Here is a 56,034-nt window from a genome sequence, read left to right as displayed (position 1 = left end):
ATCACGGCACCGCTGTGCTGGTCCGTCGCCGCTTGCGCGCGTTCTGCCGTAGTGTTGCGGCGGGCCGGGCGCGCGGAACACGCACCCTTGTCGCATTTGTCGGACGACACAAGCTTGATGTCCTGCGCGGGCGACTTGCCCAGCCGCGAAATAGTCGCGGCCCAAGGGTCGCGCAGCGCGGACGAGGCGAGCGCGCCGCCGCCAGCAACCTCGGATGGGAGGCCGGCGTACAGCGTTTCCTTGCGGCGCACTTCCGGCTCGCCGCTCGCGCGCCGGTTTGCGTGGGCGCGAGGCCTGGGTTCAGCCGTAGCGGCTGTTGCAGTTCCAATCCTGCTCACGTCGACTCCTCGTTAAAGCATGGCCCGTCGAGACGGCTCATCGGGTCGCGCAGAACCTTACGTTCTGCTTTTGATGGCCACCCGGCAGCTGCAAAACACAGCTGCCTGCGCGCGGGCGAAAACGCATGCGCCGCACGTCGCTGCGCCATCACGGCGAACGATTGGAGCGGCTTCACGCTGCATCACAGCGTGGCAATCAGCTTTCGCGGCCGGCATTTACCACCGGTCACATGGCGTGCATGCTAACGGCTCGCCAGAAGCAGATAAATGCCAGCTAAATGAACACTCAATTTATCTAAATCAAACAATGGGACGGCGAGCAAACGTCAAATCGCGGCAATCGCTTGCGGCATCGGGCTGTCCGCCGATGCATATGCACTCGGATCGCGACAGAAACGACCAGATAGCCACCACATCGCGCGGGGTCTCGTCTTGACATCGCTTCGAGGGCGTCCATACTCGGACGGTATTTCGCCGCCCGGCCCCAACCTGTTTCCCTCGCAAGGACACGACGCAATGGACAAGACAGTGAAGATTCCCGGCCCCGAACATCCCATCACGATTGAAAAGAGCGGATCTCGCGTGGTCGTGTCGGTGGCAGGACGCAAGATCGCCGACAGCACCGATGCGCTGTCTTTCCACGAAGCGTCGTATCCGGAAGTGCTCTACATTCCGCGCAAGGACGTCGATATGTCGCTGCTCGAACGCACCGATCATTCGACCTATTGCCCGTACAAGGGCGAATGCAGTTATTACAGCATTCCTGCCGGCGGCGAGCGTGCCGTCAATGCGGTGTGGAGTTACGAAAGCCCCTACGACGCGGTCGCGCAGATCAGGGAACACGTTGCGTTCTATCCGAACCGCGTCGATTCCATCGAAGTCAGCGCGCGGTAATGCTGCGCGCTTCAGATTGACTGACTGACGTCGAAGCCCTCGCTCGAGGGCTTCACACCTGCTGATCGCCGCCCATCGACTCACGACGCATCGCCGCGCGTTCGTGTCATTGACAAATCTGTCAAACGTGACAGGTTTGACAAAAATCAATTCCCTGACCCTGCCAGACATGCGCGCTGCTTCATTGCGGTGCAGCCCATCACGCAATCGACATAAAAACCCGGAGAGCCGCATGGTTGCACGCTTTCCGGGCATCGGATGCAGCCGGCATCAAATGATTTTTGTTGATTTTTTTTCGGAACCTTCTTGCCGTAAGCTTTTCGTAATCACATCGCGTTTGTCCGCGATGGACAGACTCCGTTCAATCCAGAACCCGGCAGGAGCACGATTGATGAATCATCCGAAACGCCTATTGCTGTCCAATCTAGCGTGGTCGCAGGAAGTCTTGAACCGCGAGCCCGAGTTCTTCACGGATCTGGCGCGCGGCCAGCAGCCGCGCATCTTGTGGATCGGTTGTTCCGACAGCCGCGTGCCCGCCGAGCGCATCACCAATGCGCAGCCGGGCGAACTGTTCGTCCATCGCAACATCGCGAATCTCTACACATCCGACGACGGCAATGCATCGAGCGTGATCGAGTACGCGGTACATGCGCTGAAGGTCGAGCACGTGATCATCTGCGGACATCATCATTGCGGCGGCGTGCGCGCCGCGCTGTCGCCGCCTTCGGATGCGTTGCCCGTCGTGAACCGTCGTATCGCCGGATTGCGCGAACTGGCTGAACGCCATCGCGACGAACTGCTTGCGATTGCGGATTTCGACGAGCGCGTCGATCGCTTCGCGGAGTTGAATGTGATCGAGCAGGTGCGGCTGCTGCGCGAATCGCCCATCGTGCGGCGCGCGCCGCAGCCGCCTCACGTGCATGGCTGGATTTTCGGGCTGCGCGAAGGCTTGCTCACGCAACTGACCGATATGGACGAGTCACGGGAGATTGCCGGCATGCACGCAGAAGCGCACACGCACGCGCACGAAGCGCTCGCCGTGCGCGACGCGGCGTAACGACTACCGCTCAACGCGTTATTTCACAGTAACTCACGCCTTTCACGGTTTACACGGATACGACCATCGAGCCGCCGGCGCATGTCGCCGCGCGGCGTGGCCCAACTCGACCTTGCGGATACCATGCACACTCCACCTGTCTCCCGTCTATCGACCCTGCGTAGCGATGTCTTCGCTGGGATCGTCGTGTTTCTCGTCGCGTTGCCGCTATGTCTGGGCATCGCCACTGCGTCCGGTGTCGAGCCGTTTGCCGGGCTGGTGTCCGGTATCGTCGGCGGACTCGTCGTCGCGCTGTTGAGCGGCTCGCATCTGAGCGTGAGCGGGCCGGCCGCGGGCCTCGTCGTGATCGTCGTGTCGGCGATCGCATCGCTCGGCAGCTTTTCCGCGTTTCTCTGTGCGGTGCTGATTGCGGGCGCGTTGCAGGTCGGCTTCGGCCTGCTGCGCGCGGGGCGGCTCGCGAGCTTCGTGCCCGTGGCCGTCATCAAGGGCATGCTGGCTTCGATCGGCATCATCCTGATCGTCAAGCAGCTTCCGCTCGGCATGGGACTCGTGAGCGGCGCTGACGCCGCCGTCCCGCATGCGGGCACGCTGGCGACGCCGTTCGGCGACGTGACGCTGGTGTCGCTCGTGCTCGCCGTCGTATCGGTGGCGATGCTGTTCCTCTGGGAGACGCCGCGCGCGAAGCGTTATGCGATCGTGCGCATGGTGCCGGGACCGCTTGCCGCCGTTGCGCTCGGCATCGGCGCGACGCTTGCGCTCGACGTGCTCGCGCCCGCGCTGTCGCTGCCGACTGAGCATCGCGTGTCGCTGGCGTCGCTCGATTCGTTCGCGGCGCTGACGGGCGCGATCTCGATGCCCGATTTCACGCAGCTCGTCGACGCCGACGTCTGGCGTGTCGCGATGACGCTCGCGATCGTCGCGAGTCTCGAAACGCTGCTGAGCCTCGAAGCCGTCGAGCAGATCGATCCGAAGCGCCGCCGCGCGTCGCCGGATCGCGAGCTGAAGGCGCAGGGCGTCGGCAATATGGTGGCGGCCGTGCTGGGCGGGCTGCCGCTGACGGCCGTGATCGTGCGCAGCTCGGCGAACGTGCATGCGGGTGCGCAGACGCGCATGTCGGCGGTGATTCACGGCGTGCTGCTGCTGGCGAGCGTGTTTGCGCTGACGACCGTGCTGAACCTGATTCCGCTCGCGTGTCTCGCGGCGATCCTGATTCACACCGGCTACAAGCTCGCGAAGCCGGCGCTGTTTGCGTCGATGGCACGCGAGGGCGTCGACCGCTTCGTGCCGTTCGCGGCGACGATCGGCGGCGTGCTCGCGACGGATCTGCTGATCGGCATTGGCATCGGTATCGCCACAAGCGCGCTGCTCGCGATGCGCGCGAACCTGTCGCGCACGTTCACGCTGACACGCCACGACGATCACTATCTGCTGGTGCTGCGCAAGGACGCGACCTTCCTGTCGAAGCCGATGCTCACGCATTGCCTCGGGCAGATTCCGGATCGCGCGACGGTGCTGATCGACGCGGAACGTGCCGATTTCATCGATCGCGATATTCGTGACACGTTGGATGCGTTCGTCAGCGAAGCGCCGCAACGGCAGATTTCCGTCGAGCGTTTGCGCTGGCCGGAGCCGGCTGCGCAGGAAGGACGGACGCTGTTGCCGTCGCTGCGCGCGACGACGGGCTGACGGGTGGAGGCAGAAAAGAGGGCGCGATGGTGCGCCTGTCTGCGTGCGATCGGAAGAGGTCTTGCTGAACTCGCCGGCGTGGCGGCGAGTAAAACGGGCGAAGGCGAGGGCGCTGGCCGTGGGGTCGCGCCTTGCCGCGCAGGCGGAGAAGCTTACTCGGCGATCGAGTAGCGCGACGGCCGCGCCTGCTTCACCTTCGACGGACGCTCGACGCGCGGGCTCGCGCCGCGGATGAACAGCACTGCGCACAACGCCACCATGGCCCAGATGCAAAGAAGTACGGTCAAAACGTTCATTTCGTGTTCCAGTCTGTCGGTGCTGCGATTGCTTCCATTGCTGCCGTGGTGTTCACTTCGTCCCGTCGCGCAAGCGCCGGATCAGTGCGTCGTGTGGCGATCCTCGCCGTCGAACAGAAGCTCGTCGATCAGCCGCGTGGTCAGCGCAAGCTGCTTTTCCAGCGAGACGCGCGCCAGTTCCGCGCTCACCGCGTCGCCGCGCGCGACCGCCTCGTGCGTCTGGGTGGCGAGGCGCAGCACCGTGTCGGACGCGAGCTGCAAGCCGCGCATCAGTTCGGCTTCCGGGTAATCCCGCGTTTCAAACGCTTCGGGCTCGAACGCATTGCTTCTGTCATGGCGGGAAGACATTTCAGGCTCCTCAGTGCACTGGCATGACTGCAGTGTGCGCCGCGGATCCCCCAATCAATCGGTCGAACAGAGGCCGATTTCGGATTCATACCGGCGTCATCGAAATCTGCCTGTGGAGCGGACGCGCCCGTTTCTCCTCACGACCCGGCGAATGGTAAGCAACTGTTAGTGTGCGGTCTGCACGTAAAGGCCCTGGGTTGTGCAGGCGCCTTTCTTGCGCGGGTCGGCGGCGGCGCGGTGCATGCGTTGCTGCGTATCGCGCCGTAATGCATCGTCACAAGTGGTCACGAACGCCTTCTGTAGCGTCTGCTCAAATGACGTAGGAGAAGGGAGAACGATCATGAAGAAACTTCTGACGCTGGTAGCCGTCGCCGCGGCGACGATCGGGTTGGGCGGCTGCGTCGTCGCGCCGCCATATGGTTATGCGTATGCGCCGGGTTATGGCTACGCGCCGGGGTATTACGCGGGACCGACGGTGAATGTCGGCGTCGGCTACAGTTGCTGCTGGGGCCACGGCGGCTGGCACCGGTGAGGGTGGCTTTTGCTATGGGCAAATAGTGCCTGTGTTCACCGCGGGATCAAGATCAGAAAAGCCGGACGGAGATGCGCGCGCATCCTGTCCGGTTTTTTTGCGTTGAAGGGCGGCGCGCGCGCATGCGCACGGCGTTCGGCGGCGCACATTGCGGGTCGCGCCGTGCGGCGCGGGATGCGTGTCTGAGGTACGATCTCGGAACAGCATGCGCGCGAGCAGGCGCAGCGCGCCCTCCGACGCAACGATTTCGCCACACTACCTACGTTTTTTCGCACTCAAGCATGGACTACCGCGTTACCTACGAGCACAGCCTCGCCACCGCACCCGACGACTTCATCGTGAATGTGCCGTCGCAACTGGTGTCGGACGTGCCCGCCAATATTCCCAGAGCGCTGGTGCCCGAAGCGATCGAGAAGCTGATCCTCGAACGTTCGCCGCGCATCGGCCGCATCCGCAACCTGAAACTCATCTGACGCGCCTTCCTGGGCGGCGCGCCTCGACGTTCACGTCGGGCGCCGTCCGCCGCGCTTGAAAAACCCCTTGTCTGCCCCGCATGTGCGGCTCTCGCTTATCCGGAGCCTTGTCATGGGAAGCCGTCCCCGTTTTGTCGACGATCTGTCGGGCGCGCTGCCAAGCGCCGCAGCCCCCGGATCCTCCGACGACGCCCTACTCCTCGACGCCTATTCGCGCACCGTCATCGATGCGCTCGAACGGGTGCGGGCGGCCGTCGTCTTCATCACCGTCGAGCGCCGCGTGCCGGGCGCGCCCGAGCGCCACGCGCGCGCGGGCACCGGCTCGGGTTTCATCTTCACGCCCGACGGTTATCTTTTGACCAACAGCCACGTCGTGCATGGCGCGACGCATATCCGTGTGCAGCTTGCCGACGGCACGAAGTTCGACGCCGATCTGGTCGGTGACGATCCGCACAGCGACCTGGCCGTTTTGCGTATTGGCTCACGGGAGCCGCTGCCGCATGTCGCGCTGGGCGAATCGGGCAAATTGCGTGTCGGGCAGATTGCGATTGCGGTTGGCAATCCGCTCGGGCTCGAGCAGACGGTGACGGCGGGCGTGGTCTCGGCGCTCGGCCGCTCGTTGCGCTCGAACTCGGGCCGCATGATTTACGACGTGATCCAGACGGATGCAGCGCTCAATCCGGGCAATTCGGGTGGGCCGTTGATCAATTCGGCGGGGCAGGTGATCGGTGTGAATACGGCGATCATTCCGGGCGCGCAGTCGATCAGTTTCGCGACGGCGATCGATACCGCGAAGTGGGTGATCATGCAGATTTTTGCGCATGGGCGCGTGAGGCGGGCTTATATCGGCGTCGCTGGCACGACGATGGCGTTGCCGCGGAAGGTGCAGCGGTTTTTTGGTCTCGAGTCCGGGAGTGGTGTTCGGGTGATGGAAATCGTCAAAGGGAGTCCGGCGGCTGTCGGCGGCTTGCGGACGGACGATACGATTGTTGCTATCGATGGCGTGGCCGTTGAGGGTGTCGATGCGCTGCAGCGCGTGCTGGATGGGTCGAAGATTGATCGCGATGTTGAGGTTGGGGTTTTGCGTGGGACGCGGAGGGTAGAGGTCAGGCTGCGGCCTGTTGAGCAATCGGTTTAGGTTTTTTTGGGTTGTTTTGTCCGCCGACGGCTTTTTTCTTTCGCTGGCATCCGCGTTTTGTCTCTGGTTTGCTAGCGTTGCCCCTGTGCGGGGCGGCACTTACTTTCTTTGCCGCGGCAAAGAAAGTAAGCAAAGAAAGCCGCTCACACCGCCAACTCTTGTTCCCGCCTGAGGGCCCCCAACGGGTCCTCTCCTTCACACGGCAACCGCTCCGTTCGATGCCCGTTGCCAGCGCTTTGAATCAGCGCCTCACCCGCTTCACGCTCCCGCGTCGTTGCATGCGCGATCGCATTGCCCACGTTCTATAGCGGCAAACTGTGTGTAGGCTGTCGCGACGTACGCGCTCCACTCCAGACTGAAAACCAAGGTCGCGGCTCAAAACGGGATCGGTGTCGTAGAAGCGCTGACGCGTGAGGCACTACGACCTACACACAGTTTGCCACCTGGGCGACCGTAACCATTCGCTGCCGCTGGTTGCGCTACGGGTGATTGAAGTGGGTGAGGCGTTGATTCGAAGCGCGGGCAACGGGCGGTGACTGAGAAGTTGCCGTGTGAAGTGGAGGACCCGTTGGGGGCCCTCAGGCGGAGGTCAAGAGCGGGCGGTGTTAGCCCGCTTTCTTTGCTTACTTTCTTTGCGGCGGCAAAGAAAGTAAGTGCCGCCCCGCACAGGGGCGACGCCTGAAGCAGGCAAAACAAAACGCGGATGCCAAAGCAAAACCAGGCAAACCACCCCAGCGTCGCAGACAAAAAAACCTCAGAACAATAACCTCTGCCCCGACGCCAAAGTCGCAAAATCATCCTTAAGCAAAGGCAAAATCGCATCAGCCACGGGCTGCAACTGCCTCGTCAGATAATGCTCGTAGTCGATCTCCGACCGTAACGCCTCGCGCGTTTCCAGCGGCTCTGGCCCAGCGCCAGTCATCACATAGCTGATCCATCCACCGTTCTGATACTGCAACGGCCGTCCACGCTGGCGATTAAACTCATCAGCGGTACGCGCTGCCCGCACATGCGGCGGCACATTGCGTTCATAGTCGGACAGCGGCCGACGCAGCCGCTTCCGATACACGAGCAGCTCATCAAACTCACCCGCCAGCGTGCGCCGCACATAATCCCGCACATACTCGCGATAAGGCTGCTGCTTGAAGATCCGCAGATACAGTTCCTGCTGAAAACGCTGAGCCAGCGGCGTCCAGTCGGTCCGCACGGTCTCCAGACCTTTGTAGACTACCTCTTCACTGCCATCGGCGAGCACGGTCAAACCTGCATAACGTTTCTTGCTGCCTTCCTCCGCGCCCCGCACGGTCGGCATGAAAAAGCGCCTGTAATGCCGTTCGAACTGCAACTCAAGCGCGCTCTCAAGACCGAAGCGCTCGCGCAAATGCTCCCGCCACCACGCGTTGATGCCAGCGACAAGCTCGCGCCCAATCCGCGCCGCGTCTTCCTCGTCATGCGCGTGACGCAGCCAGACAAAAGTCGAATCGGTGTCGCCGTAGATCACCGCATAACCGCGCGCTTCGATCAGCTCGCGCGTGCGATGCATGATCTCGTGTCCGCGCATCGTGATCGACGACGCAAGCCGCGGATCGAAAAAGCGGCAACCCGTCGAACCCAGCACGCCGTAAAACGCGTTCATGATGATCTTCAACGCCTGCGACAGCGGCTTGTTGTGCTCGCGCTTCGCCGCTTCGCGTCCTTCCCAGACCTGCGCGACGATCGACGGCAGGCAGTGGTTCGCACGCGAAAAACGCGCGCCGAGGAAGCCAGGCACGGAGTGTTCGTCGTCGGGATTGCGCACGCCGTCGACCAGTCCGACAGGATCGATCAGAAACGTGCGAATGATCGACGGATACAGGCTCTTGTAATCGAGCACGAGCACGGAGTCGTACAGGCCCGGCTTCGAATCCATCACGAAGCCGCCGGGACTCGCCGCGCCCGCAACATCGCCGAGATTCGGCGCGACGTAGCCGAGCCGGTGCATGCGCGGCATGTACAGATGCGTGAACGCCGCCACCGAGCCGCCGCTGCGGTCGGCAGGCAGTCCCGTCACCGTCGCGCGTTCGAGCAGGAACGGCAGCAGGTCCGTCTTCTCGAAGATGCGTGTGACCAACTCGCAGTCTTTCAGGTTGTAGCGCGCGAGCGCGGGCTTGTCCTCGTCGAAGCGGCGCTGGATCTCGTCCATCCGCTGATAAGGGTTATCGATGGACTTGCCTTCGCCCAGCACCGATTGCGCGACATATTCGAGGCTGAACGACGGAAAGCTCCAGGTAGCCGAGCGCAGCGCCTCGATCCCGTCGATGATCAGCCGCCCGGCCGCGCCCGCAAAAAAATGGTTCTGCTTCAGCCCGTGCTCGCGCCATTCCATCACCGCGCCGCCACGCCCGATGCGCAGCGGCACGCCATGCTTCTGCGCCGTTTCGTGCAGCACTTTTAGATCGAACTGCACGAGATTCCAGCCGATGATGGCATCGGGATCGTGCATTTCCAGCCATCCGATCAGGCGCTCGATCAGTTGCGCCCGCGTGTCGCAGTACTCCAGCGCGAAGTCGATGCCCGACGCGTCGCCGTTCTGCGGCCCGAGCATGTACACCTGACGCTGCCCGCAGCCTTCGAGCGCGATGGAATACAACTCGGCGTGCGCGCTGGTTTCGATATCGAGCGAAACCAGCTTCAGCTTTGGCCGGTAGCCGCTCGCAGGCTTCATGTCGGCGTTCAGCAGCGGGCCGCGGCCGTCAGGATTCGCCTCGCCGCCATACAGCACGGGCGCGGTGATAAAACGCTCCATCATGTAGCGATCGGGCGGGAACACATCGGCTTCGTACACATCGACGCCGCCTTGCGTCAGGCGCTTCTCGAGCCCGGTCAACTGCCGGTATTGCGGCGAATACAGCCCGAGCACGGGCCGGTGGTGAAAATCGCACAGTTCCAGCTCGCGCAGCTCGATGCCGCGCGATTGCGCGCTCTTCTCCCGGCGCAGCACGTCTTCCGCGCGCTCGCGTTGTGCCGAAGGGATGAACGCGACGTTCGACTGCGGACGCAAACGGATATGGCGCGGACCGTCGTCGGTCGCGAGCCAGAATTCGACCTCCGTGCCGGAGGGCGAATCGCGCCAGTGACGGGTGAGAAGAAACCCCTGTTGAAGCTCACTCAAACGGAAAACCTCTGCTGAAAACGCCTGTCGGGACACTTTTTTGCAGCAATTTTACCCGTCCTGGAAGACCCGTGCGCGCCGCGCTTTCCCTTGTCAGGCAAGGGTTTCGACGCGTCGATAGGAAAATTTAATAAGCTGCATCGCAACAATCAAATTTCTTAAATTCTGCGACTTCTTCATAATTCAATCCATCGCAGCACCCCAACCAACTCAACTGAAGAGGACGTATCAGATGCCGATCATCAACAGCCAGGTCAAACCGTTCAAGGCCACCGCGTATCACAACGGCGATTTCGTGACCGTCACCGACGAAAGCCTGAAGGGCAAGTGGTCCGTCGTCGTGTTCTACCCGGCCGACTTCACGTTCGTGTGCCCGACGGAATTGGGCGATCTGGCCGACCGTTACGAAGAATTCAAGAAAATCGGCGTTGAAATCTACAGCGTGTCGACCGATACGCACTTCACGCATAAGGCATGGCACGACACGTCGGACACGATCGAAAAGATCAAGTACCCGATGATCGCTGACCCGACGCTGGCAATCTCGCGCAACTTCGACGTTCTGATCGAAGAAGAAGGTCTGGCACTGCGCGGCACGTTCGTGATCAACCCGGAAGGCGAGATCAAGCTGTGCGAAATCCACGACAACGGCATCGGCCGTGACGCTGGCGAACTGCTGCGCAAGGTGCAGGCTGCGCAATACATCGCGGCTCACCCGGGTGAAGTTTGCCCCGCCAAGTGGACGCCGGGCGCAGAAACGCTGACGCCGTCGCTCGACCTGATCGGCAAGATCTAAGTTTTACCGGCTCGCTAGAAGCCATACGCTACCCGCTGTCATTTCTGTCTCGACGGCGCCGCCTTGCGCGGCGCCGTGTGAGGCAGTCCGCAAGGCCACAAGTCTTGCGAATTGCCTTACCGCGCCGCGTTCCTCGAACGCACTGGGCGCGAACCGGATTTCACGTTTTCCTCTCGCCACGGACCCAAAAAAATGCTCGACGCGAACCTGAAGACCCAACTCAAAGCCTACCTCGAGAAAGTCAGTCGTCCTATCGAGATCGTCGCTTCCGTCGACGACAGCGCGAAGTCGCAGGAAATGCTCGCGCTGCTGAATGACATTGCCACGCTGTCGGAGCGCGTGAACGTGATCGAGCGTCGCGGCGACGACGAGCGCAAGCCGTCGTTTTCGATCGGCGAACCGGGCAAGGCCGCGGGCATCCGCTTCGCGGGCATTCCGATGGGTCACGAGTTTACGTCGCTGGTGCTGGCGCTGCTGCAAACGGGCGGCCACCCGATCAAGCTCGACGACGCCGTGATCCAGCAGATCCGCGAACTCGACGGCGACTACACGTTCGAAACGTATTTCTCGCTGTCGTGCCAGAACTGCCCGGAAGTCGTGCAGGCGCTCAACATCATGGCGCTGGTCAATCCGCGCATCCGTCACGTGGCGATCGATGGCGCGCTGTTCCAGAACGAGGTCGAGTCGCGCCAGATCATGGCCGTGCCGACGATGTTCCTGAACGGCGAAGTGTTCGGCCAGGGCCGCAGCGGCGTGAAGGAAATTCTCGCGAAGCTCGACACCAACGCCGGTGCGCGTGCCGCGAAGGAACTGGAAAAGAAGCCGGTGTTCGACGTGCTGATCGTCGGCGGCGGGCCTGCTGGCGCGGCGGCGGCGATCTACTCGGCGCGCAAGGGTATTGCGACGGGTGTGGTGGCCGAACGCTTCGGCGGCCAGGTGCTCGATACGCTGGCAATCGAAAACTTCGTCTCCGTGCAGGAAACGGAAGGACCGAAGTTCGCCACGGCGCTCGAACAGCACGTGAAGAGCTATGAAGTCGACGTGATGGACGTGCAGCGCGCCGAAGCGCTGATTCCCGGCAAGATCAACGAAGTGCGCCTCGCAAGCGGCGCGGTGCTGAAGGCCCGGACGATCGTGCTGGCAACAGGTGCGCGCTGGCGCGAAATCAACGTGCCGGGCGAGCGTGAATATCGCAACCACGGCGTGGCGTACTGCCCGCACTGCGACGGTCCGCTGTTCAAGGGCAAGCGCGTGGCCGTGGTCGGTGGCGGGAATTCGGGCGTCGAGGCGGCGATCGATCTGGCCGGCATCGTGAATCATGTGACGCTGATCGAGTTCGGCGCAGCGCTGCGCGCCGACGAAGTGCTGCAACGCAAGCTGCGCAGCCTCGCGAACGTGACGGTCATCACGGAAGCGCAAACGACGGAAATTACCGGCGACGGCAAGAAGGTGAACGGCATCACGTACACGGACCGCCGGTCGAGCGAGTCGAAGCATGTCGAACTCGAAGGCGTGTTCGTGCAGATCGGTCTGGTGCCGAACACCGAATGGCTGAAGGGCACGATCGAACTGTCGAAGCACGGTGAGATCGTCGTCGACGCGAAGGGCGCGACGTCGGTGCCGGGCGTGTTCGCTGCCGGCGACGTGACGACGGTGCCGTTCAAGCAGATCGTGATCGCCGTGGGTGAAGGCGCGAAGGCTTCGCTGGCCGCGTTCGATCATCTGATCCGCACGAGCGTCGAAGACGAAGAAGATGTGCAGGCGGCGGCGATGGCCGAGGCCTGATAGACAGGTTGGGGTGGTGCTGTAAGGCGGACGGGCTAGCGTGAGCTAGCCCGTTTGTCTTTGTACGCCGCGCTTACTTGTGTGCGAGCTTATGCGTGTGCTTGTGTGAGTGCTTGTTGTGTGCCTTGCCCGGTTTCGCGGCCTTGCGATAGCCGTGATGTTCGTGGACAGACTTCTGATCAAGCTTTTCAGCAGGCGCGTCGACATCCTGCTCGATGGCCGGTCTTGCCTGGACGTCGCGAGCGTGCTGTTCGATTTGCGCTGCGACCGCGCGGTCGTGGGTCATCACGATGCCGTCGCCCGATGTCTGCGCCGATGCGACGCCCGCAACGGCCAGCAGCGAAGCGAGCAGAGCGGCAGAGATCTTGTTCATGGTGTTCTTGATTCCGTTTGATGGGTTGATTCAATACGCTTCGTGCCGATCGTGTCGGCCCGCACGAGCGCATCGGATTGTCCATTGGATGCCGCGTGCATAGCGTCAAACTCTGTCAAGCGTTGCGTGATGTGTGGTGCATTGCCTCGCTTGACTAATCTTTACAGCGTCCGTCAATCCTCTGTGCTACCGTTTTTTCGGCCATTTATTCGGAATGCGAACAGAATCGCCATCAACCGGAATTCCGGGAAAATCACGGAGGAGAAGACCATTGAATAATTTGACAAAACTCACAGTGGTCGGCGTTTCGCTGGCCAGTCTGGCGTTGATGGGCTGCAGCAATAAAGATCAATCGCCGCAAAGCGCCGCGCAGAGTAAGGGCGACGCAGCCGCGGAAGTCGTGAAGATCGGTCACGTGGCGCCGCTCACGGGCGGCAGCAGTCATCTCGGCAAGGACAACGAGAACGGCGCGCGGCTCGCCGTCGAAGAAATCAACAAAAATGGGCTGGTGATCGACGGGCGCAAGGTGCGTCTCGAACTCGACGGCGAAGACGACGCAGCCGACCCGAAGACAGGCACACAGATCGCGCAGAAGTTTGTCGACGAAGGCGTTGTCGCCGTGATCGGCCATCTGAATTCGGGCGTCTCGATTCCTGCATCGCGCATCTATAACGATGCGAACATCGCGGAGATTTCGCCGTCGTCGACCAATCCCGAGTACACGCGGCAAGGTTACAAGAGTGCGTTTCGCGTCGTCGCGACGGATGCGCAGCAAGGACCGGCGCTCGGCGGATATGCGCTCAGGTCGCTGAATGCGAAGACGATTGCCGTCGTCGACGATGCAACTGCTTACGGCAAGGGTCTCGCCGACGAATTCGCGAAGGCAGCGCAGGCGGGCGGCGGGCGCATCGTCGCGCGCGAGGCCACCACCGACAAAGCCACCGACTTCCGCGCCATTCTCACCACCATCAAGAGCGCGCATCCGGATGTCATCATGTTTGGCGGCATGGATTCGACAGTTGGTCCGTTCATTCGTCAGGCCATCGCGCTCGGGTTGAATGCGAAAGTGCTTAGCGGCGATGGTGCGTGCACCGAGAAAGTCTCCGAGCTTGCGGGCGACGCTGTAAATAATCTCGTATGTTCCGAAGCAAGTCTTGCGGTGTCTCGCATGCCGAACGGCGCGGAATTTGAAAAGCGCTTCGAGACGCGTTTCAATGGGCCGATTCTGTTCAACGCGCCGTTTGCCTATGACGCCGTGTACGTCGTCGTCGATGCGATGAAGCGTGCCAACGCGACAGACGCCGCAAAGGTGCTCGCCGCGTTACCCGCTACCGACTACAACGGCGTGATCGGACATATCGCCTTCGATGCGCGTGGCGACATGAAAGAAGGCGCGATTACGCTGTACCACTATAAAGACGGGAAGAAGACGCTTCTGGACGTGGTCAAGTACGGCGGCACGTCGACGTAAGACGACAAGCGCGGCTTCTATCGACTGGATGCCGCGCCTTTTTTTGATTGTTCTTGACGGTTGTCGGCGCCAAGCTTGCCGATTTGCCCCGGATCGACGCCGCCCAGCATCAATTGCTCAGCGGACCAGCGGTAGTAGATGTTGACGTTCCGCGCCGCCCATGTCTTTCGATGAAGCCTGCGGCGGGGCGCCGGGGGCTTCGAGGCTGCGTGTGACTTCCTTACGCCAGGCGCGCGATCGACAACGCCTGGTGCGTCATGACGGCGAGCACCGAAGGCGTTGGGTACGCAACACACGCCGATGCATAGCTCAATGACGACGAGCATGGCAAGTCGCAATCCAGCGACGTTGCGGGAACGTTGCTCCGTGCGCGTCAAATATCGTCGTCCCGCTCGGCTTTGCTGGCGACACACTCGATCTGCACGCTCATCGACGGCGCACGCGTCAATCCGAGTGCATTTGCCGCAGCGTAAGACAGATCGATGATGCGTCCTTTGACAAACGGGCCGCGATCGTTGATCCGGACCACGATCGACTTCGAGGTAGATAGCGACGTCACGCGCACATACGTGCCAAACGGCAGCGTGCGATGCGCGGCCGTCAGCGCGCGGCCATCGTAGCGCTCTCCATTAGCCGTGCGGCGACCCTGGAATTTATGCGCGTACCACGAAGCATGGCCCAGTTGCGGTGGCGCACTGCCCGTCGACTGGAACGTAAGAGCTTCGGGTTGGACGTTTGCGACGTCCGTGGCGCTGACCTCAGAGACAGACGTTTCGACCGTTGTCGACACCGCTCCACTCGCACTCGACACTTCATGCTCCGACGGAATCTGAGCGCACCCAGCAAACAGCCCGACGATTCCTAGTAATCCAAAAAGACGTAGCGTTGACACGTTAGACCGCGATTCATCAAAAGAAACGGGTCTAACGGTCTCAAAATCTTCGCGTTGACTGCGCGAAAAAATTGATACGGACTTTTGACGATTCTTTACGCAACGACGCGCCGCGAATCGTTGCGAGGACAGTGCGGGAAGAGAACGATCACTTGCCCATGACGGCTTCGATCGATTCCCCCTTTACGACGATCTCCGTGCGGCGATTGCGTGCGCGCCCTTCGGACGTGTCGTTATCCGCCACGGGCCGATCGAACGCATAGCCCACCAGCGTGATACGCGACGCGCGAATGCCGTGGCGTTCGAGTTCTTCTGCGACCGATTTCGCGCGCGCCTCTGACAGTTTCTGGTTGTATTCGCGGGTGCCGACATTGTCGGTGTGGCCTTCGACGATCATCGGCTTCTGCGTGCGACTCAGCACGATGACGACACGCGAAACGGCAGCGCCGGCATCCGGACTCAGCGTCGACTCGTTGAAGTTGAACAGGACCTTTTCCGGCAGACGGATCTGCACGTTGTCCTTGTTCTGCGTCACTTCGATGCCGGCTTGCCGGTTCAGCGCTTCTTCCTTGCTGCGATCGAGGCCGCCGCATGCGGTGAGAATGGACAGCGAAACGGCGCAGGCGGCAAGCGTCAACAGATTTTTCATGATGGTGAGATTTTCGTTTGAGAGGTGGATGCGGAATCGCCTGGGGGCAGGATTTTTTATCAAACGAGAAGATCATTTTGTGAGGTATGCCGATCTTTTTCAAAATTTGACATGAAGATGTCGCGTGGATACGCCGGATTGCAAACAAGCGTGAAACTTGCGGGCGATCGGACGTAACGGTCAACGGTTTGGATCAGGTGGCGTTAGTCGCAAGCAGCGTCGCCGTGATTCCTGAGAGCCGGAAAGCGGATGGCGTCGTGCAGTCTCTCTTCATCCACTTCAAACGAAGGAAAATCAGCATGAGCATTTTCGGAACCATCGTCAGCAAGATCTTCGGCAAGGCGAAGCCGGCTGAGGCGTTGCCCGCCGAACCCGTGGCGCCGGCTCCCGGCGACGCGTCGGCAAGCACGGTCGCGCTTGTATCGGTCGCGCTCGCAGATGTCGACGTTGCGGCCGTGATGGACCAACTGGCGGCGGCCAATCCGCAGAAACTCGACTGGCGCCGCTCGATCGTCGATCTGATGAAACTGCTCGACGTCGACAGCAGCCTCGAGCATCGCAAGCAACTGGCGGGCGAACTGAAGTACGGCGGCGACACGAACGATTCGGCGTCGATGAACGTCTGGCTGCACAGGCAGCTGATGACGGCACTCGCGGCGAACGGCGGCAAGCTGCCGACGGATCTGGCGAGCTAACGCGGCAACACGTGTGTTCTCCACAGCCGCCCGAATCGATCCGATGTGTGGGCGGCTCACCGGATCAACTGGCTGAATAGGTGCTCAACCGTAAACCAGCCCGCCTCAATCAGAAGCACGCGCGCCGGCATAACAAAAATCGAAGCCGCGCGCCTGCCTTCGACCGTGTGACATCGCGTCGCACGTCTATCACCGATCTTCGTGCAGCGTCCTTGACGCGGATCAGGACTTCGAACACGCCCCGTCCCTAGAATCGCGCTGCACATGGGACCTTGTGCGCTTTGCCTCGCAAACCCCACACGTGTTCAGCGTGGTTCAACGATTATTGGGCAAACATGTTAGCCAGAAAAACCTTTAGAGGTTGCCTCATACCGGTCAGCATCGGTCTGACCGCTTTACTCACGGGATGTCAACTCGAAGTGCTCGACCCGAAAGGCAGTGTCGGTGTCGCCGAGAAGTCGCTGATCGCGACGGCGACATGGACGATGCTGATCGTGGTCGTGCCCGTCATTCTGTTGACGTTGTTTTTTGCGTGGCGTTACCGCGCGTCGAACAAAGGCGCGGTGTACGCGCCGAAGTGGGCGCACTCCACGGCGATCGAAGTAGTCGTGTGGACGATTCCCGCGCTGATCATCCTGTTCCTCGGCATCCTGACGTGGCGAACCACGCACGAGCTGGATCCGTACAAGCCGTTGGAATCGAGCGTGAAGCCGATCGACGTCGAAGTCGTCGCGCTCGACTGGAAGTGGCTGTTCATCTATCCCGATCTCGGCATTGCGTCGGTGAACCAGCTGGCGATGCCGGTCGGCACGCCTGTGAATTTCCACATCACGTCGGACTCGGTGATGAACTCGTTCTTCATCCCGCAGCTTGGCACGCAGGTCTACGCGATGGCGGGCATGCAGACGCGCGTGCATCTGATCGCGGACGAGGCGGGCGACTACGCGGGCGTGTCGGCGAATTTCAGCGGCAAGGGCTTTTCGGACATGAAGTTCCGCACGCTCGCCGTGAATACCGCCGAATTCGACGCGTGGGTGCAGAAGGTCAAGGCGTCGCCGGAGCGGCTCGACATGGACCACTACTACACGGTCGCGAAGCCGAGCGAGAAGGAGCCGGTGCGCTATTTCTCGTCAGTCGATCCGAAACTGTTCCGCAATGTGATTGCGAAATACAACAGCGGGCATGTCGTCGATTTCCGTGACGCCAACTGCAGCCCGAGCGCTTCGAAGGAGTAACCCATGTTCGGCATTCTTAATCTGGAGGCGATTCCGTTCGATCAGCCGATCATCATGGGCGCCGCCGCCCTGATGGGCCTGATCGTGCTGGCTGTCGTCGTGCTCATTACGCGCCTGAAAAAATGGCGCTGGCTGTGGACGGAATGGCTCACGTCCGTCGATCACAAACGCATTGGCGTGATGTATATCGTCGTTGCCGTGCTGATGCTGCTGCGCGGCTTCGCCGATGCAGTGATGATGCGCCTGCAACTCGCGCTCGCAAGCGGCGGGGCGGCGGGCTATCTGCCGCCGCATCACTACGACCAGATCTTCACGGCGCACGGCGTCATCATGATCTTCTTCATGGCGATGGCGCTGATGGTGGGTCTGTTCAATATCGTCGTGCCGTTGCAGATCGGCGCGCGCGATGTCGCGTTTCCGTTCCTGAACTCGTTGAGTTTCTGGATGACTGCGATCAGCGCGATCCTGATGAACATTTCGCTGGTGATCGGCGAGTTCGCGCAGGTTGGCTGGCTTGCGTATCCGCCGCTGTCGGAGTTGCAGTTCAGTCCGGGCGTGGGCGTCGATTACTACATCTGGGCGCTCGAACTGTCCGGCGTCGGCACGCTCATCACGGCGATCAACTTCTTCGTCACGATCATCAAGATGCGCGCGCCCGGCATGACGCTGATGAGGATGCCGGTGTTCACGTGGACAGCGCTGTGCTCGAACGTGCTGATCATGGCGACGTTCCCGATCCTGACGGTTGCGCTCGCGCTGCTCGGCCTCGACCGTTACGCGGACATGCATTTCTTCACGAACGAGGCGGGCGGCAACGCGATGCTGTATCTGAACCTGATCTGGGCCTGGGGTCACCCGGAGGTCTACATTCTGGTTCTGCCCGCATTCGGCATCTACTCGGAAGTGATTTCGACGTTCGCGAAGAAGCCGCTCTTCGGCTACAAGACGATGGTCTACGCGACCTGCGCGATCATGATTCTGGCGTTCCTCGTGTGGGCGCACCACTTCTTCACGATGGGCTCGGGCGCCGACGTCAACGCGTTCTTCGGCATCGCGACGATGATCATCGCCATTCCGACGGGCGTGAAGATTTTCAACTGGCTGTTCACGATCTATCGCGGCCGTCTGGAATTCACGGCACCCGTGTTGTGGACGCTCGGCTTCATGATCACGTTCACTATCGGCGGCATGACGGGCGTGATGATGGCGATTCCCGGCGCGGACTTCGTGCTGCATAACTCGCTGTTCCTGATCGCGCACTTCCATAACGCCATTATTGGCGGCGTGGTGTTCGGCTATCTGGCCGGCTTCAGCTACTGGTTCCCGAAGGTGTTCGGCTTCAAGCTCAACGACAAGCTCGGCAAGAGCGCGTTCTGGTGCTGGTTCGTGGGCTTCTATGTGGCGTTCATGCCGCTGTACGTGCTGGGCTTCATGGGCGCGACGCGCCGTCTGAATCACTACGACAACCCGGCATGGCAGCCGTACATGATCGTCGCGGCATGTGGCGTTGCGCTGATTGCGGTTGGCGTCGTGTTCCAGGTCGTGCAGGTGGTGGTCAGCATCATCAACCGCAACAAGCCCGAGTATCGCGACGTGACGGGCGATCCGTGGGGCGGCCGCACGCTCGAATGGTCGATCTCGTCGCCGCCGCCCGTTTATAACTTCGCGACGATTCCCGTTGTGGAGGAACTGGATGCGTTCGCGTACATGAAGGAAACGGGCAGGGGCCTCGGCGTTCATGCGTCGTATCAGGACATCCACATGCCGTCGAACACGAGCGCCGGTTTTTTCATCGGCATGTTCAGCCTGGCGTTTGGTTTCGCTGCCGTATGGCACATCTGGTGGCTCGTGATTGCTTCGCTGGTGGCGATTGCGGCGATTGTGATCGGCCGCAGTTTTGGCCGCGACGATGGCTACTACATCCTGTCCGACGTCGTTCGGGCGATCGAAAACAAAGGCCGTAAGCCGCTCGCGCAACCTGCGCAAGTGTCGCCGGCGCTCGCGGAGGTCGAGTGATGCTGCAAAAAGTCCATGCCGCAACCCTGAACGAGGCTGATGGCCACGGTCACCATGGCGAATCGCATTCGGTATTCGGCTTCTGGCTGTACCTGATGACCGACTGCGTGCTGTTCGCATCGCTGTTCGCCGTGTTCGCCGTGATGGCGCATCAGTTCAACGCGGGCCCGACGGGCAAGGATCTGTTCGACATTCCCGGCGTGGCCGTCGAAACGGCTGCGCTGCTGTTGAGCAGCATCACGTACGGCTTCGCGATGGTCGCTGCGCGCGGCCGGAATACGCGCGCCGTGCTTGTCTGGCTGGCCGTGACGTTCGTGCTCGGTGTTGTGTTTCTGAAGCTGGAGCTGGGTGAGTTCTCGCATCTGATCGCGGAAGGCGCGGGCCCGTCGCGCAGTGCGTTTCTGTCGTCGTTCTTCGTGCTGGTTGGCACGCACGGTCTGCACGTTGCGACGGGGCTGATCTGGATGGCGGTGCTGGCCGTTCAGGTGGCGCGCGCGCCGGAGCTGACGCAGCGCGAGATCACGCGTCTTACTTGCCTCAGCCTTTTCTGGCACTTCCTCGATGTCGTGTGGATTTGCGTGTTCACTTTTGTTTATCTCGGGAGCATGTACTGATGGCTCACTCGAATTCTCATGCGCTCGATGCCGAAGCGGGGCATGGTGGTGTCGGCGGATATGTGGTCGGCTTTGTGCTGGCTGTGGTATTGACCGCTGCAGCGTTTGGCATTGTGCTGCAGGGCTGGTTGCCGGCTGCGTCGGCGCCGGTTGTGCTGGCTGCACTCGCTGTTGTGCAGATCGTTGTGCATCTGGTGTTCTTTCTGCATATGAGCGTGTCGAACTCCGGTCAGCGGTGGAATGCGCTCGCGCTTGCTTATACCGTGCTGGCTGCCATGTTTTTAGTGTTTGGCACGGTTTGGGTTATGCATAACGTGAGTATGAATATGATGTCGCGGTAAGGTTTTTTTGTTTTTGTTTTTCTTCTTGTTCTTGTTTGTCGACGGCTTTTTTTAGCTGGCATCCGCGATTTGTTTTGCCTGCTTCACGCGTCGCCCCTGTGCGGGGCGGCACCTACTTTTCTTTGCCGCGGCAAAGAAAAGTAGGCAAAAGAAAGCCGCTGAACACCGCAAGCTCTTGTTCCTGCCTGAGGGCCCCCGACGGTTCCTCCGCTTCACACGGCGTTCTGCCATTCACTGCCCGTTGCCAACGCTTTGAACAGGCGCCTCACCCAGTTCATGCACCCGCGTCACTGCACGCGTTGTCGAATTGGACACGTCCTATAGCGGCAAACTGTGTGTCGGATTTCGCGGCGCATGCGCTCCACTCCGGGCTGAAAAGCGCGAGCGGTGTCGTAAGAGCGCCGCGGTGTGAAGCATTACGACCTACACACAGTTTGCCACCTGGGCGGCCGTAACCATTCGCTGCCGCTTGCTGCGCTACGGGGGAGTGAAGTGGGTGAGGCGTTGATTCGAAGCGCTGGCAACGAGTGGTGAATGGCAGAACGCCGTTTGAAGCGGAGGAACCGTTGGGGGCCCTCAGGCAGTGGTCAAAAACGGGCGGTGTTAGCCCGCTTTCTTTGCTTACTTTCTTTGCGGCGGCAAAGAAAGTAAGTGCCGCCCCGCACAGGGGCAACGCTAGCAGACCAGAGACAAAACGCGGATGCCAGCGACAACAAAAGCAAACCACGCCAGCGTCGCAAGACAAACCAAAAACAAACCAAAAGCAAACCAAAAGCAAACCCCGCACAGCGGCAACACCCACGCCGCGCACGCGCCACCCACATGCCTGCAAAAACAAAAAAAAGCGGCAAACACAGAATGTTTGCCGCTTTTTCTTTACAACATATTCGTTGGTAGGCTCGATTGGACTCGAACCAACGACCCCCACCATGTCAAGGTGGTGCTCTAACCAGCTGAGCTACGAGCCTAGCGAAGAGCGCGAATTATAGAGACACGTTTTCGATCGCGCAAGTGCCCGCAGCAAAATTGTTGTCGAGGAGAGTTTTGGCCGGTCCGGGGACGACAACACGCAAGATGCTCCACAGAGCGCCCCGAGACGGCTACGATTGTCGATGATGCATCTCGGAGGCGAGCCGGGTCATGAAAAAGAGTCGTCAGCAATCTCCGCGCGTCGTTCGCGACCATATCCACGCCATGCGCGACCATACGCATGCCGTCTGGCGCGATCTGGCCGTGTCGTTCCTGCCGTTCGTGCTGCTGTTCGCCGTGCTCGTCTGGCTCGTGATCTGGCTGGTCGATCCCGCACCGCCCCGCTCGATCACGATCAGCGCCGGTCCCCACGACAGCTCCTTCATGCAGTACGCGCAAGAGTATCGAAAGATTCTCGGCCGCAACGGCGTCAAGCTCAACGTGCTGGAGTCCGACGGCTCCGTGCAGAATCTCAACCGGCTGCTCGACCCGAAGCAGAAGGTGGACGTCGCGCTCGTGCAGGGCGGCGTGTCGGCGGGACGGGATACGAGTTCGCTGATGTCGCTCGGCACCGTGTCGTACGTGCCGCTGATCGTCGTGTATCGCGGCAAGGGGCTGTCGCAACTGTCCGATCTCGAAGGCAAGCGGGTCGCCATCGGCCGTGAAGGCAGCGGCACGCGGATGCTGTCGCTCGAACTGCTCGCCGCCAACGGCATCGTGCCGAACAGCGACACGACGCTGCTGCCGCTCGATGGCCTCGACGCCGCCAGGGCACTCGTGTCGGGCCAGATCGACGCGGCGCTGCTGAGCGGCGACTCGACCACGCGCGCGATGATTCTGCGCCTGCTGACCATTCCCGGCGTCTCGGTAATGAACTTCAACGAAGCGGACGCCTACACGCGTATCTTTCCTTATCTCGACGATCTCGATCTTCCCGTCGGGTTACTCGATCTGAGGCGCCGGATTCCGCCCGAGCCGCTTCATCTGATCAGCCCGACGGTCGAAATGGTGGCGCGCCAGAATCTGCATCCCGCAATCTCCGATCTGCTGATCGAAGCCGCGCAGGAAGTGAACGGGCCCGCCGGTCTGTTGCAGAAGGCCGGGCAGTTTCCGAATCCTGTCGTGCGCGATTTCCGCATCAGCGAGGACGCGACGCGCTACTACAAGTCGGGCAAGAGCTTCCTGTACCGCACGCTGCCGTTCTGGCTCGCGACCGTGGTCGACCGGCTGCTGGTGTTGCTGCTGCCGATCGCCGTGCTGCTGATTCCCTCGTTGCGGCTGATTCCCGCGCTGTTCACGTGGCGCGTGCGCTCGCGGATCTACCGGTACTACGGCGCGCTGATCGCGATCGAGCGCGAGGCGATGCGCAGTTCGTCGGCGGAAGAACGCGCGAAGCTGCTGGCGGAACTCGACCGGATCGAGGCGTCGCTGAACACCTTGCGTATGCCGCTTGCGTACGCGGACGGCTTCTACGTGCTGCGCGAGCACGTGCGGTTCGTGCGCGAGCGGCTGGAAGGCGTGCGCGAGCGCATGCACGCGCATCCGTAGCGCGGCGTGCTGCCTGAGTGCTTCGCGGTGAAAAAGCGTGATGCGTCAGTGAGATGCAGCGTCCGTCCGGATGTTGTCCACAGGGTTGTCAACGAAAACTGTGGAGAAGTTTTTCCCGCAGCGCAACACACCCACAAACATCTGTTCTGTTTAGATTCAACAAGTTAGATGTTTACATGTTGGATTCAGCGCTGGCTAGAATCCGACCGTGACATCTGTTTTGTGGGGAATACCGTGGGGGAAAATCGTTCGCAATCCATCAGCCAAGGGATGCTCCTGAAGCTCACTGCAGCCGATCATGGCCGCGTCCTGAACGACGGCTCGGGTCTGTCCGGCACTAGCGAATATCCCCATGACCCGTATGAGGGCGCGAGCCTGTTTCCGACCGCCTATTTCTCGCAGGAAGAAGTGTTCCGTAAGGGCTATGGCATCGGAATGGTCGGGTCGCTTCCGGCAGATGCGGCACAGTTCGCAACAGACATACAGGATCGCTTCCTGCCAGGCTATCTGACCGTGCTGCCCCTGATCCGTGAGGAAATCCGAAAGAAGCTGCCGGATGTGGTAGCGGAGCAGTCTATTCTGCGGGAACTCGTGGAAAACATCGACGAAAGACCAGATGAGTTAGCTCTTGAGAGCCGACGCTTTCAGAAACTCAATTACAGGGATGCCCTATCCATAAAGATAGAAGTCCGCCGCAATACGGTGAGTATCTCACTGAACTGCATGTCGTTAGCGCTCGCGGACAGGGTGCTTGAGATCGTGGAGCTTGAAACGTGCGACGGAGGCTGGTATCTGGGCCCCGCAAGCAGCACGGAGTGAGTTCGGGCAGGAAATGATACTTCGGGTTGTTTGCTGATTATTTAGGATAACAAAACATGAAGATAAGTAACGAAGAACGTCTCGTATCAGGCGGTGATGTGAAGGCACGTATCCTGGAGCTTGAGACGGTGCTCCGGGTACTCGACATGTCGGACTGCGACGAGCAACGCGATGCACTGCTTCCTGAGTTCAGCGTGCTGAAGAAGCTCGACTGCGCAGTGAGTTATGCGTTGGCCCGTGCATGGACGACAGAGGTGCTGGTGCGGGGTACGTACTTTGGCGAGTACATGCGGCAGCGGGCTGAGAGTGAATTCAGGGATGGCGGCTGGCTGTTGGCGCACGTGGACTGGCAGCAGGTGGCGCTCGCTGCGCGTATGGACTGGATGAGTGTGGAGTTCGACGGCGTGACCTACTGGGTGAGGTAAGGCATGTACGCAGGACAAGAATTCAATATCGAATCGGGCGGCTTCACGTTCCGCGTGAAGATCGTCGCCGACACGGATATGGGTGCGCCGTGGAAAGAGCACGATGGTCACGGCGAAGTGAGCGAGTGGACCGGGCGTGACAAGCGTCCCGGTGAGATCGTGCTGTGCACTGACCGGCGCTCGCGCCGCTACTACGACTGGCAGGTGTCAATGAAGATCGCGCGCCGGGACGGCTGGGGCCTGTGTGATGAGGACAAGACGGCGCTCATCAAGTCACTTGCTGCACCAGGGATTGTGGGGAGGGGAACACACCAGGGCATTGGCAGACCTGGCCGCGACCCGGCGAAGCCTCTTACACAGGGTGAGATCACGGCGGAAGCCGTGCGTCGTGACTTCGCGTATCTGCGCGGCTGGTGCAACGACGACTGGCAGTGGGTAGGCGTCGTGGTCGAGCTGCTGGACGAAGACGGTGAGGTGATTGATGACGTGAACGACTCGCTGTGGGGCATCGAGTCCGGGGCCGACGATTATCTGCGTGAGACGGCGCAGGGCATGGCTGAGGGGCTGGCGACCGGGCTGCACGAGAAAGCGCGCGAACGCATGTACTGGAACGCAAGGGACATGGTGACGGTATGAGCATACGACTGCGGAACCAGAAGCTGCGCACGCAGAAGGTCATTGATCATTTTCGCGGTTTGCCCGGTGAGTTCCCGATGCTCAAGGGCCTGCTGTGTGCCTCGCACCCGATGGAAGGGCAGGACGTGGTGCGCTACCGGTATTTTTTTGACTCGTCGCTGATCGCCGCCCGCATGGATGAAATCAATGCGGCAGCGCGTGAGGACGCGCTGAAGTTTCTAGGGGTGGGAGAGCAGTGAGCAACCGCCACCCATGGCGTCGCGCCGTGCATGCGCACGGTCGCGGCAAGGATTCACGCAGGAAGGAGAACGTCATGTACCGGATGACATTGAGCCAGCAGGCTGACGTGCTGGCGCGTATCACGCTCGCAGCACCGTCCGACACCACGCGCAGCGCGGCCATTGCGGCGGCCCGCGAAGGGCACGCCACGGCCATGCAGGTGCTGGAGATTCATCGCAACCTGCAACGCTGGGCCGAGCTGGGTACGGGCATCGCACGCAGCGAAGCGAGGCGTGCGCTTGCGCAGGTTGACGATGACACAGGGGTTCGGTGGTACGACACGGGAGGAAAGCAATGACGGGTATCGAATGGGAGCGGGAGGGAAAATCATAGGGTGTGATTTTCCCCTATCATGGACGTGCCACAGGCGGCCTGCACTGACATGCAGCCGCCTTCTTTTTTCAAGTCACTTGTTGTGGCTGTCAATGAAGCAGGTGTCGCGGATTCTCGCCTTGTGCCAGAACGGATTCTCCCCTGGACACCCACACGCCACCATCAGGGTCGTAGACCCCCCACAGGCTTTGCTCATGCTCGGACGGCACACGACATACGTTGATACATTCGACTGCATGTTTGCACGTGAGCGCCAGTGTTGCATCGCCCATTTCATCCACTACTTCAAGCTGTGCAAAATAGTCGGGCAAACCGATAGACCTGAACTCGTCACGTATGAAGTCGAACACCCATTGAGGGAACGAGATCGTGATTGCGGCGGCACCTTTAGATGGCGTGAATTCGAGTGGCACATACCGGATGCGAGGTGCTCCGGTCTTTACGATCAGTGAATTTGTATCTTCAAGCACTGCAGCAAATGCCATCATGCACCACAACTTGCCGCCGCAGCCCTGAACGTGTCCCAGCAGGTCGAACTCCTGTAACGACATAACCCGCCAGTTATCTGAGTCGTCGTTGCCGTGGTACTTGTTCCGCATATGCGCGTAGACTGCTGCGAGAATATGTGACGTGAAGAGAAGGGGACCATTCTGTGTTCCGTCACCGATCCATGCCGGCTCGATGAATAGGCCTGTACTCGAAAAGCGCTTGCGTATGACAAGCCAGAGTGAAACGGGCGCGATGTACTGGGTTTTTACCTTCATTCCTTGTCTTTCCGTTCTGTGTCCCCACGGGTCGCATACACCCAGTCATCCCATTCTTCCGCCGACATATAAGCGAGTGCCGCTTCAGCACGATTGTCGATGTACCGTTCCCGCTGCTCGGGAGTCAGACTTTGCCAGAACGGAGTCCACACAAAGCGATCCCAGTATTCCGGCTCGCCCTGATTGTAGGAGGTGAACGGCCCCAGGTCGGGATACATGATCCACGGTGGATTCGGACTAAATTGCTCCGTGGAAAGACGGTCCAGCAATTCCGAATCGTTGGTCAAAAGATAGACGTTACGGGCAAGGAACTCTATGTCGCGGGCGATGAAGGAAGTAAATTCACCGCGTTGAAAGTGCAGAAAATCCAGGTCCTCACCATCACCGCGAACGATGTTGAAAAACTTGGGGTAAGCGGCTACCTCCATGTTTTGTGTCCATATAAAAGCGTGAAAGCCGTGCTCGCCCAGATACTCAGTACGCGGATATCCTGGCGAACGGTCAGTCTGTGCGACTAGGTTTGGATTGCTGAAGGTAGCGCGCAAGACTTCCGGCGTTCGCCGAAACAGTTCACACAGATATTTTTCGTGGTCTATGGGCCGTTTCCATTCCGGCGTAAACCGATCACGCATTTTTCCAAAGATCGACATAAACCCTCTTATTTGATACCTGCCTTATCGAGTACATACTCTTCACCAAAGTAGCCAATTGCACCTCCGATCAGGCCGCCGACAAGTCCCGTGATGAAAGCGCCTGGCCCGAGTTCGATACCGCAAAGCGTACCTTCCGCCGCGCCGATACGCGCGCCTAGTGCAGCACCGGCCCATCGGCCTGCCATGCTCCCTTCCCATCCCGCGATCTGGCGAAGTGTAGACCTCTCGATGGGCTTGATGCTCTTGATGCGCATCGACTCGCCAGCGGATGCGGCGAGATCGTATCCGGTCAGGAAAATGCCGAACACCTGGACAACACGCGCCCACTTCTCGAAGCCGAGCGTAATTGCCAGCCCAGACTTGGAAAAAATGCCGTCAGCCGGGACTACAGGAGCGGGCTTGACCAGAAATTCGTTATCGATACCCAGGGACTTCTTCAGCGTGTTCAAGCCTTCGCGACGTTCCTTGGAGGGTAGGTCCTTCAGGTATTCGTTGACTGCTCGTCCTATTTCGTCGGGAGTAACGAGTTTCGCACCATACCGTTTTGCCTTGGCGATATCAACATAGACTGTTTTCCCGTCAAAGCGTGGTGAACCTTCAGGGAAACTACCGCTCGCTGAGGCAAAGGAGGTTACCTTGTCCTTGCCCAAAACGTGCTCGGCGACGCTCGCCAGTGAATCAGGATTGCGTGCCCAAAGGCCAGTCCGTTCTGGGTAGACCTCACGGATTTTCTGTAGCTCGGAAAGCTCCAGTTTCTCCAGGTAAGGGTTTTTGGTTGTCGTATAGGTCTTTCTGACGAGAAAGCCTTCGGGTCCAACTTCATCAACAGTGACGAAGAAGAACGCTCTCGCGGGCATCAGGTGCCCGAAAACATCGTATTGGGAATCGGGCTTCGTATTCGTTTTGGTCTGGTAGACGTAATCGCTCATTGGTTCCAGCGCTCCAGTGCCTTGACGCCAACTGCGATATCAAGTGCGGTTTGATCGTGGGTGAAAACACGTGGGCACATGCCCAGTTCGTCGGTTAGCCCCTGATACGTTTTTCCCGTGCTGTCCGTGATGTGATACGGGCAGTTGACAACAGCGTTGCCCGACTCATCGACAATGCGGATTTGCTCGTCGTAGCTTCGGATCTGCTGCGCGGGCTCATTTGCTGTGCTCGTGCGCGTGGTTGTGCCGCTCCCACGTTGCTCAATCAGCTAGTCGCGGCGTCCCGCAAGGACGAAATTTTTCTTGCAGGGACACGCAACCATATCCAGGTCCGCGACCATCTTTCGGCCTTCGTCCGTCCATTCGCTAACGCTGCCAAGGATGCGCCAGGGACCATCGTGGCATAGCCCGCACGTCGCATAGTCCAGGTCTACCGCGAGCGTGCGGCGGTCCTCGTCATACTGTGTGGACGACCCGCTTATAACCGTGCCGCCCGTAGTCGTTCGGTCGCCTTTTGCGACAAGCGCTTTCATGGTGTGTTGCTCCAACGTTCAAGTGCCCGCATGCCAACTGCGATATCGAGCTGTGAAGCGTCGTCGGTATAGACACGTGGACAGTAGCCCGATGCGTCCGTAAGCCCCTTGTACACACCGCCACTTGCGGTGCGGATGTGGTAGGGAGTGCTGGCTAGCGGGCGATCGTCGGCGCCGAGAATTCGCACACGCTCGTCATATGAGCGACGATATTCACTGGTCATTGAACTGCGAGAGTCACCGCCGTTCATCGTTGCCCATTCTTCGGGTTCAAACGAGTGCCAGGCACTATTCTGTGAGGCGAGCATGACGGGCGGCGGCGTGCACCTGCAGATGCAGATGTCGCCGTCCAGCGCCTCCTGTTTGCCCATCATCGTTGCGGTGCGGTGCGGCCCCTTCCACCCGATCACACCTTCAGACTGGCAGCCGCTGCACCACACCCTGGCACCGATGAAAGTTATTGGTGTGCCGTAATGGGTACAACGGTCGATGCCCTCAATGACCACACCGCCATTAGTGGACTTGTCGCCCAGCAGAAGGATCGCCCGTCTCATGCGGAACCTTCCACGTTGCATTGCTGCTTTCCAGACATTCCAGTATCCCCGCGAAGCAAATGAAAACAGCCGGTCCCGCTGCTTCCAGACTGGTCACGCAGCAGGCAAACCCGCGCCCGCATACGCGATGCTGCCGCTCCGGCCCCGAAGGCGGAATGAGATAAGTCCTATTTGGGGTCTGATCGATGCGTGGCGCATTGCTGCGCGTTCGCAATTTGATCTGCAACAAACCGGCGGGGAATAAACAGCCTTTGAACAGAGTGTCTGAGGACGCGTTACCTTGTAACGTGTATCAATACACGTTTCACTTCTACCTGAAGTCAATTGAAGAACACACCACAATCAAGTCTTTCAGACATAAAGGTGTGCAGCGCCTGTTTGAAACCGGCTCGGCAGCAGGAGTCCAGGCAGCACACAAGGCACGATTGACACGTCAGCTAACAGCCTTGAACCGGGCCAGATCACAGCAGGACATGAATCAGCCCGGTTGGGGGCTGCATCCCCTTAAAGGTGATGAAGCTGGAGTCTGGTCAGTGACCGTGAATGGCAACTGGCGGCTGACGTTCATGTTCGAGGGCGAGGATGCGATCCTCGTTGATTACCGGGACTATCACTGAACGTTCCCACAGCACCGGGATATGGAGAACCTGAAAATGTCCAGAAACGAATCGACCATGTTTAACCCGCCGCATCCTGCGGCAATCCTCCGGGAAGATGTGTTGCCTGCACTGAACCTGACGGTGACCGAGGCCGCAGGCCAGCTTGGCATAACCCGTGTCACGCTGTCGCGCTTGCTTAACGAGCGTAGCGGGATCACCCCCGAAATGGCGCTGCGGATTGAGCAGTGGCTGGGTGTGGAACGGGGTGGTCGGGCTGACCTGTGGCTCGGGATGCAACTCGACTACGATCTCTGGCAGGCACGCAAGCACGCGCCGAAGGCGGTGAGACGCGCTCCCGCAGAAGCGACAGCGTGACCCGGCAAAAATCATGGGGTGTGATTTATGACATTGGCTTTCCGGCCAGGCATGGGTGTCTGCTCCTTCATCATTGATGGGCTGTACCGGTATCTGAAAGAGCACCGTGGCGAGGAACCTGTGGAACTGGTTCTTCACCCCGAGCACAAGCGCATGCTATGCGATGAACTCCAGTTGCGATATCGGGGCGCCCAGTATGACGGGTGCGAGTTCAATGGCATCCCGGTGCTTGAAGACCCGTGCTGCCGCTCCCCCGGCTGGTCACCGGAGACGGTCAGCGCTGGGAACTGTAGCCCTATCATTCGCGCCGTGGGGAATGTCCGCAGCGTTCCCCGGCGGGTGTGCACCGCAGCGTAGACAACCAGCCTGTCAGTATTCCGGTTCAACAAGTGACTTGTAGGACCAGCATGAGAACTGCCTCAGGGCGTTCGAATGATGTGTGTCGCATAACCGAGTACATGTTAAGAGTTTACTGATACAAAGATCGTTCTGACTTCGCAATCATCCAGTCTCGATAGCTAAACAAGAAAAAGGACGAAGGATGTCGAGCGGAAGAGATTTCTCAGTGCGGGCGGTATATCGCTGCTAGGAGTTGGCGTAACGTCAGCGTTAGGCCAGCAAGCGCCCGTGCGGCCAGAGCGCAGTCACAATCGGCGTACTGGGTACGCAATCACGAATGGTCCTCAGGCACTCAGGAGGAAGGACGGTGACTGGAAGCTGTGGGTCCGAGTTATCAATTTTGATGATCTGAGCGGCGACATTCACGCGACGATCGAGGTTTCGACTGATCGCGGTTTCAGCCAGATTGTCGATCGAATTCCAGTGACTCTCCGTCAAAAGAAGTCATTCATATCACAGGTTCACTATCACCCATCCGCGCCGAATTCGACACTTTTCTTCCGCTACGTTATTGACGATCAGCGAAGAGACGTGAGCGCAGTCAGTGCTGTAGTCAATTCAATATCCCCGTGGACTGACGAATCCAAACCGGAGTAATCATGCCGAGAGTCGAACTCGTAGCACAGGTTGTGGAGAAAGGATCGGACTCGATGAGTCTGTTTAGCGGAATACAGGGAATGCTCAAGGACCCTGCGCAGCAAGGGAATTTGAGCCTGATAGTGAATTCGTCGGTCCTTGTGGCCACTGTAGTCAACATCTTTCCAATGTTCCAGCCGTTCCGCATATTGATGAACGGATTTACTGCAACGACTGTCATTACGAAATTGGTCGTTGACTGGAAAGATCCGGAAAAGAAGATCCAACCCGGTGATGTACTGACGCTTGTTAGTGCGACCGGCGTTATCACCATGACAGTTCTCGCGTTATCAGAAATTGGCGTTTCGATTGCGGTGGGGGTCGGGGCGATGGTCCTCGCAGCTGATCTTCTTAACAGTCTCGGTCCATATCTCGACATGCTTAAGATGTACGCAGAGACTCTCCTGCCAGATGTTGTGCCGATGGACCCTCCGATTTCAACGAAGAGTTCTAACCTTTACTGGGCATCGTTGCGCGACGGGCCTCAACTCGCGACCTACGACGAAATCATGTCGGTGAACGACGGGAAGTTCAAGGCGCTGGCGGACGTGGCGAAGAGTGGAAAAAGTCTCTTGCCGTACGGTTCGCTGGTCCCGGGTAGTATTACGCCTGTTGATGAGCAACAGTACAGAGGTGATTATTGCAACCGCAAGGGTCAGATCGAGGGCTGGGCAGACGTCAAAGCTGCAATGGATTACTGCATTGATAATGAACTCTGATCGTGTACCTGGAAGTGTACGGGTTGCGCTCTACCTGTTTGTGATCTCGCTCGCGGCTGGAGCGACGGTCGAGTGCGTTTCTATCGCGCGCAACACGAATTCGGGAGGCGATACTGCAATCATCGCGTTGACATGGGGTGCCAGCGCGGTGGCTGTTTGGGCATGCTCCAAGCGATATTTTTGGGGATGCTACCTCGTGGCACTCGCGACTTCGGAAGGCATTCTGTGGTTCCGCTTTCACAGAGCGTGGGTTCAACAGGAAGGTCTCGCAATGATTTTGATGTTTGCGTTCGCGCTCATACTTCGATTCGTGTCACTTATCATTATCGCGCAACCGCGAAACAAGGCATGGTTCAAGCGAACTGCCATTCAAGCAGGACCACCTAAAAGTCGTTCAAGAACTGTACTTGAGCTTGCATGCGGAATTTGCTTCGGGCTTTCGCTCACCTCATTTACTCCGCAAAGTCCTTGGGGTGGTTCGTATCGCGTTGGGATTGTATCTGGCGCTGCGGGAGTGGTTCTCTTGATCGTAGTTTTGATTAAAGGCAGACGGAAGAAACTTCTTGGAAAGAGTCAGGATGCTTGAGGTTGGTCTGCCCGATGCGTGTAGCGAACACGACACCGACGTTCTACGACGGACGAAGAGATGTAATAAGGGGGCAAGATTCCGTAACGCCATTCGCCTTACCGAAGTATTTGACAGCATCGGTGCCGTACTTCGTTTCAATGGATAACCGACACTGGGGAACTGTGATCCTAATCATCGGTGCGGGGAATCTTCGCCACGTTCCCCAGCGGGTGTGCACCGCAGCGTAGACAACCAGCCTGTCGGCATTCCGGCTCAACAAGTGACTTGTAGGATCAGCATGAGAATTGCTGTCAGGTTGAGTGCTTTACAAAACACATGTCTAATGTGTAGGGCCTACCCCGCAATGGGGAGTGGCAGTTTCCCCGTGCCGCAGCGTGTGGGAAAACGTGGGGGAACGATGTTTGACGGCGTGCGGGGAATGCCCAATTTCCCCGCACATGGCCCGCAAAGCGTTATGGCTTGGGGTTCTGCGCTGTGGGGGGAGAGTTATCCACGGACTTGTCACCAAAAACTGTGGATAAAGCTGAGGCGGTTTTTCACGCGACCTCGGATGCATTGAGTGCAATCTGAATTGCATCAATGACTTGCGTGAGTCTTGCGCAGGATACTCACAGGCTTGCCAACAGAAACTGTGGACAACGTTGCTGCATCGCTGCGTGGAGAGAAAACGTGCGCGAGTGACGCGAAGTGGACGCATCGAGCGCAATCTGAATCGCGTCAATGACTTGGGTCGGTCTTGCCCAGGTTACCCACAACCTTGTCACCAGAATGTGTGGACAAGTCAGTGCGTGCAATCGGCTGCATCGGGCAAGACACTTGCTGCGAAAGTCGTCAAATGCGCTAACGCTGGAGGTCTCATGCGTGTTCGTCCTTTAACGATCGCGATGCTTGTCGTGCCGCTGGCCGCGTGCGCGGCGTCATCCACGACGCCCGAAGAAGCGAACTTCGGCCCGTCGCCGACACTGCCCGCGCCCGACAAGTCATTTATACCCACCGTCCACGTCGCGCCCGTCAGGCAACGCGCGGCCGGCTCGCATCCGACCGCGCCGGCCGGTTTCGCGGTCACGTCATTCGCGTTGAACCTCCAGCATCCGCGCTGGCTCTACACGCTGCCGAACGGCGACGTGCTGGTCGCCGAAACCAACACGCCGCAACCGCACGACGAAGGCAGCGGCGTGGTCGGCTGGATCACGAAGCAGTTTCAGAAGCGCGCGGGCGCGGGCGTGCCGAGCCCCGACCGCATCGTGCTGCTGCGCGATGCCGATGGCGACGGCATCGCCGAAAGGCGCAGCGTGTTGATCGAGCATCTGCATTCGCCGTTCGGCATGGCGCTAATCGGCAATCAACTCTATATCGCCGATACCGACGCGCTGCTGCCCTTCGATTACGTGACGGGCGAAATGCGCATCGCATCGCAAGGCGTCAAGGTTGCCGATCTGCCCGCAGGTCCGATCAATCATCACTGGACGAAGAACATCATCGCGAGCCGCGATGGCAAGAAGCTCTACATCGCGGTCGGATCGAACAGCAATGCAGGGGAGAACGGTGTCGAAGCGGAAGCAGACCGCGCCCGCATTCTCGAATTCGATATCGCGAGCGGCGCGATGCGGCCTTACGCAACGGGTTTGCGCAATCCGAACGGCATGGCGTGGCAACCGCAATCGGGCGTGCTATGGACGGCTGTGAACGAACGCGACGAACTCGGCAACAATCTCGTGCCCGACTACATGACATCGGTGCGGGACGGCGCGTTCTATGGTTTTCCGTTCAGCTACTACGGACAGCACGTCGATACGCGCGTGAAGCCGCAAGACCCGGACATGGTCGCGCGTGCCGTCGCGCCGGACTACGCGCTCGGCAATCACACGGCTTCGCTCGGATTGATGTTCTACGACGGCAAGCTGTTTCCCAACCGGTATCGCGGCGGCGCGTTCATCGGCCAGCACGGCTCGTGGAACAGGAAACCCTATGCGGGCTACAAGGTGATCTTCGTGCCGTTCGACGACGGCAAGCCGTCGGGCGGACCGGAAGATTTTCTGACGGGATTCCTGACGCCGGACGGGTACGCGCTTGGGCGGCCCGTCGGCGTCACGCAGGATGCGCGAGGCGCGCTGCTGGTCGCCGACGATGTCGGCAACGCGGTGTGGCGTGTCGCGCCCGCAACGGGAACAGCGGGCGCGAAGTAGACATCAACGAGACATCTATGAACTTCAATGCGTCGGACAGATGCGAAGCGCGTCTTACGGACGGCCGTACATCGCATTCCAGTCAGCAGCCGATACGCCCGGACGGCCCGACTGCGACGCGTTAGCGACGCCACCGTAGCTGTTCGCAGCGCCGTTTTGCGCATCGACACGTGCTTGCGCGGCTTGCAGTTCATCGGGGTAGTGCGCTTCCGTGCCGGCGCCCGGACGATAGCCGGCCTTTTCCAGTTGAACCAGTTCGGCGCGAACCTGGGCGCGGGTGATCGGCTGGTTCGATTGAGCGAACGACACCGCGGGGATGGCGAGAACAGCAGCAACGGCAACAGCCTTGATCAGCGACTTCATGATGTACCTCCAACTTTGCTTTTACGTTGCGAACAGCCCTGTTCGCAATCGGTATGGAGGAAGTGTAGGTAAGTAGCCGCTTAAGATTAACCCCATCCAGTGGAAGTGACTTTTCCAGAATTCAAGGGTTTACCCCTAGTCGCCCGTCAGTCGGGCGTCAGCGCCGTTCGAGCTTCAATTTTTTGCCGTAGCCGGTGAGCTCCAGGTAGCCGCGCCCCGCGGGTTGGCCGTCCCGTTTGATGGAGACGGCGCCTTCCCAGTAGAGCGCGCCTGTCGATTCGCGCGAGTCGAGTTCCTGGTCGTCGAGCAAGGGTGTCAGTTGCCAGTGAAGGTCGCCCGTGCGGACGATGGTTGCCACGGGGTAAGTCGTATCCGTGCGCGGCGAGCGCCATTGGCGCGTCGGTGAGAAGTCGACGTCGCCGGGGCCGTATTGCGTGACGTGGCCGTCGGCTGTGCGCAGCGCGGCGTGCGCCCAGACGGCGTGACCGTCGGCGGCGCGCACCTTGAATGCCATCAGCGCGCCGCCATCCGCGAGATTCGCGCCGAGCCAGTCCCAGCCGACGGCATCGGATGCCAGCAGCGTGCTCGACCATTCGTGATCGAGCCATGCGCTGCCGGTGACTGGCGTCGGTGTGGCGGCGCGGCTTGCGCCATCGGCCGATGGACGCGTGACGCTGCCCGTCACGCGTAACTGCGGCTCGCTGTAGTAGTAGCTGGCCTGTTCGGGACGCGGGCCTTTGCGCGAGTAGCCGCCGTCGCCCTGAAGCAGCGGCGCCTGCGTCGGCGTGAAGGTCAGATGCAGCGCGAAGCCGGCGGCGTCGGCGCTCACGACGTAGTGGCCGTCGGGCGCGCGGACCATGCTCCACGACTCGAGCCGCACGTCGGTGTTATCGGGCTTCGCATAGGCGAGACCGAAACCTTGTCGCGCGATCTTCTGGTCGTGCGCGAGCCGGCCGAGCGTCGGATCGCTGAGCGCGGCATGCGCGATGATCAGCTGCGTCGGCGCGAACGCGCTGGGGTCGTTCGCCGGATGGCCCGTTGCCGAACGGAAGAACGTGATCTGAAAGCCGAGCGGCTGATGATCGGGCGTTTCCAGCCAGCCCGTCGCGTACCACCATTCGGTGCGAAACGCGGGATGCGCGCCCATGTCGCGAGGCAATTCGATCGCCTTGCCAGGCAAGACTTGCGCGAACGGCGGATCGGCGGCGAACACGGGCGATGCACGAAGCAGACACGCGAATACGAACGCGAAACTGAACACGAACAGACGAAAGACCGTCATCACCAGTCCTCCCTGACTGCGCGCACGGCATCGACGGATATGGCGCGGCGGCCTGCCGCCACGGCCGTCGTGCACGACGATGCGAGCATCACGAGCGCGAGCACGGACAGCAGCAGCCACGGCACATGCAGCGACATGCTCCAGTGAAACGACTGTGGATTGACGACGAACACGAGGATCAGGCTGATCGCGAAGCCGAGCACGCAGCCCATCGCGATGCCGAGCGCGGTGAGCAGTCCACCTTCCGTCGCGAGCAGCGCGAGTATCTGTCCGCGCGTCACGCCCACATGCCGCAACATGCCGAATTCGCGCGAGCGCGACAGTGTCTGCGCAGAAAACGTCGCCGCGACGCCGAACAGCCCGATCACGATCGCGACAGCTTCGAGCAGATACGTGACGGCAAAGCTGCGATCGAAGATGGTCAATGTGCGCGCGCGGATGTCGCCGGGTTGCGCGAAGTCGAGCGCGCTCGCGAACGGCAACGCGCGCATTGCAACGATAGCCTGCGTGGCGGTTACGCCATGCTCGAGCGTGAGCGCGGCGTCGGTCGCGCCGGCCTCGCCAGTGAGGCGCCTGTAATCGGCGAGACGGATCTGCAACGCGCCCGTCTGCCGCACGTAGTCGCGCCAGATGCCCGCGACGACGAACACCGTGCCGGGCGCGCCGATCGGCAGCGTGAGCCGTTGACCGACATGGTAGCCATACAGATCGACCATGGCTTCCGATGCCCACACAGGCGTCTCGCCCGCATGCAACGCGGACGGCGGCAAGATCGCGCCCGTGATCTGCAGGTTCGCGCCGGGATCGGCGGCATCGATTTCGCGCGCGAGCAAGGCGACGGAAGGCCGCGATGGATCGAGCGTCAGTTGCGACGTGCGCGCGAATGCCGCGCGCCGGATGCCGGGCGTGGCGGCGAGCATCGCCTGTTGCTGCGTGTTTAGCCCGCCGGTGTCGCCGTTCGGCGCGACGTGCACGTAGACATCGGCGGAAAGCAGATGCGCGAGCCAGTCTTCCACCGACACGCGAAAGCTCGACACCATGATCGCCATCGCAACGATCAGCGTGAAGCTGGACAGCACGCCGCCCATTGCGATCGATGCCTGGCCAGGCGCATTCGCAAGCCGCGCGAGTGCCAGCGCGACGACGGGGGTTCTGAGTCGTTGCCGGCGCCCGTTGCCCGCGCTGCTGAGCGCGCGAAACAGCAGCGACGTGACGCGCGGCATCAGCGCAATACCGCCGATCAGCAGCAGCGCGACGGCGAGATAACCGGCGATCGGTACATCGAACATCGGCGGCGCCTGGGTCAGCGCCGCGCCGAGCGCGAGGCTGACGAGCGCGGGCCACGGCGTCGACAGCTTGCCGAGCGCGGCTTCCTCGCCGCCCGCTTTCAGCGCAGGCGCGGGATGCGTGCGTGCCGCTTCGAGCGCGGGCACGAGACTGCCGAGCAGCGCCACGCCAATGCCGAGTACCACGAAAATCGCGCTGGCAACGGGTTCGAAGCCGACTGTCGGCTGCACGCCGGGGAAGTAGCCGCCGCCCAGATCGCTGCCGAAAAAGCGCAGCACGAGCGAGGCGAGCGCGAAGCCGAGCGCGATGCCCGCGATCGAGCCGAACGTGCCGAGCAGGGCGCCTTCGAGCAGGATCTGACGCAGCAACTGTGTTCGGGTGAGTCCGAGCACGCGCAGCATCGCGAACTGCGCACGGCGGCGCACGACGCCGAGCGCCTGGGTCGAGAACACGAGAAACGCACCCGTAAAAAGCGCGACGAGCGCTAGCACGTTCATGTTGATCCGGTATGCGCGCGAGAGCCGGTCGGTACGGCTTTCGACATCGCGTGTCTCGCCCACCACGAAACGGCTGCCGAGCGTGTCCTGCAGCGTGCGTCTGAAACGTTCGCGATCGACACCGCGCTCGAGTTGCACATCGACGCGCGACAGCTTGCCCACACGTCCGAAACGCCATTGCGCGGCGGCGACATCCATCACGGCGATGCGCTGTCCCGGCCGCGCCGCGACGATGCCGCCCGCCACGCGCAGAGGCACATCGGACGTACCGCTGCGCAAGATCACGTTGTCGCCCGCATGCACGCCGAGCCATTGCTGCGCGGCGGGCGAGAGGAAGATGGCGTCGGCGGCGAGGGCATCGAGCGGGGTGTCGGTATTGGTCGCGCCTGTGAGATCGGGCGCGATGCGGCTGGCGCGGAACACGTCGATGCCGAGCACCTTGAGCGGCGCGTTGCGGCCCGGCACGGTGACGTCGAGTTCGAGCACGGGGCTGGCGAGCGAGACACCGGGTTGCGTCGCGAGTCGCGGATAGGCGCTTTCATCGAAGGTGGGTTGGGCGCCGCGCACCTGCAAGTCGGCCTGACCGGAGAGGCTGCGCGCCGCTGCCGAGAACTCATTGAATGCTGCGCTATTGATCAACTGCACCGCGTAGCCGAGCGCGACACCGAGCGCGATGGTCGCAATCGCAATCAGCGCGCGGCCTTTGTGGCTGTGCCATTCGGCGGCGAGCAACCAGCGTGTGAGCGTGCGCAGGCCGTGGCGTGCGTGGTGCGCCTGAGCGCTCAATGTCGTGTCATTCATGCTGCTGGCGCGACGAGTGAGCCGATGCGGCGTGCATCGGATGCAGCTTGCCGCCGCTCAGGACGAGCACACGATCGGCGACAGCGGCGGCGGCTTCCGAATGCGTGACCATGATGGTAGCGGCGCCGTTTGCTTTGGTTTCTTCGCGCAGCAGCATGAGGACTTCATGTGCGGTATCGGGGTCGAGATTGCCGGTTGGTTCGTCGGCGAGGATGAGGGTTGGGCGATGCACGAGTGCGCGCGCGATGGCGACGCGTTGGAGTTCACCGCCGGATAGCTGGCGCGGCAGATCGTTGCCACGACCTTCGAGACCGACGGCGGCGAGCATTTCACTCGCGCGTAGCGTCGAGGTGCCATTGAGCAGCAGCGGCAGCGCGACGTTTTGCGCGAGCGTGAGATGCGGGAGTACGTGGAATGCCTGGAAGACGAAGCCGAGTTTTTCACGCCGCAGGCGGGTGGCGTTGTCGTCGTCGAGCGTCGAGATCGGGGTGCCGTCGATCAGCACTTCACCTGAATCGGCTTTGTCCAGGCCTGCGATCAGGTTCAGTAATGTCGATTTCCCGACGCCCGAGTCACCCATGATCGCGATGAATTCGCCTGCGGCGAGCGTGAAGTTCAATGTGTCGATGACGACACGGGTTGGGGAGTAGGTTTTGCTCAGCGAGCGGCATTCTAAGGCGGGCATTGGGGGTTTTTTGTCTGCGACGCTGGGGTTGGGTTCAGGTTTGAGTTTGTATGGTGGCGCTGGTTCGGTTTGATTTTGGTTTCGCTGGCATCCGCGTGATGTATCTGGTTTGCTAGCGTTGCCCCTGTGCGGGGCGGCACCTACTTTTCTTTGCCGCGGCAAAGAAAAGTAGGCAAAAGAAAGCCGCTGAACACCGCCCGTGCTTGACCACTGCCTGAGGGCCCCCAACGGTTCCTCCGCTTCAAACGGCAACTTGCCTTTCACTGCCCGTTGCCAACGCTCTTATTGAGCGCCTCACCCGCTTCACACTCCCGCGTCGCCACACGCGCGATCAACTCTCCCACGTTCTATAGCGGCAAACTGTGTGTCGGCTTTCGCGGCGTATGCGCTTCACTCCGGACTGAAAACCACGATCGGTGTCGTAGGAGCGCCAGGGTGTGAGGCACTACGACCTACACACAGTTTGCCACCTGGGCGGCCGCAACCAATCGCTGCCGTTCGCTATGCTACGGGTGTTTGAAGTGGGTGAGGCGCTTCGCCGAAGCGTTGGCAACGGGCATTGAATCGCAGAGCGCCGTGTGAAGTGGAGGACTCGTTGGGGGCCCTCAGGCGGTGGTCAAGCACGGGCGGTGTTCAGCGGCTTTCTTTTGCCTACTTTTCTTTGCCGCGGCAAAGAAAAGTAGGTGCCGCCCCGCACAGGGGCAACGCTTGAAGCAAGAAGGCATAACGCGGATGCCAGCGCAAAGCTTAAACAAACCACCCCAACGTCAGAAAACAAGCCAAAGCAAATGCCGCCCCGCACAGGGGCAACGCCTGAAGCAGGCAAACCATCACGCGGATGCCAGCGAAACCAAAAGCAAACCAAACCAGCGTCGCAAGACAGAAAAAAAACCTCAAAACGTCAGATCATGCAATTTCTTCATCCCATCCAGTAACCATTGAAAAATCGACTGCTCCGACTGAGCCGCCGGCACCGGCGTTCCGAGCTTACCAAGCGTATCCTGCCTGCGCGACAGCATCTGGCACATCAACGTCGCGACATCGGGCTTATCCTTCAGCAGCGGCGTCAAATCTTCCTTCTTCAACTGATAAACAGTCGAAACAGTAAGAGCCGAAATGGTCACCCGCGCGGGCATCCCAGCCAGCAAACCAGCCTCGCCGAGCGCGTCCCCGGGACCGAGTCGCGTCACTTCGACAGGACCAGAAGCATCTTCAGCGACGACAGAAAGCACCCCCGAATCGACGATAGTCAAATGATCAAGCACCTTATCGGGCGTCACCACCGTATCGCCGCGCTCATACATCCGCCGCGTCAGCAGCGGCGCAAGCTGCTTCAACTCATCCGGCGTGAGCGCCGCAAAAATCTCCACCCGCCGCAACAGATTGAAACGCGGATCGACCTCCTGAGCAGCTACCGTCGACGGCGCATAACCGACCCCGAGCGGCTGCAAGTCGACACCCGCCGCTTCCAGTTGCCGATAGCACAGATCGTATAGCTCGTTCGTCACGGCAAGCTTCTTGCCCATATCGTCGACATACGCAGTCGCCTCATAGACCACGGACGTCGCGCTCGTGCGCTTCACAATCGCATACGGCGCCGGGTCGGCAAGCACCGCCCGCACACCCGCCAGCGCGCGTTCGAGCGCAGCCACCACGATGCTCGGCCGCGCCGCAGGCGTGATCTCCAGGTAGATGGTGATGCCGTGCAGCGTCGGCGGCCGGCTGTGGTTCGCGATCTTCGCCTTCGCCGCGACGGCGTTCGGCACGATCACGATATTGCCCTGCGATGTCAGCAGATGTGTCGCGCGCCAGTTCATCTCCAGCACCTTGCCCTCGACGCCGTCGATGATCACCCAGTTGCCGATGTGGTACGGCTCCGTCGTGTTGATCACGATGCCGGCGAATACGTCGCTGAGCGTGCTCTGGATCGCAAGGCCCAGCACGATCGCGAGCGCACCCGAGGTGGCGACGAGCCCGCGTACCGGCAATTCGAGCACGAAGGCCAGCGCGGCAACGACGGCGGCGAGAAAGACGACCGCGCCGAACACGTCCTGGAAGAGCCGCTGACGGCGCCAGGTCTGCGGCAGCAGCAGCGTGTCGAGCGCGAGACTCAGCAGCCGCGCGCCCATCAGCCACCAGATGACTTCGAGCACCTGGCCCAGCACATGGAGCGGTTTCGAGTCCGCGTAAGGCGCTTGCGAGAACGGAGTGAGACCGGTGGTGAACAGCAGCGCGCTGAAAGCGGCGTAAATGCACAGGCGCAGCAGCAGGCGCGCCACTTCGTTTTTGGGTACGGCGCAACGCCAGATCACGACATCGAATGCGACGAGCGCAAAGCCGAAAATCAGCGGATTGTCCACGCACACTCCATAGCGGGGTTGAACAGTCAACAAGACGGGCAGGCCGGTTGCCACGAACAGTTGCGACAGTAGCACGGCCACGCGCAACGCGAGATCGTGTCCGTTCGTCCGTCGCGGTCGGCACTGCACGAAGTTCGAGCAGAGACTATTTACGACATTTTGTCTCGCAGTGCAGCAGAGGCTCCCTGAACCGCGTGCGTCCATCGCTGCGCGTGGCAACGAACGATGGACGCACGCGAGCATCACTTCACATTGAACGGGTAATCGCCATGCGTGCGATGGCCGTCCGATGCCACGGCGACCCAATGCACCGTGTATTTCCCAGCCGCGAGCGCGGGCAACGCGACGGTGGCGATGTCGGGATGCTGTGCATCGACGGTCGATTTCGCGGTGTTCACCTGCTTGCCCGCGGCATCCGTGACGGTCAGCGAACTGAACGCGGGTTCGAGCGGGCCATCGAACGCGATGGTTACCTTCGCGGGCGCTTCGACCGTCGTGCCCGCGCCCGGCTCCTGCTTCTGCGGAAATACGTGGGCCAAAGCCGCCAGTGGCGTCAGCGCGAACGACAGCGCGAGCGCTGCAATGAGTCGTGTCCTGTTCATGATGATGTCCTCGTTACTGGAAAAGCGGCTTGCCGATCGTCGTGGGCGCGATGTCGTCGAAGAACAGATGCGCCTGCACCAGCACGCCGACGTGCGAGCCGCTCGCGTGATTTACGGGGATCTGTGCCTCGATGCCGAACTGGCCGTAGCGATTGATCCAGATGAGGCCCGGGTTGACCGTGCCGGTGGTTTGCCCCTGGCTGCGCGACAACGGAATTTCGACGATGGGAATCAGGTTCGCGAGCGGCTGCGGCAAGCCGACGTCGTGCACGTGCTGCTGCAGATAGGGCAGGCTGTATTGCACCGTCACGCCGTAGTTGAATGCGTTCGGCTGGCCCGCGCCCGTCGTGAAGGCAGGACCGGCTTCACCTGTGATCGCGATGGGCCGCAGGTACGCGAGCGAATCGGGCAGATCGCCGAAGCCTTTGCCCGCGAAGATAGTTGGCGAAATCGTCGAGAAGCTTTCGCCGATCGCATGGCTGCCCGTGCCGCCCAGGTCCGCATCGACGCCGATCGACGTCATGAACTCGTGCGCTTCGTTCACGTACAGCAGATATTTGAGCCCGACGCTGAAGTTGTCGAAACCATGCGCGGTCGGATTGTTTTGCCCGACGTACGCACCGCCTATCGATACCGCGAGGCGCGGCGTGATCAGCTTGTCGTACTCGAAGCTGAAGGTGTTGACGCTCTGGTCGCCGTCGTCGCCGCGCACGCGCTGATGGCCATATTCCAGATTGAGTTCGTCGCTGACGCCGGGGTCGTCGACGGCCATCGTTGCGGGGAACACGCGGTCGCCGGCAATGGCGTGCGCGTGTGAGATCGAAGGAAAGAGCAGGGCTGCGACGAGGCAGCCGGCGAGCGGCAGCGCGCCGCGCGTGGTGTGTCGGTGGTTCATGAGGTCATCCTGAGTGATTGCGCGCGCGGTCCGGCTGCGCGTGACAAGGCAGCGACGCGGCAGGACGGCATGCGCGAATACGGCAACGCTGCATCAGCGTTGCCGGTAGGCGGTTCGACTCAGAGATGAACGGGTGGCGCGCGTGGCTGCGCGGTTTCGAAGGGCGTGACGAGCGCAACGCTTTCGAAGCGCACGGCGACGCGCTGCGCGATGACGGCAACCGTCAGCGCAAAGGTGGACGGCGACGCGGGCAGCACGGGAACATGCGCGAGCAGGCTGCAATAGCCGCACGCGTGCCAGTGCGAGGCGAGCGTGTGGGTGTTGCCGGGATCGTCTTCCTGCGTGTCGGCGGGGCTGGCAGTCTGCGAGGAGCAGAGCGCGGCGGCGGGATCGTAGGCGCCGCGGCTCGCCGCAATGGCTTGCGAAATGGTGGGCGCGAGCGTCGCCATCAGGATTGCGAGCAATCCGAGGATGCAGCCAATCTTCCGATGGAACCGGCTCGACATGGTGGAAACGTGTGCGGGATGCTGCGCGGATTATGACATTGCTGCGTCGTAGGGTGGACGGCGGCGAGCGGCCGTGCGTGAAAATCGTCGCGATGCTGTCGATTCGCTGTCGCCCCGATCGTCGTGTGTATAGAACCGGGCAGGGGCGCGTTTTATGCCCGGCAGCTGACGATTCTGCACAGGAGAGCGGCAATGAACTACGTGGATGGATTCGTGGTGGCAGTGAAGGCGGACAATCGCGAGATTTATCGCAAGCATGCGCAGACTGCGGCGGGCGTGTTCAAGGAGTACGGCGCGCTGAACGTGGTCGAGTGCTGGGGCGACGACGTGCCCGAAGGCAAGCTCACATCGTTTCCGATGGCCGTGAAGCGCGAGCCGGATGAAGTGGTGGTGTTCTCGTGGGTCGTGTGGCCTTCGCGCGCGGTGCGCGACGAAGGCATGGCCAAGGTGATGGCCGATCCGCGCCTTCAACCCGACGTGATGCCGATGCCCTTCGACGGCAAGCGGCTGATCTACGGTGGCTTCGAGGTGATCGTCGATGTGTGACGGCGCGCGTGAAGCACTAAAGCGCTAAAGCGCTTCCGTGAACATGGGCGTCGTGCCGTCGCTGCTTTCGTAGTACTCCGCCGACGCCTGCGCATGTTGTGCGCCCTGTCCGAGCCGGATGATCGTAAAGCCGTGCATGTAGATCTTGTCCGCTTCTTTCAGCAACACGTTCTGCAGCGCGGGCGGATTGACGATGCGCGGATCGGGCGCGTTCTCCGGGCCGTCGGCGACGATCACCGGCACCGCTCCGTGGCCGATGCAGCGTCCCCGGTCCAACCCGAGATACGGCTGGTAGATGCTCAGGTTGTGCTCGTGGCCCCAGAACCATGCGGCAATCGGCTGCTTCGCGGCCTGCGCGAAACGCTGGAAGCTCGGCAGCAGCTTCGGGTTGTGCGCGATCAGCTTGCCGCCCGTCTGCAGCGGCCCGATCTGCGACAGCGCGGAAAACAGCTGATGGTGCGACATCAGGATCGTCTTGCCGCTGAATTCGGCAATGCGATCGACGATCCATTGCTCTTCGTCCGGTTCGAGAAACGTGAGGACTTCCGTGCCGTCGAACGGGTTGTAGTCGTGCAGCCCCGTATCCATCGCGATGAACTGCCAGTCGTCGTTGCGCAGGCAGAAGAAGCTGGCGGGCTGAAGGCGCGCGTGATCGTTGAGTGTGTCGATCAGCCCGTAGTAGCCGGCGCCGCCCGAATACATGTCGTGATTGCCCGCGAGCGTGTAGACGGGCACGTCCTTCGTGCTGCGAGAGAGCACGCTGTCGACGATAGTGCGGAAGTTCGCATCGCATTCCTGCGGCGTGCCCGAATAGTAAATGTCGCCGAGATGAATCACGACGTCGGGGTTTTGCTGCGCAACCTGCCTGAGCAGATCGACGGCGACGTCGGTGCCCGTGCCCCAGTCGGCGATCAGCGCGACCGTGGCGCCCGCCTTGAGCGGCACCGTGACGGGACCGATTGCGTTCGGACGCCGGTAGGGAATCGCTGCGCGCTTGCCGTCCGGGCCGAAGTACTGCATGTAGCTCTCGATGACCTTCACCCACGCGGGGTCGCAGACGTTGTAGCGCAGGTCGTTCTCGATCGTGGTCGCGGTAGCCGTGTCGCCGCGGGCGCGTGCTTCCATCAGCGCGAAGCCCATCTTCGCGCAGGTCCACGCGTCCTGCGCGACCTCGCCCGGCGCGACGTCGGGCACCGTCGTCTGCCCTTGGGATTTCATCGATGCAAGCGTCGCTGCGGCATTGACGAGGGCGTTGTCGATGCCCGGACGCGTGACGAGACCCGCGGAAGGCGCCGTCTCGCGCACGACCTGATCGACGGCTGACTGAAACAGCGAAACGAATTGATCGCGGAAACTCGCGGGATCGGCGGCCATGGCGCTCTCCGGTGTCTGATGGTGTCTGATAGGGAAGTGCGGTTTGCATGATGCGGCTTGTCGGATCGGATGCGAAAGCCGCGGGTCTTTTATTCGGTAACACCAAGACGATTGGCCCGGCACAATTTGTATGAAGGACAATACGCGATTCGAAACGGACGGGTGTTTTTGCCCCACGCATGGCCGCTATTCAAGCTTTTCGCGCCGCTGCCGATAACGTGAATGGCCGTCCCTCATGCAAGCCATAACAACGATGCGTTTGACCAGAACCGAGTCCGTACTTTTAGCCGTTGCCGTATTCGCAGTCGCCAGCTTCAGCGGCTGGTTGCAGGGCGAGATGAAGCACGCCGCGCGTGAGCGCAACCGGCATGACATTGGCACGATCGTCGAAGCTGCCTGCGCGAACCTGAACGCCGCCGAGCTCGAATCGAGCGACAACGGCCAGCTGCAATGCGGCACGATCGCGCACGAAGTGGCGCGCGTAGCGCCCGCGGCGCCCGACGCCCTGGCGGCAGCCGCAACGGGTGCCGCTTCGATGGTGCCCAATCCTTAAGCTCTGCTCTTAAGCTCCGCTTTTAGCCCGAGCGAACTGCCGGTAAAGTACGCGTGGGTTTGTCGCGCAGCCAGCGCAGTAGCGGCTTCCATCGACAATACCTCATGCGCTGATATACTGAATACATTCACAGTCCGCGTGACGATGAATGCAGCAGACAGACGCGGAAACGGGCGCGGCGCGGTGTGCCGCTCGAACCAACCTACGGTGTCTACTCGCACCGACCGGATCAGAGGCGATGCATGTCGTCAGAACTTGACAGCCAGCCAGCGGCCACGCCGTTCACCCTGTCATTGCAACCCATCGGCATGAGCGCGAGCTTGCGCGACCGCGCCTACGCAATGCTGCGCCAGGCCATCGCGGATGCCGACATCTATGCGTCGCGCGACGAGATCCGTCTTGACGACCGCGCGCTGAGCGAATCGCTCGGCGTGAGCCGCACGCCGGTGCGCGAGGCGATGACGCTGCTCGAGCAGGAAGGCTTCGTGCGCACCATTCCGCGCCGCGGCATCTACATCGTGCGCAAAAGCAAGCGCGAGATCGTCGAGATGGTGCAGATGTGGGCCGCGCTGGAAAGCATGGCCGCGCGTCTGGCAACGCTGCATGCCACCGACGAAGAAATCGCGCGGCTGCGCCATATGTTCGACCAGTTCCGCGATTCGACGCCGGCCGAACATATCGCCGAGTATTCGGATGCGAACATCGCGTTCCATCAGGCGATTGTCGAGCTGTCGAAGTCGCAGATCATTCTCGACACGATCAAGAACATCTTCATCCACGTACGCGCCATTCGACGCATGACGATTTCGCAGAGCGACCGTGCGTCGCGATCGATCGTCGATCATCTGCGCATCATCGAAGCGCTGGAGAAGCGCGATACCGAACTGGCCGAGCGTCTGGTGCGCCAGCACTCGCTCGATCTCGCGACTTTCATCGAAGCGAATTGCGATTTTCTCGATTGACCTTCAATTGAGCGTCGTCGTTTCACGCTGATCTATCGCGGACATCCATTGCCGGATGTCCGCATCTTCCCTCATTGCCAACTGGCGAGCTTCTCTGCGCGCCCCGCGCCATCGCGTCTATAAACGATCGCGAATGTAATCGATAACTTTCTTTAATTATTCGCAATCCGGTGCGCGCTTTTACGATGGGTTCGCCCGGATGCCGTTTGCTTTAAGGGTTAACGCTTGCAGATGCGCTTTTACAGGCACTGCATTGGGGAAACTCCGCAGACCGCATGAATAAAAATGTAAAGACTGAAACCTGTTTGAATGGTTAACTACGCAGGGTCTGTCGAAGGTCCCCAAACGCCGGGTAGAAAAACATAGCAAGGCGGATGTAGCTGCACTGTCATGAATGGCGCGGCGCATCGACATATTAGAAAGTGTAGATAGCGGAGACGATGCTCATGAATGGAAACACCCGACAGGCGACGGGGAGTGGTTTGCTCTCAAACCGTTGGTGTCAACTGGTGATCGGCATGCTCTGCATGGCACTGGTCGCCAATCTTCAATACGCATGGACGCTCTTCGTCGCGCCGATGAATGCGCGGCACCACTGGGGCGAAGCCTCCATCCAGCTTGCGTTCTCGATCTTCATCGTCACGGAGACGTGGCTCGTGCCCGTCGAAGGGTGGCTCGTCGACCGCTTCGGTCCGCGGCCTGTGGTGGCAGTGGGCGCACTCTGCGCGGGCCTCGCGTGGATGATCTTCTCGCATGCAACGACTTTGCCTGAGCTGTACGCGGGCTCCGTGATCGCCGGCATCGGCGCGGGCGGCGTGTACGGCACGTGCGTCGGCAATGCACTGAAGTGGTTTCCGGACAAGCGCGGTCTCGCGGCGGGTCTCACCGCTGCCGGCTTCGGCGCGGGCGCGGCCGTCACGGTGATTCCGATCGCGAACATGATCACGGCTCAAGGCTACGAACACACGTTCCTGTTCTTCGGCATCCTGCAAGGCGTCGCGATCTTCGTGCTGGCTCTGCTGCTGCACAAGCCGGTGACACGTTCGACGGCAGGCGTGAAGCGCAAGTTCGCAGTCAGCAAGGTCGACTACACGCCGGGCCAGATGATCAAGACGCCGGTGTTCTGGGTGATCTATGCGTGCTTCGTCGCGGTAGCGGCGGGCGGGCTGATGGCGACCGCGCAAATCGGTCCGATCGCGAAAGACTGGGGCCTCGCCAAATTGCCGATGACGATGTTCGGCATGACGCTGCCGCTGCTGACAATGACGCTGTCCATCGACAACATCTGCAATGGCTTCACGCGTCCGCTGTGCGGCTTCATCTCCGACAAGATCGGCCGCGAGAACACGATGTTCGCGATCTTCATCGGTGAAGGGCTCGCGTTGCTCGGGATGATGCAGTACGGCCAGAATCCGTATGCGTTCATGACGTTCGCGGCGCTGATCTTCCTGTTCTGGGGCGAGATCTTCTCGATCTTCCCGGCCATTTGCGCGGATACGTTCGGCAGCAAGTTCGCGGCGTCGAATGCGGGCACGCTCTATACGGCCAAGGGCACGGCTGCGTTGCTGGTGCCGCTCGCGTCGGTGCTGTCGGGAGCAGGCGGGTGGAGTCTGGTGTTCATCGTGTCGGCTGTCATCACGATTACGGCAGGTGTGTCGGCGAAATTCGTACTCGCACCGATGCGTGCGCGCCTGATCGAATCGGGGACGTCCGCGTCTTCATCGTCGGCCAATGCGTCGCGGTTGAGCGCAAGTTCCGGCGAGTGATTCACGGCGCCGTTGCGGCGCTGTGCGTTGATGTGTAGTTGAAAGCGGTGCGTTGCCTTGATGGGGGGCGGCGCGCCGCTTTGTTTTTTTGTGCGCGCGAATCAGCAGTCCAAAAAAGCAGCCCAAAAAAAATCTCCCGCGCCGTGAGGCGCGGGAGATTTTGTCTTCGGCTCGCAGTCTTTCAGGCGCCAGCGAGAGCCGGCACGCCGTCATCCGCGAAGTACTGCGAAAGCGAAAAGCCCGAACGGTTCGAACGATGCGCATCGCTCGGCGCGTCGACGCGCGTCGGCAGCACTTCAGGCGTATGCGCGCGCTTCTTCGCGAGAATCGCGTCGCCCAGGAAATCCGCGCTATACGCGTTGAGCAGATGCGGCTGGTGCGTCTCGAGATAGGCGACGACACGCGCATGCTCGCCATCGATCGTCGCAAGCGACGTCAGCATCTGCGCGTCCCAGCGGAAGCGCAAACCGAGGTCGGCGAATGCGCTGTTGAACGCGCACAGTTGCGCGTCGATTGAGCGCTCGTAGTGAGTCCCGTGTTGATCGTGTGCGGTGCGCATCCTCTCCTCCAGTTCGTCGATTGCGTGAAGACAGAATAGGCGCGTCGATAGATTCACGATAGTTAAAGTTTTCTTTGAAAACTATTCACGATTAATTATGAAAAGACTGCTGCAAACCTAGGGTGCAGGAGAACTGGTGGCGATAAGATATGTGATATACAGTATTGCGCATATGCAGAGCGGTACCGCAGACATGCAGAAAGGCCGAACGAAGGCGTCTCACCTGGCGCCTTCGTCAAACGGGCCACCACCGTTTTCGACAACGAGGAGACACGTCGACCATGTCCACCGACACGCAAGAGAATGTCCGCACGGTCCCGTTGAGCCTGAACCTTTCGCCGATCAACGCGACGGCGTCGTTGCGCGATCAGGCGTACGCGCGGCTCAAGCAGGCGATCGCGAACACCGACATCTATCACTCGCGTGAAGAAGTGCGTCTGGATGAAAAGGAGTTGACCGAAGCGCTCGGCGTGAGCCGCACGCCGGTGCGCGAGGCGATGACCTTGCTCGAGCAGGAAGGCTTTCTGCGCACGGTGCCGCGCCGCGGCGTCTATATCCTGCGCAAGACGAAGAAAGAGATCGTCGAGATGATCTGCATGTGGGCCGCGCTCGAAAGCGTGGCGGCGCGCCTTGCCACGCAGCGTGCTTCAAACGAAGACATAGCGGGCCTGCGCGCGATGTTCGACGATTTCCATTCAGCCACGCCGACCGATCACATCGAGGAGTACTCCGAGGTGAACATCGCGTTTCACCAGGCGCTCGTCGAGCTATCCGGCTCGCAGATCATTCTCGACACGATCAAGAACATCTTCATGCATGTGCGCGCAATACGGCGCATGACGATCGCGCAGAGCGACCGCGCGTCACGTTCGATCGAAGACCACATGCGCATCATCGAAGCACTCGAAGCGCGCGATACCGAACGTGTCGAGACGCTGGTGCGCCAGCACTCGCTCGATCTCGCGCTGTATGTCGAAGCACATTGCGATTTTCTGGACTGAGGGCCGTCGGCACCCATCCGCGACGACCCCAGGACTATCCCGAACGGGCGCTTGATGCAACGCACGATTCACCCGCCCAAAGCCTTCAGACACAAAGCGCTAGCCAACTTTTGCAGTGCAGCAGTACCGAGTCGAACCTGAAGCACCTGCAAAAATCCGTTGACTAATATTGTGTTTGGAATATTGTATATCACGAGACGCCACACAACACCCGGCCAAGGAGGAGACGTCATGGCAGATGTACTTGAGATCAGACCGCAAGAATCCGCAGAAGAGAACGCACAACAAACGACGGACGGTTTCCACCTCGTCATCGATGCACTCAAAGCGAACGATATCGACACGATTTTTGGTCTGGTCGGCATTCCTATCACCGACCTCGCGCGCCTCGCGCAAGCCGAAGGAATGCGCTTTATCGGTTTCCGTCACGAGCAGCACGCAGGTCATGCAGCGGCGATTGCCGGCTACATGACGCAAAAGCCCGGCATCTGTATGACGGTGTCCGCACCGGGCTTCCTGAACGGCCTCACGGCCCTCGCCAACGCAACGACGAACTGCTTCCCGATGATCCTGATCAGCGGATCGAGCGAACGTGAAATCGTCGACCTGCAGCAAGGCGACTACGAAGAAATGGATCAGCTGAACGCAGCGAAGCCGTACGCGAAGGCTGCGTATCGCGTGCTGCACGCAGAGGACATCGGCATCGGCCTCGCACGTGCGATCCGCGCTGCCGTGTCGGGTCGTCCGGGCGGTGTGTATCTGGATCTGCCTGCGAAGCTGTTGTCGCAAACCATCGATGCTGCGAAAGCGAAGCAATCGCTGGTTCGCGTGATCGACGCAGCGCCGCGCCAGCTGCCCGCACCCGATTCCGTCAAGCGCGCGATCGATCTGCTGAAGACCGCCAAGCGTCCTTTGGTGCTGCTCGGCAAGGGCGCGTCGTATTCGCAGGCCGACAAGGAAATCCGCGCGTTCATCGAGAAGACAGGCATTCCGTATCTGCCGATGTCGATGGCCAAGGGTCTGTTGCCCGATACGCACGAGCAGTCGGCATCCGCTGCGCGCTCGTTCGTGCTGGCCGAGTCCGACGTCGTCGTGCTGGTCGGCGCGCGTCTGAACTGGCTGCTGTCGCACGGCAAGGGCAAGACGTGGGGCAAGCCGAAGCAGTTCGTGCAGATCGATATTTCGGCGCAGGAAATGGATAGCAACGTCGCGATCGCGGCGCCGCTCGTGGGCGATATCGGTTCGTGCGTGGCATCGCTGCTCGATCAGGTTGGTGACGACTTCCCGCAACCGCCGAAGGAGTGGATCGACGCGGTCACCGAGAAGAAGAACACCAACCTGCAGAAGATGGCCGCGACGCTCGCGAAGAATCCGTCGCCGATGAACTTCCACAGCGCGCTGCGCGTGCTGCGCGACATCGTCAAGGAGAATCCGGACATCAACGTCGTGAACGAAGGCGCGAATACGCTGGACTATGCCCGCGCCATCATCGACATGTATCAGCCGCGCAAGCGTTTCGATTCGGGCACGTGGGGCGTGATGGGCATCGGCATGGGCTTCGCAATCGGCGCAGCCGTGACGAGCGGCAAGCAGGTGCTGGCGATCGAAGGCGATAGCGCGTTCGGCTTCAGCGGCATGGAACTCGAAACGATCTGCCGATACGACCTGCCTGTGTGCACGGTCATCTTCAACAACAACGGCGTGTATCGCGGCACCGACGTGAACCCGACGGGCGGCAAGGACGTGGCGCCGACGGTGTTCGTGAAGGACGCGCGCTACGACAAGATGATCGAGGCATTCGGCGGCATCGGCTACAACGTGACGACGCCGGAAGAACTGGAAAAAGCGGTGAAGGAAGCGATCGCATCGGGCAAGCCGACGCTTATCAACGCTGTGATCGACGAAGCGGCCGGGACCGAAAGCGGACGCTTGACGAATCTGAACCCGCAAAGCGCGGCAATGAAAAAGTGACATCAGCCAACCACGGAGATACGAAAGTGAGCAAACCACTCGAAGGCGTCAAGATCATCGACTTCACGCACGTCCAGGCAGGCCCGGCGTGCACCCAGTTGCTTGCCTGGTTCGGCGCGGATGTGATCAAGGTCGAGCGCCCCGGCTCGGGCGACGTGACGCGTAACCAGTTGCGCGACATTCCTGAAGCTGACGCGCTGTACTTCACGATGCTCAACAGCAACAAGCGTTCGCTGACACTCGACACGAAGACGCAAGACGGCAAGGAAGTGCTCGAAAAGCTGATCCAGGAATCGGACGTGCTGGTCGAGAACTTCGCGCCGGGCGCGCTGGACCGCATGGGCTTCACGTGGGAGCGCATCAACGAACTGAACCCGAAGATGATCGTCGCATCCGTGAAGGGCTTCAGCGACGGCCACCACTACGACGACCTGAAGGTCTACGAAAACGTCGCGCAGTGCGCAGGCGGCGCGGCATCGACGACGGGCTTCTGGGACGGCCCGCCGACGGTCAGCGCAGCCGCACTCGGCGACAGCAACACGGGCATGCACCTGGCGATCGGCATTCTCACGGCGCTGATCGGCCGCGACAAGACGGGCAAGGGCCAGAAGGTGGCGGTGTCGATGCAGGACAGCGTGATCAACCTGTGCCGCGTGAAGCTGCGCGACCAGCAGCGTCTGGACCGCGTCGGCTACCTGGAAGAGTATCCGCAGTATCCGCACGGCGAATTCAGCGATGTCGTGCCGCGCGGCGGCAATGCGGGCGGCGGCGGCCAGCCGGGCTGGGTGTTGAAGTGCAAGGGCTGGGAGACGGACCCGAACGCGTACATCTACTTCACGATTCAGGGTCACGCCTGGGAACCGATCTGCCGCGCCATCGGCAAGGAAGAGTGGATCGACGATCCGAACTACAAGACGGCGCAGGCACGTCAGCCGCACATCTTCGATATCTTCAACACGATCGAAGGATGGCTCGCCAACAAGACGAAGTTCGAAGCGGTCGATATCCTGCGCAAGTTCGACATTCCGTGCTCGCCTGTTCTGTCGATGAAGGAAATCGCGAACGACGAATCGCTGCGTGCGAGCGGCACGATCGTCGAAGTGGATCACAAGGCGCGCGGCAAGTACCTGACGGTCGGCAGCCCGATCAAGTTCTCGGACATGAAGCCGGAAATCACGGGTTCGCCGCTGCTCGGTGAGCACACGGAGGAAGTGCTTGCAGACCTCGGCTACAGCTTCGAGCAGATCGCGAACCTGCGGGAATCGAAAGTGGTGTAATCGTCAGAGGCGTATCAACGAGGTCTCGTTCTCAAGGAGGGGCGAGACCCCACGAACAGCGCCCGCGTGGCGCTGTTTCTACTTACGGCAGCTAGCCCCATAACACACGAGCCCTATATGCAAGCAGCCATCGATTTTGAACAGCTGGTGAACGCGATCGGCGATGCCGTTGTGATCTCCGACAAGCACGGCGCGATCACATTCTGGAACGCTGCAGCCGAGCGGATTTTCGGTTTTACGCAGGAAGACGCGCTTGGGCAGTCGCTCGATCTGATCATTCCTGAGCGCTTGCGCGGGCGCCACTGGGAAGGCTATGAAAAGACCATGGCGACGGGACAGACGCGCTATGGCAATGATCTGTTGCGCGTGCCGTCTGTACATAAGGATGGCCGCGCGCTGTCGATCGCTTTTACCGTTGCATTGTTGTATTCACCCGAGCGTGAGTTGACGGGCATCGTTGCAGTGATCCGCGATGAGACCGCGCGCTTTCAGGAAGACCGCAATCTGCGCAAGCGCATCGCGGAGCTTGAGGCCAGATAGTTCGCTTCGCTCTCGCTTTGCTTTGTTCTCGCGCAGTCAATATCAACGTCTGTCGCCGTTAAGGCGATCTGTTACGGAGAACATCGATGCGTGTGGAAATGTTTGGTGCTTATCAGCTTGAACTCTCTGCGAGGCAGTTTATTAATCACGGTGGGTGGGCTGCTTTTGCTTCCGTTCGGAAGCTTGATGATGGGGCTGATGTGCCTATCAGCGTCTTGCCGTTTCAGCACGTTGCTGAGCAGGTTGTGTTTGCTACTGAGGCAGCGGCTATTGATGCTGCTCGGGGGGCGGTTGTTGAGATGATTGCTATGCAGTAGGTTTTTTTTGTTTTGCGACGCTTGGGTTTGTGTTTTCGCTGGCATCCGCGTGATGTATCTGGTTTGCTAGCGTTGCCCCTGTGCGGGGCGGCACCTACTTTTCTTTGCCGCGGCAAAGAAAAGTAGGCAAAAGAAAGCCGCTAACACCGCCAACTCTTCTTCCTGTCCACGGGCCCCCGGCGGCCCCATTCTTCAAGCGGCAACGCAATACTCATCGCTCGTTGCCAACGCGCTTATTAAGCGCTTCACCCACTTCAATCTCCCACGTAACCGCTAGCGACAGCCATCCGTTTGCGCCGCCCAGGTGGCAAACGGTGTGTAGGTCGTCGCGCCACACAAGTCGGCGCTCCTGCAGAAACACCTCCCTCGCTATTTGAGTCGGGTTGTTATTTCGTATCGTGGGTGTTGTCGCCGATGAATGAAATGAGGGGAAAAGACCAATGGGAGTCGAGTGCAACCGGTTTGCTTTTTGTCCGGGGTATTGAATGTGCGCCGCGAGGGCCTACACACAGTTTGCCGCTATTGGGCGGTGGATTTTCCATATTGTGGGCTGTGACGCCGGGGCGTGAAACGGGGTAGGCGAGTGGCAAGTGCGTTGGCAACACGCGATGAGAAGAATGTTGCCGCGTACGGGACGGGGCCGTTGGGGGCCCGTGGGTAGACGTCAAGGATTGGCGGTGTTAGCGGCTTTCTTTTGCCTACTTTTCTTTGCCGCGGCAAAGAAAAGTAGGTGCCGCCCCGCACAGGGGCAACACCTGCGCCGCGTAGGCGCCACGCGGATGCCAGCGAAAAACGCCAGCAAAAAGGGGAGCAAAAGCCACCGCCAGCAAGAACAGAAACGACGCCGTAGGCAATCAACAACCCAGCGTCAGCAACCAATTTCACCCTGGGGTTTATCCCCGCCAAAAAAGACCTGAAAAAGCTTGCCCTAACAGCAAGCTCTAAATACGATATATCACATATCAGGCGTGTTCGAAGCCGGAAGAAAAGGCCGAGCGAACAGCGGCGGCACACTCAACGATGATGGGAGACGTAGCATGGGCAAAGCACTCGACGGTGTGCGCATTCTCGATTTCACGCACGTGCAATCGGGGCCGACCTGCACGCAGCTGCTGGCGTGGTTCGGCGCGGACGTGATCAAGGTGGAGCGCGCAGGCGCAGGCGA

At 60.6% G+C, this 56,034-nt stretch carries 57 protein-coding genes and 1 tRNA gene (1 of these 58 only partly in view); 34 read left to right on the top strand and 24 right to left on the bottom strand.

Annotation, left to right across the window (positions count from 1 at the left end; genetic code table 11):
• Window positions 1–338, bottom strand: partial view of a DUF3331 domain-containing protein gene (locus G3O01_RS16365; protein WP_205806182.1) — the 5' portion only. The gene continues 241 nt to the left of window position 1, outside the view; 338 of the gene's 579 nt are visible here — the first part of the coding sequence; its start codon is at window positions 336–338; its stop codon lies beyond the left edge, outside the window.
• A gap of 516 nt (window positions 339–854) precedes the next feature.
• Between G3O01_RS16365 and G3O01_RS16360 the strand changes: the two genes are divergently transcribed.
• The 3 genes from G3O01_RS16360 to G3O01_RS16350 all read left to right on the top strand — a co-directional run bounded on the left by G3O01_RS16360 (window position 855) and on the right by G3O01_RS16350 (window position 3,975).
• Entirely contained in the window at window positions 855–1,232 is a 378-nt protein-coding gene (locus tag G3O01_RS16360) for a DUF427 domain-containing protein (RefSeq protein ID WP_205806181.1), read from the top strand.
• A gap of 391 nt (window positions 1,233–1,623) precedes the next feature.
• Window positions 1,624–2,289, top strand: a complete 666-nt coding sequence (locus tag G3O01_RS16355) for a carbonic anhydrase (protein WP_205806180.1) — start codon at window positions 1,624–1,626, stop codon at window positions 2,287–2,289.
• A 123-nt stretch (window positions 2,290–2,412) separates the two neighbouring features.
• Window positions 2,413–3,975 carry a SulP family inorganic anion transporter gene (locus G3O01_RS16350; RefSeq protein ID WP_205806179.1) on the top strand — a complete coding sequence of 521 codons (1,563 nt, stop codon included), beginning with the start codon at window positions 2,413–2,415 and terminating at the stop codon, window positions 3,973–3,975.
• A 152-nt stretch (window positions 3,976–4,127) separates the two neighbouring features.
• Here the strand turns inward: G3O01_RS16350 and G3O01_RS16345 are convergent, their stop codons facing one another.
• From G3O01_RS16345 to G3O01_RS16335, 3 genes are all read right to left on the bottom strand, one after another.
• Window positions 4,128–4,271, bottom strand: coding sequence for a hypothetical protein (locus G3O01_RS16345; RefSeq protein ID WP_205806178.1), 144 nt, complete (start codon window positions 4,269–4,271; stop codon window positions 4,128–4,130).
• Between the two features lie 81 nt (window positions 4,272–4,352).
• Window positions 4,353–4,619: a hypothetical protein gene (locus tag G3O01_RS16340; RefSeq protein WP_205806177.1), complete on the bottom strand. Its 267-nt coding sequence runs from the start codon at window positions 4,617–4,619 to the stop codon at window positions 4,353–4,355.
• A 165-nt stretch (window positions 4,620–4,784) separates the two neighbouring features.
• Window positions 4,785–4,961 (bottom strand): hypothetical protein, encoded by a 177-nt coding sequence (locus tag G3O01_RS16335; RefSeq protein ID WP_205806176.1) that lies wholly within the window; start codon window positions 4,959–4,961, stop codon window positions 4,785–4,787.
• Here G3O01_RS16335 and G3O01_RS16330 point away from each other — a divergent pair.
• The 3 genes from G3O01_RS16330 to G3O01_RS16320 all read left to right on the top strand — a co-directional run bounded on the left by G3O01_RS16330 (window position 4,960) and on the right by G3O01_RS16320 (window position 6,762).
• Window positions 4,960–5,151 carry a hypothetical protein gene (locus tag G3O01_RS16330; protein WP_205806175.1) on the top strand — a complete coding sequence of 64 codons (192 nt, stop codon included), beginning with the start codon at window positions 4,960–4,962 and terminating at the stop codon, window positions 5,149–5,151. The genes G3O01_RS16335 and G3O01_RS16330 overlap by 2 nt on opposite strands.
• Window positions 5,152–5,432: 281 nt before the next feature.
• Entirely contained in the window at window positions 5,433–5,624 is a 192-nt protein-coding gene (locus G3O01_RS16325; protein WP_205806174.1) for a hypothetical protein, read from the top strand.
• A 112-nt stretch (window positions 5,625–5,736) separates the two neighbouring features.
• Entirely contained in the window at window positions 5,737–6,762 is a 1,026-nt protein-coding gene (locus tag G3O01_RS16320) for a trypsin-like peptidase domain-containing protein (RefSeq protein WP_205806173.1), read from the top strand.
• 754 nt (window positions 6,763–7,516) lie between these two features.
• Here G3O01_RS16320 and G3O01_RS16315 read toward each other — a convergent pair.
• Entirely contained in the window at window positions 7,517–9,913 is a 2,397-nt protein-coding gene (locus tag G3O01_RS16315) for a DNA polymerase II (protein WP_205806172.1), read from the bottom strand.
• A gap of 232 nt (window positions 9,914–10,145) precedes the next feature.
• On the opposite strand from G3O01_RS16315, the gene ahpC reads away from it, so the two are divergent.
• Both ahpC and ahpF read left to right on the top strand, forming a co-directional pair.
• Entirely contained in the window at window positions 10,146–10,709 is a 564-nt protein-coding gene (gene ahpC, locus G3O01_RS16310) for an alkyl hydroperoxide reductase subunit C (RefSeq protein ID WP_205806171.1), read from the top strand.
• A gap of 192 nt (window positions 10,710–10,901) precedes the next feature.
• Window positions 10,902–12,494, top strand: coding sequence for an alkyl hydroperoxide reductase subunit F (ahpF, locus tag G3O01_RS16305; RefSeq protein WP_205806170.1), 1,593 nt, complete (start codon window positions 10,902–10,904; stop codon window positions 12,492–12,494).
• A gap of 73 nt (window positions 12,495–12,567) precedes the next feature.
• Here ahpF and G3O01_RS16300 read toward each other — a convergent pair whose 3' ends face one another.
• Window positions 12,568–12,867 (bottom strand): hypothetical protein, encoded by a 300-nt coding sequence (locus G3O01_RS16300; protein WP_205806169.1) that lies wholly within the window; start codon window positions 12,865–12,867, stop codon window positions 12,568–12,570.
• A gap of 328 nt (window positions 12,868–13,195) precedes the next feature.
• On the opposite strand from G3O01_RS16300, the gene G3O01_RS16295 reads away from it, so the two are divergent.
• The gene (locus G3O01_RS16295; protein ID WP_205806415.1) at window positions 13,196–14,338 is read left to right on the top strand and encodes a branched-chain amino acid ABC transporter substrate-binding protein; all 1,143 of its coding nucleotides are present in this window, start codon (window positions 13,196–13,198) and stop codon (window positions 14,336–14,338) included.
• 17 nt (window positions 14,339–14,355) lie between these two features.
• Here the strand turns inward: G3O01_RS16295 and G3O01_RS16290 are convergent, their stop codons facing one another.
• The 3 genes from G3O01_RS16290 to G3O01_RS16280 all read right to left on the bottom strand — a co-directional run bounded on the left by G3O01_RS16290 (window position 14,356) and on the right by G3O01_RS16280 (window position 15,879).
• A complete protein-coding gene (locus G3O01_RS16290) occupies window positions 14,356–14,664 on the bottom strand; it encodes a hypothetical protein (protein WP_205806168.1) in 309 nt (102 codons plus the stop codon).
• Between the two features lie 47 nt (window positions 14,665–14,711).
• Window positions 14,712–15,128: a septal ring lytic transglycosylase RlpA family protein gene (locus tag G3O01_RS16285; RefSeq protein WP_346779196.1), complete on the bottom strand. Its 417-nt coding sequence runs from the start codon at window positions 15,126–15,128 to the stop codon at window positions 14,712–14,714.
• Window positions 15,129–15,378: 250 nt separating this feature from the next.
• The gene (locus G3O01_RS16280; protein WP_205806167.1) at window positions 15,379–15,879 is read right to left on the bottom strand and encodes an OmpA family protein; all 501 of its coding nucleotides are present in this window, start codon (window positions 15,877–15,879) and stop codon (window positions 15,379–15,381) included.
• A 299-nt stretch (window positions 15,880–16,178) separates the two neighbouring features.
• Here G3O01_RS16280 and G3O01_RS16275 point away from each other — a divergent pair, with 299 nt between their 5' ends.
• The 5 genes from G3O01_RS16275 to cyoD all read left to right on the top strand — a co-directional run bounded on the left by G3O01_RS16275 (window position 16,179) and on the right by cyoD (window position 20,780).
• Entirely contained in the window at window positions 16,179–16,574 is a 396-nt protein-coding gene (locus tag G3O01_RS16275) for a DUF3597 domain-containing protein (protein ID WP_205806166.1), read from the top strand.
• A 335-nt stretch (window positions 16,575–16,909) separates the two neighbouring features.
• Window positions 16,910–17,809 (top strand): ubiquinol oxidase subunit II, encoded by a 900-nt coding sequence (gene cyoA, locus G3O01_RS16270; protein WP_205806165.1) that lies wholly within the window; start codon window positions 16,910–16,912, stop codon window positions 17,807–17,809.
• 3 nt (window positions 17,810–17,812) lie between these two features.
• Entirely contained in the window at window positions 17,813–19,825 is a 2,013-nt protein-coding gene (cyoB, locus tag G3O01_RS16265; RefSeq protein ID WP_205806164.1) for a cytochrome o ubiquinol oxidase subunit I, read from the top strand.
• The gene (gene cyoC / locus G3O01_RS16260) at window positions 19,825–20,439 is read left to right on the top strand and encodes a cytochrome o ubiquinol oxidase subunit III (protein ID WP_205806163.1); all 615 of its coding nucleotides are present in this window, start codon (window positions 19,825–19,827) and stop codon (window positions 20,437–20,439) included. Before cyoB ends, cyoC begins: the two co-directional genes overlap by 1 nt.
• The gene (gene cyoD, locus G3O01_RS16255; RefSeq protein WP_205806162.1) at window positions 20,439–20,780 is read left to right on the top strand and encodes a cytochrome o ubiquinol oxidase subunit IV; all 342 of its coding nucleotides are present in this window, start codon (window positions 20,439–20,441) and stop codon (window positions 20,778–20,780) included. The genes cyoC and cyoD overlap by 1 nt, the downstream gene beginning before the upstream one ends.
• Window positions 20,781–21,671: 891 nt before the next feature.
• On the opposite strand, the gene G3O01_RS16250 is transcribed toward cyoD, so the two are convergent.
• Window positions 21,672–21,748 (bottom strand) — tRNA-Val (locus G3O01_RS16250).
• A gap of 172 nt (window positions 21,749–21,920) precedes the next feature.
• On the opposite strand from G3O01_RS16250, the gene G3O01_RS16245 reads away from it, so the two are divergent.
• From G3O01_RS16245 to G3O01_RS16220, 6 genes are all read left to right on the top strand, one after another.
• Window positions 21,921–23,297 carry a TAXI family TRAP transporter solute-binding subunit gene (locus G3O01_RS16245; protein ID WP_205806161.1) on the top strand — a complete coding sequence of 459 codons (1,377 nt, stop codon included), beginning with the start codon at window positions 21,921–21,923 and terminating at the stop codon, window positions 23,295–23,297.
• A 270-nt stretch (window positions 23,298–23,567) separates the two neighbouring features.
• The gene (locus tag G3O01_RS16240; RefSeq protein ID WP_205806160.1) at window positions 23,568–24,116 is read left to right on the top strand and encodes a hypothetical protein; all 549 of its coding nucleotides are present in this window, start codon (window positions 23,568–23,570) and stop codon (window positions 24,114–24,116) included.
• A gap of 56 nt (window positions 24,117–24,172) precedes the next feature.
• The gene (locus tag G3O01_RS16235) at window positions 24,173–24,541 is read left to right on the top strand and encodes a hypothetical protein (protein WP_205806159.1); all 369 of its coding nucleotides are present in this window, start codon (window positions 24,173–24,175) and stop codon (window positions 24,539–24,541) included.
• Between the two features lie 3 nt (window positions 24,542–24,544).
• A complete protein-coding gene (locus tag G3O01_RS16230) occupies window positions 24,545–25,177 on the top strand; it encodes a hypothetical protein (protein ID WP_205806158.1) in 633 nt (210 codons plus the stop codon).
• Complete coding sequence (locus tag G3O01_RS16225) at window positions 25,174–25,416, top strand: hypothetical protein (protein WP_205806157.1); 243 nt, start codon at window positions 25,174–25,176, stop codon at window positions 25,414–25,416. The genes G3O01_RS16230 and G3O01_RS16225 overlap by 4 nt, the downstream gene beginning before the upstream one ends.
• Before the next feature lie 74 nt (window positions 25,417–25,490).
• Window positions 25,491–25,754, top strand: a complete 264-nt coding sequence (locus G3O01_RS16220; protein WP_205806156.1) for a hypothetical protein — start codon at window positions 25,491–25,493, stop codon at window positions 25,752–25,754.
• 124 nt (window positions 25,755–25,878) lie between these two features.
• Here the strand turns inward: G3O01_RS16220 and G3O01_RS16215 are convergent, their stop codons facing one another.
• The 4 genes from G3O01_RS16215 to G3O01_RS16195 form a co-directional block, all read right to left on the bottom strand.
• On the bottom strand, window positions 25,879–26,553 hold the full coding sequence (locus tag G3O01_RS16215; RefSeq protein WP_205806155.1) for a hypothetical protein: 675 nt from the start codon (window positions 26,551–26,553) through the stop codon (window positions 25,879–25,881).
• Window positions 26,550–27,203 carry a hypothetical protein gene (locus G3O01_RS16210; protein WP_205806154.1) on the bottom strand — a complete coding sequence of 218 codons (654 nt, stop codon included), beginning with the start codon at window positions 27,201–27,203 and terminating at the stop codon, window positions 26,550–26,552. The genes G3O01_RS16215 and G3O01_RS16210 overlap by 4 nt, the downstream gene beginning before the upstream one ends.
• An 8-nt stretch (window positions 27,204–27,211) precedes the next feature.
• Window positions 27,212–28,135: a glycine zipper family protein gene (locus tag G3O01_RS16205; protein WP_205806153.1), complete on the bottom strand. Its 924-nt coding sequence runs from the start codon at window positions 28,133–28,135 to the stop codon at window positions 27,212–27,214.
• Window positions 28,136–28,664: 529 nt separating this feature from the next.
• Window positions 28,665–29,222, bottom strand: coding sequence for a PAAR domain-containing protein (locus G3O01_RS16195; protein ID WP_205806151.1), 558 nt, complete (start codon window positions 29,220–29,222; stop codon window positions 28,665–28,667).
• A 185-nt stretch (window positions 29,223–29,407) separates the two neighbouring features.
• Between G3O01_RS16195 and G3O01_RS16190 the strand changes: the two genes are divergently transcribed.
• The 4 genes from G3O01_RS16190 (at window position 29,408) to G3O01_RS16175 (ending at window position 34,725) form a co-directional block, all read left to right on the top strand.
• Window positions 29,408–29,839: a type II toxin-antitoxin system RelE/ParE family toxin gene (locus G3O01_RS16190; RefSeq protein ID WP_205806150.1), complete on the top strand. Its 432-nt coding sequence runs from the start codon at window positions 29,408–29,410 to the stop codon at window positions 29,837–29,839.
• Between the two features lie 21 nt (window positions 29,840–29,860).
• The gene (locus G3O01_RS16185; RefSeq protein ID WP_241024015.1) at window positions 29,861–30,196 is read left to right on the top strand and encodes a HigA family addiction module antitoxin; all 336 of its coding nucleotides are present in this window, start codon (window positions 29,861–29,863) and stop codon (window positions 30,194–30,196) included.
• A gap of 998 nt (window positions 30,197–31,194) precedes the next feature.
• Window positions 31,195–31,950 carry a hypothetical protein gene (locus tag G3O01_RS16180; protein ID WP_205806149.1) on the top strand — a complete coding sequence of 252 codons (756 nt, stop codon included), beginning with the start codon at window positions 31,195–31,197 and terminating at the stop codon, window positions 31,948–31,950.
• Window positions 31,951–33,396: 1,446 nt separating this feature from the next.
• On the top strand, window positions 33,397–34,725 hold the full coding sequence (locus G3O01_RS16175; protein WP_205806148.1) for a sorbosone dehydrogenase family protein: 1,329 nt from the start codon (window positions 33,397–33,399) through the stop codon (window positions 34,723–34,725).
• 54 nt (window positions 34,726–34,779) lie between these two features.
• On the opposite strand, the gene G3O01_RS16170 is transcribed toward G3O01_RS16175, so the two are convergent.
• The 8 genes from G3O01_RS16170 to G3O01_RS16135 form a co-directional block, all read right to left on the bottom strand.
• Window positions 34,780–35,088, bottom strand: a complete 309-nt coding sequence (locus G3O01_RS16170; RefSeq protein WP_205806147.1) for a DUF4148 domain-containing protein — start codon at window positions 35,086–35,088, stop codon at window positions 34,780–34,782.
• 157 nt (window positions 35,089–35,245) lie between these two features.
• Window positions 35,246–36,370, bottom strand: coding sequence for a carotenoid 1,2-hydratase (locus G3O01_RS16165; protein ID WP_205806146.1), 1,125 nt, complete (start codon window positions 36,368–36,370; stop codon window positions 35,246–35,248).
• Window positions 36,370–38,955 carry an FtsX-like permease family protein gene (locus tag G3O01_RS16160; RefSeq protein WP_241024014.1) on the bottom strand — a complete coding sequence of 862 codons (2,586 nt, stop codon included), beginning with the start codon at window positions 38,953–38,955 and terminating at the stop codon, window positions 36,370–36,372. The genes G3O01_RS16165 and G3O01_RS16160 overlap by 1 nt, the downstream gene beginning before the upstream one ends.
• Window positions 38,948–39,640, bottom strand: a complete 693-nt coding sequence (locus tag G3O01_RS16155; protein ID WP_205806412.1) for an ABC transporter ATP-binding protein — start codon at window positions 39,638–39,640, stop codon at window positions 38,948–38,950. Before G3O01_RS16155 ends, G3O01_RS16160 begins: the two co-directional genes overlap by 8 nt.
• Window positions 39,641–40,533: 893 nt before the next feature.
• A complete protein-coding gene (locus G3O01_RS16150) occupies window positions 40,534–42,000 on the bottom strand; it encodes a mechanosensitive ion channel family protein (RefSeq protein ID WP_205806145.1) in 1,467 nt (488 codons plus the stop codon).
• A gap of 242 nt (window positions 42,001–42,242) precedes the next feature.
• Entirely contained in the window at window positions 42,243–42,602 is a 360-nt protein-coding gene (locus tag G3O01_RS16145) for a copper resistance protein CopC (RefSeq protein WP_205806144.1), read from the bottom strand.
• Window positions 42,603–42,615: 13 nt separating this feature from the next.
• Window positions 42,616–43,497: a hypothetical protein gene (locus tag G3O01_RS16140; protein ID WP_205806143.1), complete on the bottom strand. Its 882-nt coding sequence runs from the start codon at window positions 43,495–43,497 to the stop codon at window positions 42,616–42,618.
• A 119-nt stretch (window positions 43,498–43,616) separates the two neighbouring features.
• Entirely contained in the window at window positions 43,617–44,003 is a 387-nt protein-coding gene (locus tag G3O01_RS16135) for a DUF2946 domain-containing protein (protein ID WP_205806142.1), read from the bottom strand.
• A 192-nt stretch (window positions 44,004–44,195) separates the two neighbouring features.
• Here G3O01_RS16135 and G3O01_RS16130 point away from each other — a divergent pair, with 192 nt between their 5' ends.
• Complete coding sequence (locus G3O01_RS16130) at window positions 44,196–44,549, top strand: DUF1428 domain-containing protein (RefSeq protein WP_205806141.1); 354 nt, start codon at window positions 44,196–44,198, stop codon at window positions 44,547–44,549.
• 24 nt (window positions 44,550–44,573) lie between these two features.
• Here the strand turns inward: G3O01_RS16130 and G3O01_RS16125 are convergent, their stop codons facing one another.
• Window positions 44,574–45,923: a metallophosphoesterase gene (locus G3O01_RS16125; protein WP_205806140.1), complete on the bottom strand. Its 1,350-nt coding sequence runs from the start codon at window positions 45,921–45,923 to the stop codon at window positions 44,574–44,576.
• A 235-nt stretch (window positions 45,924–46,158) separates the two neighbouring features.
• Between G3O01_RS16125 and G3O01_RS16120 the strand changes: the two genes are divergently transcribed.
• The 3 genes from G3O01_RS16120 to oxlT all read left to right on the top strand — a co-directional run bounded on the left by G3O01_RS16120 (window position 46,159) and on the right by oxlT (window position 49,204).
• Window positions 46,159–46,476, top strand: a complete 318-nt coding sequence (locus G3O01_RS16120; RefSeq protein ID WP_241024013.1) for a hypothetical protein — start codon at window positions 46,159–46,161, stop codon at window positions 46,474–46,476.
• 242 nt (window positions 46,477–46,718) lie between these two features.
• A complete protein-coding gene (locus G3O01_RS16115) occupies window positions 46,719–47,438 on the top strand; it encodes a GntR family transcriptional regulator (protein ID WP_205806139.1) in 720 nt (239 codons plus the stop codon).
• 446 nt (window positions 47,439–47,884) lie between these two features.
• Window positions 47,885–49,204, top strand: a complete 1,320-nt coding sequence (gene oxlT / locus G3O01_RS16110) for an oxalate/formate MFS antiporter (RefSeq protein WP_205806138.1) — start codon at window positions 47,885–47,887, stop codon at window positions 49,202–49,204.
• A 181-nt stretch (window positions 49,205–49,385) separates the two neighbouring features.
• On the opposite strand, the gene G3O01_RS16105 is transcribed toward oxlT, so the two are convergent.
• Window positions 49,386–49,763 (bottom strand): hypothetical protein, encoded by a 378-nt coding sequence (locus G3O01_RS16105; RefSeq protein ID WP_205806137.1) that lies wholly within the window; start codon window positions 49,761–49,763, stop codon window positions 49,386–49,388.
• Between the two features lie 281 nt (window positions 49,764–50,044).
• Between G3O01_RS16105 and G3O01_RS16100 the strand changes: the two genes are divergently transcribed.
• The 6 genes from G3O01_RS16100 to G3O01_RS16075 all read left to right on the top strand — a co-directional run.
• Window positions 50,045–50,764, top strand: coding sequence for a GntR family transcriptional regulator (locus G3O01_RS16100; protein ID WP_205806136.1), 720 nt, complete (start codon window positions 50,045–50,047; stop codon window positions 50,762–50,764).
• 231 nt (window positions 50,765–50,995) lie between these two features.
• Window positions 50,996–52,735, top strand: coding sequence for an oxalyl-CoA decarboxylase (oxc, locus tag G3O01_RS16095; protein ID WP_205806135.1), 1,740 nt, complete (start codon window positions 50,996–50,998; stop codon window positions 52,733–52,735).
• Window positions 52,736–52,761: 26 nt separating this feature from the next.
• Window positions 52,762–54,012 carry a formyl-CoA transferase gene (gene frc, locus G3O01_RS16090; RefSeq protein ID WP_205806134.1) on the top strand — a complete coding sequence of 417 codons (1,251 nt, stop codon included), beginning with the start codon at window positions 52,762–52,764 and terminating at the stop codon, window positions 54,010–54,012.
• A 117-nt stretch (window positions 54,013–54,129) separates the two neighbouring features.
• Window positions 54,130–54,552, top strand: coding sequence for a PAS domain-containing protein (locus G3O01_RS16085; protein WP_205806133.1), 423 nt, complete (start codon window positions 54,130–54,132; stop codon window positions 54,550–54,552).
• Window positions 54,553–54,638: 86 nt separating this feature from the next.
• Window positions 54,639–54,869: a hypothetical protein gene (locus tag G3O01_RS16080; protein ID WP_205806132.1), complete on the top strand. Its 231-nt coding sequence runs from the start codon at window positions 54,639–54,641 to the stop codon at window positions 54,867–54,869.
• 1,037 nt (window positions 54,870–55,906) lie between these two features.
• Window positions 55,907–56,034, top strand: a 128-nt coding sequence (locus G3O01_RS16075) for a CoA transferase (RefSeq protein WP_205806409.1), incomplete at its 3' end; no start/stop codon positions are given.

The sequence above is a fragment of the Burkholderia sp. Ac-20365 genome, from assembly GCF_017104715.1.
Classification (GTDB): domain Bacteria; phylum Pseudomonadota; class Gammaproteobacteria; order Burkholderiales; family Burkholderiaceae; genus Paraburkholderia.
Note: the sequence above shows the minus strand (reverse complement) of the source record. Positions and strands in the feature narration are given on the sequence as shown.

Coding starts and splice junctions, on each gene's coding strand:
- oxc (WP_205806135.1), top strand. CDS start 50,996: ATGGCAGATGTACTTGAGATCAGACCGCAAGAATCCGCAGAAGAGAAC.
- G3O01_RS16225 (WP_205806157.1), top strand. CDS start 25,174: ATGAGCATACGACTGCGGAACCAGAAGCTGCGCACGCAGAAGGTCATT.
- G3O01_RS16240 (WP_205806160.1), top strand. CDS start 23,568: ATGCTCCTGAAGCTCACTGCAGCCGATCATGGCCGCGTCCTGAACGAC.
- G3O01_RS16220 (WP_205806156.1), top strand. CDS start 25,491: ATGTACCGGATGACATTGAGCCAGCAGGCTGACGTGCTGGCGCGTATC.
- G3O01_RS16115 (WP_205806139.1), top strand. CDS start 46,719: ATGTCGTCAGAACTTGACAGCCAGCCAGCGGCCACGCCGTTCACCCTG.
- G3O01_RS16190 (WP_205806150.1), top strand. CDS start 29,408: ATGCGTGGCGCATTGCTGCGCGTTCGCAATTTGATCTGCAACAAACCG.
- G3O01_RS16300 (WP_205806169.1), bottom strand. CDS start 12,867: ATGAACAAGATCTCTGCCGCTCTGCTCGCTTCGCTGCTGGCCGTTGCG.
- G3O01_RS16230 (WP_205806158.1), top strand. CDS start 24,545: ATGTACGCAGGACAAGAATTCAATATCGAATCGGGCGGCTTCACGTTC.
- G3O01_RS16320 (WP_205806173.1), top strand. CDS start 5,737: ATGGGAAGCCGTCCCCGTTTTGTCGACGATCTGTCGGGCGCGCTGCCA.
- G3O01_RS16210 (WP_205806154.1), bottom strand. CDS start 27,203: ATGTCGATCTTTGGAAAAATGCGTGATCGGTTTACGCCGGAATGGAAA.
- G3O01_RS16245 (WP_205806161.1), top strand. CDS start 21,921: ATGAAAAAGAGTCGTCAGCAATCTCCGCGCGTCGTTCGCGACCATATC.
- oxlT (WP_205806138.1), top strand. CDS start 47,885: ATGAATGGAAACACCCGACAGGCGACGGGGAGTGGTTTGCTCTCAAAC.
- G3O01_RS16130 (WP_205806141.1), top strand. CDS start 44,196: ATGAACTACGTGGATGGATTCGTGGTGGCAGTGAAGGCGGACAATCGC.
- G3O01_RS16185 (WP_241024015.1), top strand. CDS start 29,861: ATGGAGAACCTGAAAATGTCCAGAAACGAATCGACCATGTTTAACCCG.
- G3O01_RS16140 (WP_205806143.1), bottom strand. CDS start 43,497: ATGAACCACCGACACACCACGCGCGGCGCGCTGCCGCTCGCCGGCTGC.
- G3O01_RS16085 (WP_205806133.1), top strand. CDS start 54,130: ATGCAAGCAGCCATCGATTTTGAACAGCTGGTGAACGCGATCGGCGAT.
- cyoB (WP_205806164.1), top strand. CDS start 17,813: ATGTTCGGCATTCTTAATCTGGAGGCGATTCCGTTCGATCAGCCGATC.
- G3O01_RS16080 (WP_205806132.1), top strand. CDS start 54,639: ATGCGTGTGGAAATGTTTGGTGCTTATCAGCTTGAACTCTCTGCGAGG.
- G3O01_RS16145 (WP_205806144.1), bottom strand. CDS start 42,602: ATGAACAGGACACGACTCATTGCAGCGCTCGCGCTGTCGTTCGCGCTG.
- G3O01_RS16335 (WP_205806176.1), bottom strand. CDS start 4,961: ATGATCGTTCTCCCTTCTCCTACGTCATTTGAGCAGACGCTACAGAAG.
- cyoD (WP_205806162.1), top strand. CDS start 20,439: ATGGCTCACTCGAATTCTCATGCGCTCGATGCCGAAGCGGGGCATGGT.
- G3O01_RS16170 (WP_205806147.1), bottom strand. CDS start 35,088: ATGAAGTCGCTGATCAAGGCTGTTGCCGTTGCTGCTGTTCTCGCCATC.
- G3O01_RS16180 (WP_205806149.1), top strand. CDS start 31,195: ATGCCGAGAGTCGAACTCGTAGCACAGGTTGTGGAGAAAGGATCGGAC.
- G3O01_RS16340 (WP_205806177.1), bottom strand. CDS start 4,619: ATGTCTTCCCGCCATGACAGAAGCAATGCGTTCGAGCCCGAAGCGTTT.
- G3O01_RS16280 (WP_205806167.1), bottom strand. CDS start 15,879: ATGAAAAATCTGTTGACGCTTGCCGCCTGCGCCGTTTCGCTGTCCATT.
- G3O01_RS16120 (WP_241024013.1), top strand. CDS start 46,159: ATGCAAGCCATAACAACGATGCGTTTGACCAGAACCGAGTCCGTACTT.
- G3O01_RS16205 (WP_205806153.1), bottom strand. CDS start 28,135: ATGAGCGATTACGTCTACCAGACCAAAACGAATACGAAGCCCGATTCC.
- G3O01_RS16175 (WP_205806148.1), top strand. CDS start 33,397: ATGCGTGTTCGTCCTTTAACGATCGCGATGCTTGTCGTGCCGCTGGCC.
- G3O01_RS16165 (WP_205806146.1), bottom strand. CDS start 36,370: ATGACGGTCTTTCGTCTGTTCGTGTTCAGTTTCGCGTTCGTATTCGCG.
- G3O01_RS16290 (WP_205806168.1), bottom strand. CDS start 14,664: ATGCTCGTCGTCATTGAGCTATGCATCGGCGTGTGTTGCGTACCCAAC.
- G3O01_RS16195 (WP_205806151.1), bottom strand. CDS start 29,222: ATGAGACGGGCGATCCTTCTGCTGGGCGACAAGTCCACTAATGGCGGT.
- G3O01_RS16155 (WP_205806412.1), bottom strand. CDS start 39,640: ATGCCCGCCTTAGAATGCCGCTCGCTGAGCAAAACCTACTCCCCAACC.
- G3O01_RS16345 (WP_205806178.1), bottom strand. CDS start 4,271: ATGAACGTTTTGACCGTACTTCTTTGCATCTGGGCCATGGTGGCGTTG.
- cyoA (WP_205806165.1), top strand. CDS start 16,910: ATGTTAGCCAGAAAAACCTTTAGAGGTTGCCTCATACCGGTCAGCATC.
- G3O01_RS16125 (WP_205806140.1), bottom strand. CDS start 45,923: ATGGCCGCCGATCCCGCGAGTTTCCGCGATCAATTCGTTTCGCTGTTT.
- G3O01_RS16235 (WP_205806159.1), top strand. CDS start 24,173: ATGAAGATAAGTAACGAAGAACGTCTCGTATCAGGCGGTGATGTGAAG.
- G3O01_RS16295 (WP_205806415.1), top strand. CDS start 13,196: ATGGGCTGCAGCAATAAAGATCAATCGCCGCAAAGCGCCGCGCAGAGT.
- G3O01_RS16135 (WP_205806142.1), bottom strand. CDS start 44,003: ATGTCGAGCCGGTTCCATCGGAAGATTGGCTGCATCCTCGGATTGCTC.
- G3O01_RS16325 (WP_205806174.1), top strand. CDS start 5,433: ATGGACTACCGCGTTACCTACGAGCACAGCCTCGCCACCGCACCCGAC.
- G3O01_RS16275 (WP_205806166.1), top strand. CDS start 16,179: ATGAGCATTTTCGGAACCATCGTCAGCAAGATCTTCGGCAAGGCGAAG.
- G3O01_RS16350 (WP_205806179.1), top strand. CDS start 2,413: ATGCACACTCCACCTGTCTCCCGTCTATCGACCCTGCGTAGCGATGTC.
- G3O01_RS16330 (WP_205806175.1), top strand. CDS start 4,960: ATGAAGAAACTTCTGACGCTGGTAGCCGTCGCCGCGGCGACGATCGGG.
- G3O01_RS16215 (WP_205806155.1), bottom strand. CDS start 26,553: ATGAAGGTAAAAACCCAGTACATCGCGCCCGTTTCACTCTGGCTTGTC.
- G3O01_RS16355 (WP_205806180.1), top strand. CDS start 1,624: ATGAATCATCCGAAACGCCTATTGCTGTCCAATCTAGCGTGGTCGCAG.
- ahpC (WP_205806171.1), top strand. CDS start 10,146: ATGCCGATCATCAACAGCCAGGTCAAACCGTTCAAGGCCACCGCGTAT.
- ahpF (WP_205806170.1), top strand. CDS start 10,902: ATGCTCGACGCGAACCTGAAGACCCAACTCAAAGCCTACCTCGAGAAA.
- G3O01_RS16160 (WP_241024014.1), bottom strand. CDS start 38,955: ATGAATGACACGACATTGAGCGCTCAGGCGCACCACGCACGCCACGGC.
- G3O01_RS16105 (WP_205806137.1), bottom strand. CDS start 49,763: ATGCGCACCGCACACGATCAACACGGGACTCACTACGAGCGCTCAATC.
- G3O01_RS16360 (WP_205806181.1), top strand. CDS start 855: ATGGACAAGACAGTGAAGATTCCCGGCCCCGAACATCCCATCACGATT.
- G3O01_RS16100 (WP_205806136.1), top strand. CDS start 50,045: ATGTCCACCGACACGCAAGAGAATGTCCGCACGGTCCCGTTGAGCCTG.
- cyoC (WP_205806163.1), top strand. CDS start 19,825: ATGCTGCAAAAAGTCCATGCCGCAACCCTGAACGAGGCTGATGGCCAC.